This window comes from Streptomyces sp. NPDC020807, assembly GCF_040641575.1.
Lineage (GTDB): Bacteria > Actinomycetota > Actinomycetes > Streptomycetales > Streptomycetaceae > Streptomyces.
The window spans coordinates 1-56313 of the sequence record NZ_JBFADU010000022.1; the positions used below are offsets into that span (position 1 = coordinate 1).

The window sequence follows — 56313 nt, forward strand, 5'->3', positions numbered from 1 at the left end:
TGTGTCCCCGGCGGGGGGCCCGCCACGCGCGCGTGGCGGGCCGATACTCCGGCCATGACACCAGCCCCCCGTGCCCGCTCCGCCGCGCGCCGGCGCCGCACGCTCGTCGCCGCGCTCACCGCTCTCCTCGCCCTCGGCGCCACGACCCCGGCGACCGGCGGTACCCCGGGCGAGGGCGACGGCCGCAGGTGCTCCGCCTCCCGTACGCCCGGGCGCGGACCGGCCCGCGAGGTCCTCCGCATCGCCGAACGCGCCGCGGCGGACCTGCACCTCAAGTCCGTGATCCTGCGGGTGACCGTCGACGGCCGCGAGCTCGTGACCGCCGCGCTCGGCGACTCGATGACGGGGGTCCCCGCCGACCCCGCCATGCACTTCCGCAACGGCAACATCGCGATCAGCTACATGGGGGCGGCCCTCCTGCGCCTCGTCGACCAGGGCAGGGTCGACCTCGACGCCCCCGTCGCACGCTGGCTGCCCGACCTGCCGCAGGGCGAGCGGATCACGCTGCGCATGCTCGCCGCCTCGACGACGGGGCTCGCCGACTACGTCCGCCTCCCCGGCTTCCAGAAGGCCGTCGCAGCCGACCCGTTCCGCCAGTGGACGGCGAAGGAAGTGGTCGGGCTCTCCACGCGCGAGAAGCGGTGGTACCGGCCCGGCACCAACTGGAACTACTCGCACGCCAACTTCGTCCTCCTCGGCGCCGCTCTGGAGAAGATCACCGGAACCCGCCTCGACCGGCTGCTCCGCCAGGAGGTCACGGGGCCGCTCGGACTGCGCGAGACCCGCAACGCCTTCACACCGGACATCCCGGCACCCGTCCTGCACGCCTTCACCACCGACCGGGGGACGTACGAGGAGTCCACCTTCTGGAACCCTTCGTGGACCACCGCCCCCGGGGCCGTCCAGACCACCGACATCTGCGACCTGGCCCGCTCGGCCGCCGGGATCGGCTCCGGCGAACTGCTCTCCCCGGCCTCCTACCGCCAGTTCCTCGACCCCGGGACGGTGGGCCTCGGCCACGCCACCCGCGACTGCCCCGCGACCGTCTGCATCGCCCAGACCAGGAAGACCCACTACGGCCTGGGCGTCCTCGTCCTCGGCGACTGGGTCGCCCAGCACCCCCTGTTCTTCGGCTACTCGGCCTCCCAGGCGTACCTCCCCTCCGAGCGCCTGGCCATCGCCGTCTCGACCACGCGGGACCCCGCGGCGGCCGACGGGCACTCCGCGCACCTGATCGCCCAGCGCATCGCCGCCGCCCTCGCCCCCCGGCACCCCATCCCCGACTTCGGCTGAGGCGGGCACCGCTGGGGCTCGGGCACTGACGCGGGCACGGACCCGGCCACGGCCACGCGCGCGGGACGCGCGGAGGCCCGGCGCCACCCAGGGGGATGGGTGACGCCGGGCCGGCTCAATGGTGGTGCCGCCTGTGCGGCGGGGTTCACCTGCCGAGGAAGGCGTTGTGGACGGTGACCGTCGACCGGTTGTCCTGCTTGTCGGTGACGACGGCCTTCAGGGAGAGCGCCTTGCCCTTCTCCGGCGCGCGCAGGGTGATCCTGCCCGCGACGACCGGGACGGGCCGCCAGTTCAGGCCGTCGTACGAGACCTGGACCCGCAGGGTCTTGAGCTGGGCTCCGGCCGCCGCGCCCTGCACGACCACGGGGAAGGTCTGGAGGACGCCCGCCGGGGCGGTGGAGTCCGGGGCGAGCTTCGGCCGGAAGCGGACCGTGGAGACCGGCAGTTCCACCGGGTCGTCGGCGCCGCGGGCCGAGGTGAAGGTCCACGAGGCGTCGACGCGCGTGCCGGTGCGGTTGTGCCTCGGGTCGCGGTGGACCGTCGTCGCCACCGTGTACGTCCCGGACTCGGCCGGCAGCGTGAAGCTCTCCCGGTCGACGGCGCCGTCCTTCCGGGCGTACAGCACGCCGTTGCGGTGGACGGTGGTGGTCGCGCTGGTGTAGCGGGCGTTGCCGTAGTTGCCCGCGCCGTCGCCGACCATGGTGAACGTGCCGTAGAGGTCGTCGCCGGAGCGGACGATCCCCTCGCCCGGCTCCATCCGCGGTCCGACCACACCGACGTTGACGGTCCTGGTGTACGTGGACCCCGGCTTCAGCCGTAGCTCGGCGCCGAGGGAGTACGCCACGTCGATGGGCCGACCGCCGTCGGCGTCCGCCTCGCCCAGGACGAGCGCGTTGACGCTCCAGCCGATCCCGTCGTCCGTGCTCAGGTACAACTTCTGGGTGCCCGGCGCCGGGTGGGAGGGGTAGAAGTCGACGAATCCGCCCGCGTCCGGCAGCGAGCCCTCCGCCGAGAGCGCTCCGGCCATGCCGGGCGCGGACGCCCCGAAACCTATCTTGACCAGGGCGAGGTCCTTGGCCGTGTAGACCTTCTCGTAGCCGGTGGAGAGTTCCCCGACCGTGCCGCCCGCGAGGGTCTGGTACACGCTCGTGCCCTGCTCCCAGCGGGCCGACCACTGCTCGGTGAGGGTGGCGTCCGCTCCCACCGAGCCCTGCCGTGCCGTGCGGACGTTGTCGAAGCTCCGCACGTCGAAGCCCTGGGCGTACCCGGCCTCGGGCGTCGAGACCGTGTAGAACATCCCCACGCGCGTCTGCCGGGCGGCCGCGTCCGGCACCTCGACCGTCACCGGCCGGGTGGTCCGGGCGTCGAGGGTGACGGTGGTGGGTCCGGTCACCGTGAGCCGCGGGTTGTGGATCAGGTCGAGGCCCTTGCGCGCGTCCGCCGGGTCGACCTGCATGTCGGCCTGGAGGTTGTACGTGCCGCGGGGCAGCCGGACCGTCGCGGAACCCGAGGACAGGTCCGGGAGGAACTGCTGTTCCGAGGCGAGGCCCTGGTAGCCGTACAGGTCGGCGCCCCAGACGGCGCCGGGTGCGTCGGGCCGTCCCACCGTCTCGAAGGTGACGTCGTAGGACTCGACCTCGCGGTCCACCGTGGCCGGCGTGCGCACGCTCTGGCCCGCCCCGGTCGCGACGACCGTGGCCGCGTACGAGCCGTCGACCGCGCCGCCGACACGGGTGTCGGCCGTCAGGTCCACCGAGGCGGTGCCGCCCGCCGGGACGGTGATCCGGGGCGCCCCGAGGGTGAAGAACCCGGCGGGCGCGGGCTGGCCGTCGCCGCCGGTGGGGGCTTCGAGCGACAGGTCGAGCGTCACGTCGGCGGTGCCGCCGTTGCGGTAGGTGACCTGCTTGGTGACCGGTGTGTCGTCGTCGTGGGGCCACTGCTGGCGGCCCAGGTGGAGCGGTCCTCCTTCGGAGAGGACCGTCTGGTCGATCGCCCGGTCGACGGAGAGGCGGCCCGCGCCCTGCTCGAAGACCGAGTGCGCGCTCCCCTTGGCCGAGCCGGTCAGGGCCGCCTTGAGCTGCGCCCCCGTCCAGGTGGGGTTCCTCTGCTTGAGGATCGCCGCGGCGCCCGCGACGTGCGGGGTCGCCATCGACGTACCGTCCAGGCCGACGTAGCCCGGCGGGTTCTGGTCCGGGGTGCCGGTCGCGGCGGCGGCCGTGATCCCCACGCCGGGGGCGCTGATGTCGGGCTTGACCGCGTGGTCCTCCTTGCGGGGACCGAGCGCGGAGAAGGGGGCGAGCCGGTCCTCGTCGTCGACGGCGCCGACGGTCAGGGCCGATTCGGCGGTGCCCGGCGAGTTGACGGTGCCCGGGCGGGGATCCCAGAGGTTGCCCGCGGCGACGGCGAACAGGACGCCCTTCTCCGCGGAGACCTTGTTGATGTGGGCTTCCAGCGGGTCGATCCCGGGCCGGTCGGTGCTGCCGAGGCTCATGTTGACGATGTCGGCGCCCTGGGCCACGGCCCAGTCGATCCCGGCGATGGACTCGGAGTCGCTGCCGTATCCGTTGTCGTCGAGGACCTTGGCGCTGATCAGCAGCGCTCCGGGGGCCACACCCTTGAAGCGGCTGTCCTTCGCTCCCGTACCGGCCGCGGTGGAGGCGACGTGCGTGCCGTGCCCGACGCGGTCCACGGTGTCCGCGGAGCGGCTGAAGTTGCGTGCCGCCGCGACCCGTCCGGCCAGGTCCGGGTGGGTGTCGTCGATACCGGTGTCCAGGACCGCGATCTTCACGCCGGTGCCGTCGAGCGAGCGGTTCCAGGCGGCGGGGGCGCCTATCCGGCCGGTGGAGCGGTCGAGCGACGCCTTCCGCACGCCGTCCAGCCAGACCTTCGCGATGCCGGAGGTCCTCGCCGCCGAGCCGTCGGCCCGGGGGCGGGTCAGGGCCTCCCACAGCGCCTCCGTGCCGTCGGCGGCGCTGGTGACGGCGTCGGCGCCGAGGGAGGGCAGGGTCCGGTTGACGGTGGTGCCCTCGGAGGCCCGCACCTCGCCGCGGGCGGACTGGGCCGCCGCTCCCCGGTAGCCGACGATCACCTTGAGCCCGCCCCGGTAGGCCTTGCGGCTCTCCGGCTCGGCGAGTCCGGTGACGTCGAACAGCCGCTGGTCGAGCGTGCCGTCGGCGACGAGCCGCCGGGCGTCGCGCGGCGTCACGTAGGTGCGGCCGTCACGGACCTGGGTGAAGAAGGGGATGTCCTCCCGGCCCTTGGCTCGCTCGATGCCCGCGACCCGGCCCTTGGAGTCCACGAGGACCCGGTCGCCGGTGATCAGGACGACGGTGTGGACGTTCTTGCCCGGCCCGGCGTTCTTGCCCGGCCCGGCGTTCTTGCCGTCGGCCGGTGACGTTGTGGTGAGGCGGCCGTCCCGTGCCGACACCGGGCTGGTCATACCCGCTGTCAGGGCCACGGCGGCAGCGGCGGCGACCGTGACCGCGTACGCCTTGTGTACTGGTGTGCGCAAAACTCCCCCTGCTCAGGAGCGAATCGGGCGGGCGGGGGCCCGGCCCGGACGGGGGCACGTTCAGACATGCGTACGCCCCGGATTCCTGAAGTATGGCGAGGGCGTTCCGGGACACTCAATGATCGTTCTGTGACGGGAATTCGACCGTACGAAGACGGAGCGGTCACCCCGCACGCGTTCAACATCCGGGCATTTTCAACGAGTTCGTCAACCGTGGCGCCCCTGAAAAGTGCGTCGGCGGGACAGTCTCGGAGCACGGCCTTCCCACGGACCCCGCGCAGCCCGCGCGAGCCCGTGTCCGTCGAGGCCGCGCCCGCGCGCACGTCGCGGGACCGTCTCCGTCGGAAGGGTCAGATGCACACCAGCCTCGCAGCACGCGACACGGTCCGCTCCACCGGCCGAGGCCGGTCGGTCCACCTGTTCCCGGGGCAGGGGGACTTCTCCGTCAGCTCGCTGGCGCGCGCGGCGCGCACGGAGGAGCGCGTCTTCTCGGCTGTCCGTCAGGTGTTCCTCGAGATCGACGAGGTCGCGGTGGGTTGCGGTCTTCCGCGACTCGGCCCGTGGCTCCTCGGACCCGAACCGCCCACCGGGCCCGCTCTCGCGAACGCGCCGACGGGCACCGCCCAACTCGCCCTGTTCGGTGCGTCGATGGCCGTCCACCAGGCACTCTGCGGAACCTACGGACCGCCGGCGGTCGTCGTCGGGCTGAGCTTCGGCGAGATCGCCGCACTGACCGCCGCCGGGGCACTCAGCCTCTCCGACGGGGCCCGCGCGGCCTACGACCTCTCCGTCGTGCTCGCCTCGTGCGCCGGTGGACTCACCCTGCTCTCCTGCTCCGAGGTCTCCGCCTGCCGGCTCCTTGAGCGGTCCGGGGCGCGCAACGCGGTCATGGCCGTGGTCAACGACGACCGGTCGGTGGTGCTGTCGGGTCCCGTCCCGGAGCTGGTGCGGGTGGAGAAGGCGGCCGCGGACGCCGGTGTGGCCGCCGTACGCCTGCGCCTGCCGTTCTCCTCCCACCATCCGTCCCTCGGCCCGCAGGCCGAGGCGTTCGCCGCGTCACTGCGCGCCCGCGCCTGGTCCGAGGCCCGCGTCCCCGTCTACTCCGCCGTGGCCGGCCGCCGCTACTGCCCGGACGACGACCTGCCGCGACGACTGGCCGACTGCCTGGTCCGGCCGGCGGTCCTCCCCCACGTCCTGCGCCGGGTGGCCCTCCACCGACCGGCCGTCCTCTTCGAAGCGGGTACCGGGGACGCGCTGGCCTGCAGTGCCCGCAGGGTGCTGGCCGGGTGCACCGACGCGCCCGTCCACGCCCCCCTCGCCGAACCCGACTTCCCGTGGTGAACCCTCCCCCGACCTGGAGAACCAGCGATGTCCCTCGCGTCCCTGCCGACGGCCGCCCGTGAAGAGGTCCGACGTCTCCTCCACGGCCCCTGCGACCCCTCCTTCCTCTCCGCGCTGCACAAGACGCTGTCCGACGACTCCTGGTCCGGCGCGGGAGGAGCGGACCGGCCCGGTGACCGCCTGCTCCGCCGGCTGGGGCTGCTGGGCGAGATGCTCCCGGCGGCGGACCACGTCCTCGACGACCCGGCGCGCCTCTCCACGGCCCACGCCTGGACTGCGGTGACCGACCCCTCCCTCTGCCTCGCGGCGCTCGTCCACCACACGCTCTGCCTCGGATCCATGGTCCGGCTCGCGGACAGGCCCGGCGAGCGGCTGAAGCGGAGGATGGAGGCCCTGCGGACCGGGCGGGCCAAGGGGGTCTACCTGGTCACCGAGGCCGGGCAGGCCAACAGTCACCTCGCGACCCGGACGCGCGCCGAATTCGACCGGGGCACCGGCGAGTTCGTGCTGCACACGCCGGACCCGCAGGCCGCCAAGTTCGGCAGCGCGGGGACCCTGGACGTACCCCAGACCGCGGTGGTGCTCGCGCGTCTGCTCGTCGACGGTGAGGATCACGGGGTCTTCGCGTTCGTGGTCGATCTGACGGGTGACGACGGACTGGCGTCCGGTGTCGAGGTGTCCTCGCCGCTCCGGCTGGGCGCGTTGCCCCTCGACTACGTCCTGGTGCGCTTCCACCACGTCCGGGTGCCGTACGCCGACTGGCTCGCCGACGGCGCGGGCTTCGGGAGCGACGGCGCGTTCCACGACCCGGCCGGGGGCGGCCCGCGACGTCTGCAGCACACCCTGCGCGTGGGGCAGGGGCTGTGGGCGACCATGCCCGCGGTCGCGGCCGCGACCGCACGCCAGTCGGCCGTACAGGCCGTCGGTTACGCGCGACAGCGCCGTACCCAGAGCAGTCTGGCTCCCGGGGCCCCTCTCCTCGCCTACCGTGCGCACCAGCGGGCCGTGCTGGGGGCGTTGGCGGACGCCTTCGCCCTGACGTGCGCCGCCGACGGGGCGCGCGCCGTGTGGTCCGCGTCCCTGGCCGCCGCCTCGGCGCCGGCCGGGGGCGGGGCGGAGCCGATGGGGTTCACCCCGTGGGCGGCCGTCAGCCGTCCGCTGGCCGCCTACAAGGCCGTCGCGGTCCGGCTGGCCGCACGGGTGACGGCCGACTGCCAGAGCCGCTGCGGCTTCTCCGGCCACCTGGACGTGAACCGGCTGGCCGCGTACCACGGCTTCCACCACGCCTTCGACGCCGCCGGCGGGGACAGCCGGCTCATCCTCTACGACATCGGCCGCTCCCTCGCCGAGGAGGCGGCGCCGGCCGGGGCGGTCCCCCGGGCTCCTTCGGTCGGCTCCCCGCACTGGTGGCCCGCGACGGCACGCCGGCACCAGGACGGCCTGACCCGGCACGTGTCGGGACGCCTGCGCTCCGCGGATCCGGGCGACCCGTTCGGCGCGTGGAACCCGCTGCTGGAGGACGCGGGCGTCCTCGGCGAGCTCTACGCGAACGCGCTGGTGGCGGAGGACGTGGCGCGTGTGGTGGACGGGATACGCGATCCCGACCTGGGCCGGGCCCTTCGACCGCTGGCGGCCCTGCACGGCGTCACCGCCGCCCGCCGCTGGTCGGGCTCCCTGCTCGCCCACGGAACGCTGCGGCCGGCGGACGTCCGGGCGCTGACGGACCACGCCGACGAGCTGTGCGACGCCGTCGTGCCCCATCTGCCCCTGCTGAGGGAGGCGTTCGCCCATCCCGAGGACGTCGTGGGCGCCCCCTTGGCCGCCGACGACTACGACGCCGCGCTGGGCGCCACCCTCACCTGGACCCGAGGAGGTGCGCGATGACGGGCGAACGCCGTGTCGGCGTGCTCGGCATGGGCACCCACCTGCCCCCCACCGTACGGACCAACGCCGAGGTCGCCGAGGCCGCCGGCGTGACGGCGCAGTGGATCGGCGAGCGCACCGGAGTGCTCAAGCGTCACGTCGCCGGCCCGCACGAGGCGGCCTCTGACCTGGCGGCGCGGGCGGTCCGCTCGGCGGCCGAAGCGGCCGGGGTCGATGTCGCCGACATCGGCCTGCTGATCTGCGGCACGTCGACCCCCGACGAACTGGGCCCTTCGACCGCCTGCCGGATCCAGACGCTGGTCGGCGCCTCCCGCGCGGTCGCCCTCGACGTCAGCGCCGCCTGCTCCGGCTGGCTGTTCGCCGCCAAGGTGGCGCACGACTGGCTGCGGGGCACCGGCGAGATCCGTTACGCGGCGGTGGTGGGCGTCGAGGTCTACTCGAAGTTCCTCGACCCGGCGGACCGGGGCACCGCCGTCCTGTTCGCCGACGGGGCCGCCGCGGCCGTCCTGGGGCCGGTGCCCTCCTCACAGGGCTTCACGCACTTCAGCCTCGGCTCCGACGGGACCCTCGCCGACCGCGTCCTGATCCCCGCCGGGGGCAGTCGGTTCCCGGCCAGTCCGGCCACGCTCGCCGACCGCGCCCACTGCATCCGCATGGACGGCCGCACCATCGGCCGGTTCATCACGGACGTCTTCCCCCGGCTGATCACCGACGCCCTCGATCGCGGCGGGCTCGGCATCGAGGACGTGGCCTGCGTCGTCGCCCACCAGCCCAACCCCGTCCTGCTCAGACGCGTCGGAGCCGGCCTCGGCATCCCCTCCGACCGGCTGGTGGTCGTCGGCGACGAGGTCGGCAACATCGGTGCGGCCAGCACGCCGTACGCGCTGGCCCGCGCCGCGGCCCGCGGCCTGCTGCGGACGGGCGACCGCGTCCTGCTGGCCGTGTTCGGCGCCGGCATGACCTGGGGCAGCGCCCTCCTCACCTGGAGCGGGGCAGCCACCGTCCCCGCCCTGACGGCCACCTCGCCCGCACCCGACGCGACCGGCACCCCGCACGCCCGCCCGCCCGCATCCGAAGGAGCCCCTCGATGAACGTCATGAACCTCTTCCGCCTGGACGGCGCCCGCGCGCTGGTGACGGGCGCGTCCCGCGGCATCGGAAGGGCCGTCGCCGAGGCCCTGGCCGACGCGGGCTGCGACGTGGCGGTGACCGCCCGGACGCGGTCCGCGCTGGACGACACCGTACGGGCGGTGGAGGACCGGGGCCGCAAGGCGGTGGCCCTCACCGGCGACCTCGCCGAGCCGGGCGTCCCGGCGGACCTGGTGGACGCGGCGGCCGCCGCATGGGGCGGCCTGGACATCGTCGTCCACAACGCCGGCACGCTCCCCACCGCGGACGACGGCAGCCCCCTGCTGGCGCCGCTGCAGCACGCCCGGCAGCAGGACTGGGACACGGTCGTGACCGTCAACCTCAACGCCACCGCCGCGTTGTGCCGGGCCGCCCACCCGCACCTGGCGGGCTCGGACCGCGCCAGCCTGGTCCTGATGTCCTCGGTCGCCGGGCTCGTCGGCACGCCGATGATGGAGGCGTACGCGGCCACCAAGGCCGCACAGCTCTCCCTCGCCCGCAGCCTCGCGGTCGGCTGGGCGCGTCAGGGCATCCGCGTCAACGCCCTGTGCCCCGGGTGGACCCGGACCGACATGACGGCGTTCGCCAGCGGTGCGGGGCCCCTCTCCGACTGGCTGACCAGCCATGTTCCGCTCGGCCGGTGGGCCACCGTGGACGAGGTGGTCGGAGGAGCCGTCTTCCTCGCCTCCCCCGCCTCGTCGTTCGTGACCGGGCACGCGCTCGTCATCGACGGCGGCCTCGCCGTACCCGACGGCGGCCTGGCCGGGTACCCCAAGCCCCCGTCCCCCTTCGCCGCGGCGTGAGCGCCGACGAGGCGGCCGACACGACCCGGGCCGCACCCACCGCCGTCATCACCGGCATCGGAGCCTGCCTTCCGCCGCGCGTCGTCGACAACGACTCGGTCATCGCGCGCGGAAGCCTGCGCACGGACGACGCGTGGATCCGCGACCGCACCGGCATCGTGCGCCGGCGGCACGCGGATCCGGGCACCAGCACCGGCGATCTCGCCGTCGGAGCGGGACGGGCCGCCCTCCTCTCGGCAGGCGGCCCCCGTCCCGAGGCGCTCCTGCTGGCCACCAGCACACCCGACCATCCCTGCCCCGCCACCGCTCCCGCGGTCGCCCACCGGCTCGGCCTGGGCACGATCCCCGCCTTCGACGTCTCGGCCGTCTGCTCCGGCTTCCTCTACGCCCTGGCCGCGGCCACCGCCCTCGTCCGCGGCGGCATGTGCTCCACCGTGCTGGTGATCGCCGCGGAGACGTACACGAGCATCGTCGACCCCGCGGACCGGGAGACCGCACCGATCTTCGGCGACGGTGCCGGAGCCGTGCTGCTGGCTCCCGGCACCCCGCGCGATCCCGGAGCCGTCACGGCCTTCGACCTCGGAGCCGACGGAAGCGGCAGCCATCTCATCACCGTCCCGTACGGCGGGTCCCGGCACCCGCACCACCTGCCGCCTCCCGAACCGGACGCCCGGTACTTCCACATGCAGGGCCGCGCGGTCTACGCCCACGCGGTCCGACGGATGACGCGGTCGGCGAGCGCCGTCCTCGGCCGGGCCGGCTGGGCGCCGGACAGCGTACGGGCGTTCGTCGGCCACCAGGCCAACCAGCGGATCCTGGACTCCGTCGGCGACCGTCTGGGCATCGCGCCCGCCCACCGGTACGGCAACATCGGCGAACTCGGCAACACCGCGGCCGCCTCCATCCCCCTGGTCCTGGCCGATCCCGCCGTGCACCGGGCCGTCGCCCCCGGCTCCCGGTCCCTGCTCACCGCCTTCGGCGGAGGACTCACCTGGGCCTCCGCCACGCTGAACTGGCCCGCCGCCGTGCCCCGGTCGGAGGGACCGCCCGCCGGCCCGGACACCACACCCCTCTGCACGTCCGACCTCTCAAGGAGCCATTCGTGGACCGCGTCTACCGCCACCTCGTGACCCTGCTGGTCGACAAGTTCGAGGTCGACCGCGACCTCATCGCGCCCGGCGCCACCCTCGGCGAACTGGACCTGGACTCCCTCGCCGTGGTGGAGCTGTACGTCACCCTGCAGGAGGAGTGGGACATCGCTCTCGACGACTCCACCGCGAGTGCCGACCTCACCGTCGACGAGGTGGCCGGTTCGGTGGCCTCTCTGCTCGACGATCCGGCGTCCGGACGCGAGGCGGCGCGGTGAGCGACACGATCGCCGTCACCGGCATCGGCCTCGTGACACCCGCCGGCGTCGGAGCGGACGTGACCTGGGAGGGTGTGCGCGCCGGCGGACCCACCGCCCGGACCGACCCCTCCCTGAACGTCGGCCCGGTCACCATGTCCTGCCGCGTGCCGCCCCTGGAGCCCGGCCCGGGACGTCTCTGGCGCTTCGACCCCGGCACGCGCTTCCTGCTCACCGCCGCTCGGGAGGCCCTCGCCACGGCCCGGCTGGATCCCGCCGATTGGGACGCGGCGCGCGTGGCCGTCGTCGTCGGCACCGCGGCGGGCGGCGTGGGGACGCTCGAAACCCAGCACCGCAAACTCCTCTCCGGCGGATACGGGGCCGTCTCCCCCATGACCCTGCCCGCCTACCTCCCGAACATGGCCGCCGGTCACCTGGCCCTCGAACTCGGCGTCACCGGTCCCGCCCTGCAGACGTCCACCGCCTGCGCGTCGGGGGCCACCGCCCTCATCACCGCCGGTCTGCTGCTGGAGACCGGCGCCTGCGACATCGCCCTCGCCGGCGGCACCGACGCCATGGTCACCCCCCTGTGCGCCGCGGCCTTCGCCAGGATGGGCGCGCTGTCCCTCAGGAACGAGGATCCGGGAAGCGCGTCGCGCCCCTTCGACGGGGACCGCGACGGGTTCGTCCTCGGGGAGGGGTGCGGGATGCTCGTCCTGGAGCGCGGCCGGCACGCCGCCGCCCGCGCGGCCCGTCCGCTGGCCCTGCTCGTCGGCCACGGCACCACCAGCGACGCCCACCACCCGACGGCACCGCACCCCGACGGGGCCGGCCTCAGGGCCGCGACCGTGGCGGCCCTGGGAAAGGCGGGAGCCGGGCGGGACGAGGTGGACCACGTCAACGCCCACGGCACCAGCACGCCCCTCAACGACCGTGTGGAGGCCACCGTCATCCGGGACTTCTATCCCGGCCGCCCGCCGTCGGTCACGGCCGCCAAGGGAGCGCTGGGCCACACCATGGGGGCGGCGGGGGCCATCGAGGCCGCCCTCACCGTACTGACCGTGGCCCACGGCCTCGTACCGCCCACGGCCGGCTTCACCACCCCGGACGACGCCACCGCGGGCATCGACATCGTGACCACCCGGTGCCGTCCGCAGAACGTCCGGCTGGCCCTCAGTCACTCCCTGGGATTCGGCGGGCACAACACCGTCCTGGCCTTCGCGGCGCCCTGACCGGGGACTCCTGACCCGTCGACGACACCGAACGGCTGATCACGGTGAGCGGCCCGAGCCCCGTCAGCGCCTGCTCCACGGCGGCGGCGAGGCGGGCGGGGGCGGTGCGGGCCGGGACGAGGGCGACGGTCGTGGCCGACTCGACGAGACCGGGGCCGACCTGGTCGAGGCGGTCGACGATCCGCGTGCGGTGGGCGGGAGAGCAGGCCCGGGCCAGACGAGCGCTGTCGGCGTCGGCGGGCTCCCCCAGGACGAGCGCCACGTCGGCGCCCGTACTGGCGACGGAGGCCGACGCCGTGCGGTCCGAGGCGCGGAGGCAGAGGGCGTCGAAGTGATGGCCGCGCAGGAGCGGGAAGCGCTCCCGCAAGGCGGCGAGTACGGGCATGGCCTCCTCGGCGGGAAGTCCCGGCTGGACGACGAAGGAGATCCGCTCCGGGCGGGGCACGTCGAGCGCGGCGGCCTCGACCGCGCTGCGGACCACGACCGTGCGGCCGGGACCCTCGGCCCCGAGGGCGGCGACGGAGGCCTGCGATTCCCCGACCAGGACGACGGTGTCGCCGCGCTCCGCGTAGGTACGCGCGTCCGCCAGGGACATGGCCGCGGCGGGGCACGGCGTGGGGCGTCCGGGGGGCGTCGGGAGTACGGGCCGGCCGCCCCGCGCCTGCGGGGGCAGGTCGACCCCCGTGCCCGCAGGAGGGGGTGACTCCAGGCAGAGGCACGGGAGACCGATGTCGGCCGTGACCAGGCGTCGTGAGCGCAGGGCACGGGCCCACCGCGCCACCGCGTCCGACGCGAGGCCGGCCTCGTTCGGGTGCGCACCGACCGCGAAACCCACGGCCCGGCCGGCACGGTCCAGGTAGGAGGCCGTGTAGACCGTCGCCCGTTCGTGCCCCGGAGCGTCCTCGACCGGGAGGGGACCGCGGCGGACCCTTCCGCCCAGGCGGCGCAGGTCGGCGGCGATCGCGTCCCCCGCGGGGCAGGTGATCCGTCCGCGCCCCGGCATCGTGAAGTCACGGGCCACGACGATCTCGCCCGGGCGGACGACCGACGAGGGGAACGTGCGGAGTTGGAGAGAGCGGTTCATGTGCGGGCTTTCGCTTGCTCCTCTTGCCGCCTCGCGTCGAGCTGTCACGGCAAGGCTATGACGTCTCGTTACGTGACAGGAAATACGAAATAAGACGTTCTCCCCTCTCCTTGTCCTGTTTCCGTCGACACGGCCACATTCGAAACAACATCAGCCCTTCGTCCACATGTCTGATGAATGACGGGCCCCGCTGAAAAGGGAGTTCACGTGTCCGGTCGCGACCTCCGGCGTCCCCCACCTCGGGGGAAGCCGCCTGGCATATGCCCCTGGCGTCCCGCAGGTTGAATGCGCCCGGGGAGCTCGCGAATGCGCGCTTGTCTGTACACAGAGGCGTACCGCAGCCTGACCGCAGGAGACCCGGGGCGCCGTCGCGACCCCGTTCGAGGAGGTGCGAGTGTCCTCATACCGGCGCCCCAACCAGGCGCTGCGCGGTTTGCTGGGCGAGGCGGGCATGAGCGCGGCGGAACTGGCCGCGCGGGTCAACGCGATCGCGGCGGAGAGCGGCCTCGTCCTCGGCTACGACAGGTCCACCGTGGCCCACTGGCTGTCGGGCACACGGCCCCGCGGCGACGCCACCGCCCTGGTCGTCGAAGCGCTGTCCCGGAAGCTCGGGCGCCCGGTGACCCCGGCGGACGCCGGCTTCCTCCCCGCGCAACGAGGCCGGAAGGACGCGGCGCACGAAGGCCGGAACCCCTTCGGCGAGGGCCGGGACGAGGACCGGGACGAGGACGCGGCGCCGGGCCTCGGCCCGTCGGCCACCTGGCCCACCGGGCACACCCCCGACCGCGAGAGAACCGAACGGGGCGCTCCGTTCCGACTCGCCGCGCTGCGCCTGCCTCCGTACGAGCAGATCGCGACCGGCCCGCTCCCCCCGCGCGGGAAGCCGGAGGGCACGCGCCTCCTGGCCTCGGAAGTGCAGGGCATCGAGGCCATGGCCCGCGTCTTCCACCACGTGGACATCACCTTCGGCGGAGGGCAGGGCCGGCGGGCCCTCGTCGCCTACCTCGCCTCCGACGTACGCCCCAGACTGCACCGGCCCGCCGCTCCGGCGGTACGGCGGCGCCTGCTGGCCGCCACCGGCGAACTCGCCTACCTCTGCGGGTTCATGCACTTCGACGACGACCTGCAGGGGCTCGCCCAGAGGTACTACCTCGTCGCGCTCCGCCTCGCAGCCGAGAACGGGGCCCCGTCCGACTACGCGGTGGCGCTGCGGGCCCTCTCCGTCCAGGCCGACGCCCTGGGACACCGGCGCGAGGCGGTGCACCTCGCGGAGAGCGCGGCCGCCTGCCTGACGGGACCGCGGCTCCGTCGCGCGTTCGTGTACGGGCAACTCGCCGTCGCCCACGCGGGCGAGGGAGCACGGCACGAGGCGCTGCGGGCCCTGGCCCACGCCGAGACCATGATGGAACGGGAGGCCAGCCCCCAGGACACCGCGGTCGGCGCGTACCACCAGGCTTCCCTCCTGTACCAGCAGGCGGTCGTCCGCCTGCGCCTCGGTGACGAACGCGGCGCGGCGGCCGCGCTCTCCGCGTCGGTCCGGCACCGGCCCGCGGACGAGCGGCGGGCACGAGCCCTGGTCCTCGCCGACCTCGCCCGCCTGCACCTGCGCGCGCGCCGGCTCACCGAGGCCCTGGAAGCCTGGCACCGCTTCCTCGACGACCGTTCCGCCCTGTCCAGCAGCCGGGTGGACAGAGCCTTCGCCGACATGCGCGGCCGCCTCCGCCCGTACAGCCGCCACCCCGCGGCCCGCGCCCTGCTGGACCGCGCGGCCCGCACCTCACGCGTACGCGAGCCGCTCTGACCCCCCACGCCCTCGGGCCGGGGCGGCACCCCTCGGTCGAACCGCGGCAGTGGCGGGCGCCGCGGTGACGGCGCCCGCCACTGGTCTCGCTGCGGTACGGATCAGCAGGTCACGACGGCCGAGACGGTGGCGGCCGACGGCGGCCAGCCCCACTGGTCCACCGAGAAGCCGGCGTTGACCGTCGCGCCGCAGGGCGCCGTGGTGGTGATGCCGCCGACGGTGGTGCCACCGGGCGGCACGAGGACGGTCGGGGCGACGGGGGCGATCGGCGCGCCGCCGACAACGTTGCCAGAGATCTGGAAGGTGACCAGCTGGGCCTGCCAGGTCGGGTCGGTGTTCGTGGCCACCCCGTACAGGTAGACCTGGTTCCCGGTCACCCGGACGCAGGCCCGGGTGAGCAGGATCCCGGGCGCACCCGGGTTGCCGCAGGTGACGACGGCGCCCACCGGCCCGGTGGGCGCGGCGCTGGCGGGCGCGGCGGTGGCCAGGCCGGCCAGGGCTGCGGTGACTGCCAGAACGGCGGCAGAACGCTTCACGGAAGTGCCTCTCTCACGTGCGATGCCCGCACCGGACGGCGCGAGAGCAATGTGAAATGTCACATTGCTTGGTTCGAAGTATGGCAGCCCCGCCCGAGGCCCCCGTTCCCCATGACGCGTCTGCGCCCATCTCTTGCCGATATCAGCCGACAAATGTCCGAAACGATCCGTCATGACCGGGACGAGGCATCGCACTCGGCGCCGGTCCGGTCGGCGAAGGACCACTCACACGTCTGTGGGAGCACCTCGACGGTGCTCCCACAGACCGGAACGAACTACTGGCGAACCAATGCCGGGCCAACGGCAGTTGCGGAGAGGATCCGTACCTCAGCTCACCTGGATCGAGACGTCGTCCAGGACGAAGGAGGTCTGCAGGGACTGGTCCTCGACGGAAGTGAACGCGAGGGTCACGGTCTGTCCGGCGAAGGCCGAGAGGTCGTACGACTTCTCGACGTAACCCGCCGCCGCGTTCAGGTTGGAGTAGGACGCCAGCTGCTGGCCGCCCACCTTGACCGTGGCCACGTCGTAGGCGACGTTCTCGGTCTCGGCCGTGTCGATGTGGACGAAGAACGAGAGCCGGTACGAGGCGCATCCCGAGGGGATGGACACGGACTGCGAGGCGTTCTCCGTGTAGCTGGTGCCCCTGCCGCCCAGCCATGCCTTGTAGCTGCCTCCGTGCGCCGCCTGCCGGTAGTCGTTGGTGATGACTCCCGCGCTCGCGGTCCACGGACTGCTGCCGCTCTCGAAGCCGCCGTTGACGACGAGCTGGCGCGGCGTGCAGGAACCGCCGCCGCCCGTGACGGTCAGCGTGTACGTGGTGGTGTGGCTGACGGTGCCCGAGCCGGTGACCGTCAGGGTGTAGGTGCCGGGCGTGGTGCTCGCGCCGACCTGGACGGAGAGGGACGACGAACTGCCGGACTGGACGGACGTCGGGCTGAGCGTGGCGGTCACGCCGGCCGGCGCGCCGGAGACGGACAGGCCCACGGTCTGGGCGGCGCCGCTCACCGTGGCGGTGTTCACGGTCGCCGAGACGGACCCGCCGGGCGCCGTGCTGCCCGCGGACGGGCTCACGCCGACCGAGAAGTCCTGTGCCGGGGTGGTGGTGCCGACGGCCTGCTTCCAGAGGGCGTAGGCGATGCCGTCGGAGCTGCGGTTCAGGACCGTCGCGCTGATGTTGCTCGTGGTGTCACAGGCGCTGTGGTAGCAGGAGTCGTAGGCGGTGTTGGCGGTGCCGCCCCACTTCTGCGCCTGCGCCGTGGTCTTGCGGGCGCTCGCTCCTGCCGCGTATCCGGAGGTGGGGATGCCGCCCTGCTGGAAGGAGTAGTCGTCACTGCGGCCCTGGCCCTCGGTGTTCTCCTCGGGTGCCAGGTTCAGGGAGGTCCAGTACGCCTTGAGGGGCGCGGCGGCGGTGGAGTTGAGGTTGTTGATGAAGTAGCCGCCGTTGGTGGAGCCGACCATGTCGAAGTTGTAGTACGCCTTGACGGCCGCGCGCTGCGTGGAGGTGAGCCGGTTGACGTAGAACGCGGAGCCGTTGAGACCCTGCTCCTCGTCGGTCCACCAGGCGAAGCGCACGTGCTTGGTCATCGTCGGGTTCTTCTGGGCGAGGACGAGGGCGTTCTCGAGGAGGGCCGCCGATCCCGAGCCGTTGTCGTTGATGCCGGGCCCGGCCGAGACGCCGTCCAGGTGAGCGCCGAACATGACGACCTGGTCGTCGGGGCCACCGGGCCAGTCGGCGATCAGGTTGTTCGAGGGGTAGGTGCAGGAGGTGCAGTTCTGCTCGGTCACCGTGTACCCGGCGGCCTGGAGCCTGCCCTTCACGTAGGCCAGCGACTGGGTGTAACCGGCGCTTCCCGCGCGGCGGTTGCCGCCGTTCTGGGAGGCGATCGTCTGGAACTGGGTCAGGTGCGCCTGCACGTTGGCGACGCTGACGTCCGGCGGGTCGTTGCCGGGCTGGGTTCCGCCGACGTTGAGCGTGTAGTCGGTGGTGTGCGACAGCGTGGTGCCCTGTCCCTTGACGACGACCGTGGACGTGCCGGGCGCGGCGTTGGAGGTGGCGGTCAGGGTCAGCACCGAGGACTGTCCGGCCTGCACCGTCGCGGGGTTGAAGGAGGCGGTCACGCCGGAGGGCAGGCCGGTGGCGGTCAGCGTCACCGACTGCGCGACGCCGGTCGTGACGGCGGTTCCGACGGTGGTGGTCGCGGAGCCGCCCTGCTGGACGGTGCCGGACGAGGGGTTGAGCGACATCGAGAAGTCGTCGTTCTGGCCGCTCGGGGTGCAGGTCGGGTCGGCCGACTGGGCGGGCACGCTGATCGCGTCCCAGGCCGCCTTCGTCTTCAGGAAGAGGCCGCAGGTCGCGTCGAGCGACTTGGCCGAACTGAGCGTCGCCGTGCGGTACTTCTTGTAGCTCATGCTGCTGGTCTTGAGCAGCATGCCACCGTAGAAGATCTTGCCTGCGTTCTGTATCCCCACGCCCGTGAGGGTGCTCTGGTTGCAGGTGCTGCTGCTGGGCTTGCCGCCGCCGGGGTTGGTTCCCTCGGCCAGCAGGTAGAACCAGTGGTTCAGCGGGCCCGCGGCGGCGTGCACCTCGGTGCCGGGGATCGCCGAGCTGTAGCAGGCCGGGTCGTTGTTGACGGCGGGCGGGTTGTACATGTTGCGGATCGGGCCGCGGCCCTGGAGGTTGATGACCTCGCCCACCGTGTAGTCGGGGACGTCGTAGGGGGCCGGCTGGTTGATGTACGCCTCGGTCAGGGCGCCGAAGATGTCACCGGTGGCCTCGCCGAGACCGGCCTCCTGGCCACTGGTGCCGCCGGGGGTGGTGGAGTCGATGGCGTGCCCGTACTCGTGGGCCACCACGTCCACCCCGGCTATCCACTCGTTGGCGCTGTTGCGCCCGATGGTCACCGCGCTGCCGTCCCAGTAGGCGTTGAGCTCGTTCAGACCGACCTTGGCGGGGAAGCTGCGGCCGTTGCCGTTGACGCCGTTGCGGCCCAGCCACTGGCCGAGCATGTCCCACTGCTTCTGCGCGGCGAACATCAGGTCGACGCAGCCGGTCTCCTTGCTCGTGGGGTTGCCGGTGCCCCAGGAGTCGGAGGACTTCGAGAAGACGGTGTTGGTGCTGTAGTCGGCGCAGCTGAGGCCGGTCCGGCTCGGGTCGCGCAGCGAGTAGGTGGAGCCCGAGGCGGTGGTGTCGATGGTGATCGGGCCGGGCCCGTTCCACTTGCTGTTGCCGGTGCCCGCCACCACGTCGTCGTAGCTGTCGATGACGGCACCGGTACGGGCGTCGACGAAGACGTGGAGCTTGCTGGGTGCGTTCGCGGTACGGCCGTGCAGCACGGTCTCCCAGGCGAGCTTCGGCTTGTCGTCCTTGAGCCGGACGACCAGCCGGCCGCTCTCGGCCCTGTCGACCGAGGCCAGTTCCTTCCGCGCGGTCGTCTCGGCCCTCTTCGCGGTGACCGACGGCCGGGTCGCCACGTCGATGCGCACGGAGGAGGCCGACTGGAGGGCTCGGATCCTGCCGGACCCGTCGGCGAGGACCACGGCGTCGCCGCCGACGACCGGCAGGCCGCGGTAGCTGCGCTCGTAGGAGACCGAGTAGAGGTCCTTCACCCAGGGGGTGACGAGGCGGCGTTCGTACTGTTCCTGGGCCGAGTTGACCAGCGCGTCGAGACCGCTGTCGACCGCCAGGTCGGCGGCGGCGACCGCGCGGGTCACGGGACTGTCCTTCTGGGCCGGCGCCGGTTGCGCCGCCGACGCGGTTCCGGCGAGCGTTCCGGCGAGGCTCGCGGACAGCGCCATCGCTGTCACGGCCGCCGTCCATCTGATGGGTCGCAACGTCCACTCCGATCGTGGGGGTTCGGGTGTCATTGCCGCCGAGTATGGATGTGGACATGACGAACAGAGGCCATCCCTTCGGACATAAGACCCGCGTTATGACCCACCGTCCGCACCCCTCGCACCGCGAGGAGCGAGGGGTTCCGGCACGGTAAGTGCTCAGCCTGTTCCTCGCCCACGACGCTTGGAAGACCTTCCGCGATCCCGCGAAGGGACGCGGCCGCCGGGGCCCTGCCGCCGCGACCACGGCCGGCTTCACGGCGGCCGCGGCGACGGCCGCGTGCCTGTTCTCCGTCATGCGAGGCATTGCAGCGCAGACGACGTCACACAGGGGGCAAGTCCCTTGGCAGAACCCCCGGCACGACCGCCGAATCTCCGCGTCAGGGGGTCAGACGTCGGAGAAGACGGGGCGACCCGTCCACCAGTTCCCGGTGGCGTCGGGGTCCGGAGTCTCCGTCGCTGAACGCGAAGGACGCCCAGGAGGAGCACAGGCCCTAGCCGAGCTCGGCTGCGAGGAGGGTGGCCGTGGCGGCCACCAGGGGGTGGTCGCCGACGGCGTCCTGTTCGTGCTTGGTCGTCAGGACGGCCAGCAGGACCGGCGTACCGTCCGGAGTCCAGGCGACACCGACGTCGTTGTTGCCGCCGTAGCTGCCGCCACCGGTCTTGTCCGCGAGGATCCAGTCGGCCGGGAGGCCCGCCCTGAACCGTTCGACGCTGGTCGTGTTGGCCAGCAGCCAGCGGGTGAGCCGCTCCCGGTCAGGGCCGGCCAGAGCGTCGCCGAGCACCAGGCGGGCATACGTGCCGCCGATGGCGCGGGGTGTGGTGGTGTCGGTCCGCCGCCACGGCTCCGCCGAGTTGAGCTCGGGCTCCCAGCGGTCCAGCCGGGTCCGGCCGTCGCCGGTCGAGCGGCAGAACGCGGTGACGGCCGTCGGGCCGCCCAGCTCGACCAGCAGCAGGTTCCCGGCGGTGTTGTCGCTGTGACAGATGGCGGCGTCGCACAGCTCGGCGACGGTCATGCCGTTCGCGATGTTCTCGGCCGTCTCGGTGACGGGCGAGTAGCCGGACCGCTTCACGTACGCCGCGGTGAAGCGGATGCGCTTGGCCAGGAACTCGCCTTCCTGGTCCAGGTCGCGCAGCACGGCCGCCGCAGCGACCGTCTTGAACAGGGAGCACATCGGGAAGCGCTCGTCCGCCCGGTACACGACCGTACGGCCGGTGCGCATGTTGCGGGCGTACACGCCCACGCGGGCGGAGTGGCGCAGCTCGAGCTCCCTGAGACGCGCGGTGACGCCGTCCCGACCGGAGGCGGCATGGGCTGGTGCGCCGAGGGGCAAGAGGGCGCCGAGAGTCACGCCGGAGCCGAGGACGAGCGCGGTACGGCGGGACGGGCGGGGTCCTGTGCTGGGCAAGGTCGTTCCCTTCGCATCACTGACGGCTGGTCAAAGCCGTTCCACCGTACTCGTACCGTGAGGGGCCAGACCCGGAGGAGGTGGTGCTCGGCGATGGATTCGCCGTTCTCCTGGATGCCGTCGGGGTTGAGGCCCCGCCCCCGGGCGTGGAGGCGCATGCGACAGGGGGCGTCCATAGCCGTACCCGCCGGAGCGCAAGGGGATTCGGCGGGTACGGCTGCGGACGATCCTGATGGGCCCGGTCAGCTCAGGAGGCTCAACCGCACCGGGCGCTCCGGAGCAGTGCCCGCCGACCACCGCAAGGACAACCCTCACCGTACGAGGCTTCCGCTCGTGGATCGTCGAGCAGTGCCGGCTCGCGGAGTCCCCGCAGTCTGGGGCACGGTCCCGCAGAACGCTCAGTCCTGCAGACTGAGCGCCGGGCGGAAGCTGTGGACCTCTTCGGGGAACCGGCTCCACAGGACTTCTGAGCGCAGTTCGCCCGAGAGCACCCGGGAAAGGAACTGCGTTGCCGTCATCGCGTGCCTTTCCCATTCCTCGCCCCCCTCTTCGTTGATCATGAGATTCCATTCATCCGGATTCCGGCCGGGGCGCACGAGCCAGAACAGGTACTCGCCGTTGTCGGTGGTCGCCCAGGGGATCAAGCGGTTTCCGGGTTCTTCCATCTCGGCCGGCTTGTCCTCGTACTTCCAGAGTTCTTCGTACGCCTCGTCCCGTTCCTCGACGTGGCGAAGCAGGTCGTACACGGAATTGCCGCATCCGGGCTCCAGCAGCAGGTAGTTGTCGATGAACCCCCCGCCGTACGTGGCCATCAGAGAGATGTAGTCGTGAGGTGGCCGGACGCCGAGTTCCCGTTCCACCGCCTCCCAGTCCTTGGCCGACTCTCCCGTCCCAGACCGGGTTGGTCTCGTCGCACGGGGAGAGACCGAGCGGATCGGTCTGCGCCCGCGGATTCTCGACATAGGCGGTGGGGTTCGGCGCGGGAGCCAGGCCGAGTGGATCCAGAGTGGGGTAGCGGGCCGCTTCAGGGTCGTAGTACCGGAAGTAGTTGTGGTGGAGCCCGGTTTCCCGGTCGAAGTACTGACCGGGGAAGCGCAGGGGGGTGTAGGCGACCGCGTCCCGGTTCCACGTCGTTGCGCCCCACAGGGTGGCGCTTGCCTGCCAGCTGATGTCGCCGTGCTCGTCGATGAGTTCCGTCGGCGTGCCGAGCTGGTCTGTCACCATGGCGAAGAAGCGTTGGTCGATGAGGTCCTGCGGAGCGTCGGCCAGCGTCTTGCTCTCCGTCTGGGACGGGGGCGTGTATCCCTCGTGGTGCCACGTCAGCGTCAGGACTTCCGGAGTGCCCGCGAGGGACGTGCTCTGCTCGACGAGGACGCTGCCGTCCCAGGTGAAGCGGGTGTCCTCCAGGACATGGCCATCGGTTCGCAGGCGTTGCTTGGCGATTCTGCGGCCCAAGGGGTCGTACAGGTAGCACCATCGTGTGCCGTCCGGCGTGACGACGGATATAGGGCGGGAGGACCTGCCCGGTGATGCGCCCGAACTCTCCAGCGCCCTCGACCCGCGCCGAGGGGGGATCTACACTCCGCGACCATGATCGATCTCACTGGTGCGGAATCCGACCCCCGTCTCTTCGACATCATGTCCACCATGCGTGCCATGCGCCGTATCAAGCCCGATCCGGTCCCCGAGGATCTCGTCGAGCGGTTGGTCCAGGCCGCGACCTGGGGGCCGAGCGGTGGCAACATGCAGCGCTTCGAGTACGTCGTCGTCACCGACCGGGACGTCATGGCCCGACTCGCTCCCCTGTGGAAGCGTTGCGTGGACGCCTACCTCGCCACCACGGGCGCGGTTGCTCCCGAGGGGATGGACACAGCCGCCTACAGCCGCATGGTCGCCGCGATCGAGTACCAGCGCGACCACTTCGCGGACACTCCCGTGCTGTTCATCCCCTGCTACCAGTTCCCCGCACCGCGCGTGACGGAGGAGGGTTACGTCGCCTCCGCGCAGGCCCTGGGCCCGGCGGCGACCCAGCGCATGATGGACACGCAGGAACGCTTCATGGCACTCGCGGAGGGGTCCTGCGTCTACCCGGGCGTCCAGAACCTGCTGCTCGCCGCCCGAGGCCTCGGCCTCGCCGCGAACATCACCATCTGGCACCTGATGCTGGAGGAAGAGTGGAAGCAGGCCCTCGGCATCCCCGAGGACATGCGCACCTTTGCCGCCCTCCCCGTGGGCTGGCCGATGGGCAACTTCGGACCGGTACGCCGCCGACCCGTCTCCGAAGTCGTACACCGCGACCGCTGGTAAGCCCTCAGAAAGGCGCGATCCACTCGGTGGAGGTGGTGACCTCCTTCAGAACGTCCGGCCGCCGCAGAGTGCGCCGCCGCGGCCACCCGGTCGCGGCCTTGGTGCTCGTCGGCTCTGGCCACGGCCGGGTGCGCCGGGCAACCCTTCGGGCCGGCCGGCGCACCGCGCGCGCGTCGCGTCAGTAGGCGATGCCTGACTTGCCCGACGTGGTTGCCGCGACGTGCGTGATCGCGCTGCCGGGCGGCAGGGCGCTCACCGTGGCCGTCCCGGTGGTGCCGGTCGTGCTGCCGTCGCCGAGCTGGCCGGCCGTGTTGGCGCCCCAACCGATCACCGAGCCGTCGTCGAGGGCCGCGAGGGTGAAGTCCGCGCCGCCCGCGATGTCCTGGACGCCCGTGATGTGGTCGAGGACCACGGGGGTGGTGCGGTTGGCGTTCGTGCCGTCGCCGAGCTGCCGGTCGGTGTTCTTGCCCCAGCCGGCCAGGCTGCCGTCGTCGAGGACCGCGAAGCTGGTCGCGTTGGTGGCGAAGACCTTGGCGACGGCGTCGAGGTAGGCGACGTCGACCGGCTTGTTGCTGTCGGCGGTGGCGTCGTTGCCGAGCTGGCCGGTGTCGCCCTTGCCCCATGACTTGACCACGCCGTCGGCGGTCAGTGCGAGCACGTACTCGCAGCCGACCGCGATCGATTCGACGTCCGTGAGGTCCGGCACCTGCTGCGGTGTCTCACGGGTGGTGTTGTTCCCGGTGCCGAGCCGTCCGTTGTCGCCCTTGCCCCAGGTCCAGACGGTGCCGTCCTGACGCAGTGCCACGCTGAACTCGCAGCCCGCGCCGACGTCCTTGACCTGGTCCAGGCTCTGCACGGGGATCGGCGTCCTGTACGGATTGGTGGTGTCCTGGCCGGTGCCGAGCTGCTTCTTCTCGTTGCTGCCCCAGGCGACGACGCGGCCGCCCTTGACGGCGAGGACGTGGTTCAGCCCGGCGGAGACCGCGCTGACCCCGGAGAGGCCGGCGACGGTGACGGGGAAGGTCTGGGACGTGGTCGTTCCGTTGCCGAGCTGCCCGTTGGCGTTGTTGCCCCAGGACTTCACGGTGCCGTCCTTGAGGAGCGCGACGGCGAAGCCGTTGGCCGCCTTTCCGGTGCCGCCCCCGCCGCCGGAAACCTTGCGCACGTCGTCCCGGGCGATGCCGGTGACGGCCGCCGGGGTCTGCTGGGCGAGTGTGGAGCCGTTGCCGAGCTGGCCCTGGTCGTTCTCGCCCCAGGCGCGCACCCAGGGGTCGGTGCCGGCGGCGTGGCCGGGCATTGCGGTCAGGGGCAGGGCCGCGAGGGACAGCGCGGCGAGGAGGGTGAGACGCAGGGGTGGGGTCATCTGCGTGCCTTTCGTTCAGGGGGATCAGTACGCGTAGCTGCTCGTCCACGAGGTGGACGCCGCCACGCGGGTCGTGCCGCTGCCCGGGGGCAGGGCCATGACCGGTGTGGGTGAGGCCGTGGTGGTGCCGTTGCCGAGCTGCCCGGAGGCGTTGTCGCCCCAGGCGAGGACGCGGCCGGAGCGCACGGCATAGGCGAAGTACCCGCCCGCGGCCACCTCCGTCACGCCGGAGAGACCAGCGACGGCGGCGGGGTGGGGCCGCGACGCCCTGGTGCCGTCGCCGAGTTGGCCGTCCGAGTTCCCGCCCCACGTCTGGACCGTGCCGTCGCGCAGCAGCGCGACCGCGAACGCGATGGTGGAGTTGTATCCACCGCCCGCGAGTTCGCGCACGTGGCCCCGGGCGAGGCCCCTCACGGACGTGGGGGTCTGCTGGTCGAGCGTGGATCCGTTGCCGAGCTGGCCGGCGCCGTTGTGACCCCATGCCTGGACCCACGGGACGCTCGGTCCGGCGTGTGCCGCCGAACCGAGTGAGGCGAGGGGGGCGAGGGAGACCAGGGAGACGAGGACGGCGGTGGCGCCGACGCGCGTGCGGTACGTCTTCATGGACGCACCCCGCTCAGTACGCGTACGTCGTGTTGCCGCCGAGCGACACGGCCACGTTCTTGATGGCCGATCCCTCGTTGAGGATCTTCACCGACTCGTACCGGGACACCGTGGTGCCGTTGCCGAGCTGTCCCTCGCCGTTGTGGCCCCAGGCGAAGACGTCGTCCGCCGTGACCGCGACGCCGTGCCGGGCGCCCGCGACGAGGTGCTGGACGCCCTCCAGGCGCGGGATCTCCACGGGGGCGGTGCGGTTGGTCCGGGACACGTTGGAGTCGAACGCCTCGTCAGACTCGAGGAGTTGGCCGTACTGGTTGTTGCCCCAGCCCCAGACGTGGCTGTCGCTCGTCTTCACGTAGTTGTGAAAGGCGCCCGCCTCGATGTCGGAGACACCCTCCACCCAGTCGACGTCGACCGGGGTGGTGGAGGACTTGGTGGAGGAGTTGCCGAGCTGGCCGTAGAGGTTGTAGCCCCAGGACTTCACCGTGTCGTCGGAGGTCAGCGCGAGGGCGTGGTAGCAGCCTGCGTCGATCTCGACGACGTTCTCCAGGCCCACCACCTGCCGGGGCACGGAGCTGGTGGCGCGGTTGCCGGTGCCGAGCTGGCCGTGGATGCCCCGGCCCCACGCGTACACCTTGCCGTTCTCCAGGAGCGCGAGGCTGAAGTCGCAGCCGGCCGAGATCTGCTTGACCTTGGGCATGCCCTGCACGCGGTCGGGGACGGTACGGCTGTCGCCGGTGCGGTTGTTGCCCAACTGGCCGTAGGAGTTGTCGCCCCAGGAGTAGACCTGGCCGGAGGTGTCGAGCGCGAGGCCGTGCCTGCCGCCGGCGGCGACGTCCTTGATGTTCGTCAGGCGCGGCACGGTGGTCGGCACGGTCTGGTTGTCGTTGCCGCCGTTGCCGAGCTGGCCCGAGGAGTTGTGACCCCAGGACTTGACCGTCTTGTCCGTGCGGGCCAGGACGAACGAGTCGGCCGACGAGGTGCCGCCGGCCGACATCTGGTCGACGTCGCCGCGGAAGAGGCTGGTCACGGAGGCGGGGCTGAGGCTGTCGTTCAGGGTGCCGTTGCCGATCTGACCGGTGCGTCCGGCACCCCAGCTCAGCACGGTCGGATTTCCCTCGTTGGCGACGGCGGTGGGCGCGAGCGCCGGGACCGCGGTGAGGGCTGCGACGCCGGTGAGGGCGGCCAGGCTCCAGCGGAGCGGACGGCGCGGGGGAACGCGTCGTGATCGGGACATGGGTCTGCTCTCCTTCGTGTTCGTGGGGGACATACGGGAGGGCGGGACCACGGGCATGGGACGCCCGTGACCTGGGCCGACGGCTGGAACGGGCCGTCGGACACAGGAGCAGCCTGGCCGATGTTGATCACCGCCGCGAGCCGGGAGGACTGAAACAGTCGTATGGCGGACCCCTGTTCGAGGCCGCTCTCGCGCCGCCGGATTCACCGGATCGTGGCCGAGTGCGCCGGTGCGTTCACCCCCCTGGTACCGAGGGGCCGGGGCCCCTGTCGCTCGGCCGGAACCGCACCGGCCGGCCCGTCCGTGTTGTCGTCGCCTCTGATCCATACGGGCGCTCGGCCGGGCCGTCCGGCCGAGCACGAGTGCGCTCCGCCGATGCGGTGAGCGGCTCCGCGGGGCCGCACCGCGCCGTGTGTCGGGCCGGGCTCACCGACCCGGTCCGGCTAGCTTCGGGATGCGCTTGGCGATCTTGTCCGGCACGTCCCCCGCCGCCGCCCCCGCGCCTTCGTACCACCGCCACATCACCCCGTTCCCCAGGGAGTTGCCATGCCTTTCGCTCTGCCCCCGCCGCCGTCCGTACGACGGGTGCTCGGCGCCGCCGCGCTCGTCGCGGCGCTCGCCCTGACGGGGGCGCCGTCCGTCTGGGGCGTGGCGTCCGCCGTCCCCGTCGAGGAGTGCAAGCCCGACGACCAGGAGTGCAAGGACAAGGAGACCAACGCCAACGAGGCCAAGGAGATCGACCAGCAGCAGACGAAGACCAAGGAGGCGGCGGCCAAGGCCGACAAGGACATCGCGAAGATCGGCAAGGACCTGGAGGAGTGCACACCCGGATCGGACGGCTGCATGTCCAAGCTGGCCAAGGGCAACGGCGAGAAGGAGGGTCTTGCCGACATGACGGCCACCGTCAAGGACTTCCGGACGGAGCCGGGCGACAACGCCCAGTCGGCCGTCACCTCCACCTGCGAGGCCTTCCCGGCGTCGCTTCCCGCCGGTTCCGCCGACCCGGGTCAGTCCCCTTTCCCGGTGTCCCAGTTGTGCTCGCTGCTCGGATCCTGACCGCGTCGCCTGTCGCCCGCCTCTCACGGCTCCTGCCGGCTCCCCCGGCCCCCGCACCGCACCGCTCCGCACCGCACCGCACCGCACCGAAGGGATGTCCCCATGCCCTCGCGCCGTCCCGCGCTAGCGCTCCTGCCTGCCCTCGCCCTCGGCCTCACACTGCCGCTCGCCCCGCCCGCCGGAGCGGAGGAAGGCCCCGGCGAGACTCCCGCTCCCCGCGCCGTCACCGCCGACGGCAAACCCGCGGAGATCTCCGACGTGCTGGAGTACTGCGAAGCGAAGGCCCACGCCTGCCGCTTCGTCATCGATCCCAAGCTGGGGCGTGAGTTCGTGACCACGATCCGCTCGCTCGGCAACGCGGTCGTCAACTGCACCAACGGCCCCATGAGCGTCGACCGCACCGTGACCCTGCGCACGTCCAGCACCGACAACATCGGCGGCGAGATCTCCGGCAAGATCACCGCGGAGGGCACCGTCAGCGCCTCCGGCGAGGTCACCACCAACCTCACCAACGACAACACCAGCGAGCACAAGACGCCGAACCTCAAGGACGGCCCGACGTCCACCAACGGCACCAAGACCAGCGTCGCGGCCGGCGGCAAGGTGGCGGGCTCGATGACCGCCAAGCTCGCCTTCGAGGCCGCGTTCAAGGCCACGTACTCCAAGTCCTGGACTGTCGACAACACCGAGACGACGACCTACAAGACCACCGTCAGCTCCGGCGACATGCTGGTGTTCGGAGCGAACGCCGCCATGAGACGGGTCGTCGGCAGCCTCGTCGCCGGCTCCGGCGCCTCGATCACCGGCATCGTCGTGGACAGCCCCTCCATGATCACGTCCAGCACCTTCGTCGCCCAGACCTACAGCGCCCCCGCCAACGTGTGCGGAGCGGTGCGCCCTCCGGGCAACGGGGCGACCGGCAACAACCCGCAGCCGGGTCCGCCCTCCACTCCGCGCGGGCTGCGGACCGCCCGCACGCCGGACACCGTCGCCCCCGGTGCCGTACCGAAGCGGGTCGACGTGCTGCGCCCCACCCGCACCGCGTCCTGACGCGCACAGCGTCCTGAACGCTCCACGGCCGTCCCCGCCCCTGGCACGCATCACCCCGCGCAAGGAGTCCGTCCCCATGCCCTCCTCCCTCCGTACGCTCGCCGCCGCGAGCCTGTTGCTCCCGACCGCCCTGGCCGGCCCGTACGCGGCGGCCCACACCCAAACCCTCGCCCAAGCCCCCGCGCCCCAGACCGTCGACGTCCTGAACGGCGACTTCGCCGCCCCCGCCATGACCGGCGACGGCCCCACCACCGTCGGCATCGACTTCTGGGACGGCAAGAACCAGCGCTACTCGCCCGCCGCCTCCGGCCGCACCGACGCATCTCACGGCGTCGCGCTCGAAAAGTCGGGCAACGCCCTCACACAGCGCCTCCGTGGCGTACGCAAGGGCGCCCAGGTGACGGTCAGTTACGAGGACAGCCCGGCCGTCTCCAAGGAGTGCACCGGCGCCGACGTCGTCGACGGCCAGCCCTACACCGTCGACGGCTCCGGCGGTACGGTCCAGGACGTCACCACGGCCGGCGACCCCGATCGCGTCAAGGGGAAGCCCGGCCCCGGCGTCTGGACGAAGCGGACCTACGCCTTCACCGCCGGCGAGAACGAGCCGCTGCTCACCTTCACCTCCAGGGCCACCGGTGCCAAACTCCACGTGACCTGTACGCCGATGATCGCCCGGATCCGCGCGGTCGAGGAACCGACCGCGCTCGACAAGACCGTCGACAAGACCGATCTGGGCAGGGCCGAGGCGTTCAAGGGCAACGAGCGCGAGAGCACCCTGATCAACGCAACGAAGGCGTGCGACGGCGAGAACTCCTGCGTCTTCCGCCCCGACTTCCGCACGTCCTTCCGCTACTACGACCGCGCCCGGGTCGTCGGCGAGGCGTTCGTCAACTGCACCCGCAACGCCCTCGAACACACCCGGGTCGTCTCCTACACCGAGCGGAGCCACGACAGCGTCGCCCAGACCTACGCCGCCGACGGCATCGCCCTCAACCAGGCCGCCCGGCTGCCCACCTCGGGCGACCGGACCGAGGACGAGAAGCGGATGAAGGAGCGTCCCGTCGCCGCCCAGTTCTCGCTCGCGTACGAGAAGGGCTGGCAGCGCGCCTGGCAGTGGTTCAGCGGTGACCAGCGCACGGTCGTGGAGCGCATCCAGCCGGGCGAGGTCAGCTGGATCGAGCTCCAGCCCAGCCGGGAACGCGTCGAGGGCTGGTTCCTCAGCAAGAAGGACGACTACCGCTTCCACGCCGTGATCGACGGACCCTCACGCGGAGTCCCCGACCGGCTGCTCCAGCGCACCGGCCCCCTGTCCGACGCGGAGAAGAGGCGGTGCGCCGCCGAGCGGCCCATGACCACCACCCCGGTCGACGCCGGAGCCGCCGCCTACTCCTCGGACAAGGGCCTTCTCAAGGCAGCCCCGCCCGCCGCCGGTTCGGTACGAGCGGTCCGCACCGTACCGCTCGACTGAGCAAGGCGCCCACTCCACCTGGCGGCAACGGACGCTCGCGGACCGTTCTGCACCACGCGCCTCCCGTGGGTCGCTGCGCGTCCCTCAGCGCAGAGGTGCGCTTTCCCCGGCGAGGGAGCCCCTGCCCAACCGCGGTGGGGGGGTGCCTGCCGGGTGGGGAGGGTGTGCGACAGGAGGAACTCCGCCGCCCCCGCGGTGGCTTCGGCGGAGGTGGCGTGGACGGCCTCGGACTCCCTTTGCCGCTGGTCCGCGACGGTGGCCGTGAACCGCCAGGCGTCGGCGTCCGGGGCGTGGGGAGGTCAGCAGCATCCGCCGGCGGCGACCGGTTCGCCGGTGCCGCTGTCGGTGGCTGCGGCCGGGCCCGTGCAGCAGGTGCCGCCCGGCGGCTTGGCGAGGTTGTCGGCGTCGCCCTTGACGACGTACACCTCCCACGGTTCGCGGCCGGGGCCGTGGACCCACACCTTGTCCCGGAGGGCGTAGCAGCAGCTGGTGTCGTTCTCTTCCGTCGCGGCCAGGCCCTCCCCGCCCAGGCGGGCGGCGGCGGCGCGGACCGCCTCGGTGGTCCCCACCTCCACGAACCTCGCCGGCCTCGCCGTCCACGCCCGGGCGGGCTTCCGGATCGTCGGTACGCGGGAGCGCGTCGGCCGCCACCAAGGGATCTGGCGCGACGTCGTCCTCCTGGAGCCCCGCAGCCCGCACATCGACTGACCCGACCACCGGAGGATGGCGCCGACGCGAGTTTCGGGCGTCCGGCGTCCGGCATCCGGCATCGCGGCCGTAGACACAGGCGCCGCGCCGCTCCGGAGAGAGGCCGACCCCTACGCGGAGGCCGCGGGGCGGCCCATGACGGCGTCGGCGGCGCTGGGGAAGCAGGCCACGCAGGCGACGTTGATGGAGTACAGCATCGAGGTCCCCTGGCGTTCACGCAGGACGAAGCGCACGTCGGCGAGGAGCTTCAGGTGGTGGGACACCGTCGACTGCCCGACGCCCATCCGGTCCACGATCTCTCCGACGCTCATCGGCCCGGTCGCCAACGCCAGGAGGTTGAGGATCTGCACGCGCGTCGGATCGGAAAGGGCCTTGAACCAGGTCGCGTAGGACTCGGCCGTGGCTCGGTCGATCAGCTGGGCATTCATCGCACCGCTCATGATCCATCGATGTTATTCGATGACCACCCACCAGAGCAAGGTCCACCCGGGACAAAGGGGGTACGCCGGGGGGCCGCCTGGACACGCCTACACCTCACGCGCAAGCCAATTCATCGGCACGGGCACTCCCCCCAAGCATCTCGGCGTGGCGAGAGGCGACCACGCCGTTGCCCCCACTCTCTTCTATCGTTTATCATCGATATTCGATAAATGGGGGCGCCGTTCGACCCTCCTTGCCGCGGCTCGCCCCGTCTCCCGTTCACCGCTTGACGGCACCGCCCCGCTCACGTGTCACCGTCTCAGAGAGGTTCACCTGTGGACGAATTGCTGCTCCTTGGCCGGTTCATCCTCTTCGAGGTGCTGCACTACCTCCCGTGGTTCCTGGTCGCCATCGTCCTCGGGATCGCCGTACAGCGTCTGTCGATCGACGTCGTCGCACGCCGCAGCTTCGCCCAGGGGCGCCGGGGTGTGCTCGGCATCGCCGTCGTCACGGCCATCGGAGCGTTCAGCCCCTTCTGCTCCTTCACCGTGATCCCCCTGATCCGCCGCTTCCTGATAGCCGGTGTCCCGCTGTCGGCCGTGATGGCGTTCTGGATCGCCTCCCCGTCCATGGACCCGGAGATCTACGCCCTCTCGGCCGCCCAGCTCGGGCTTCCCGTCGCGACCGCACGGCTCATCGGCGCCCTGGTGCTGAGCTTCGGCGCGGGCCTCATCGTTCTGGCGCTCGAACGGCGCGGGCGGTTCGCCGATCCGCTGCTCGACTCGACGGAGGACAAGGCGCCCGCCAAGAGCTGCTCGCAGCAGGAGACGGCGGCCGCGCCGGAGTCCGCGTGCTCGACCGCGAAAGCGACCGTTCCCGAGGCCGTGGCCGTGACCGCCGCGGCCGTGGCTGTCGGCGGCGGCGCCGGCGCCAGCACCAGTGGCAGCGGAAGCGGAAACGGCAGCGCCGGTGGTTGCGGTGGCTCCGTCCAGGAGGCCGAGCCCGCCGCCGGCGGCTGCTCGTCCGCCCCGCGGAACGACGCGGACGAGGACGACGGCACCCCGTGGCGCGTACTCGTCCGGCGTGACATCGAGAACCTCCGCGCGGGCGAGATCCTCAAGGAGATCGTCAGCGACTCCCTGATCCTGGGCAAGTGGCTGCTCCTCGCCATCGTCCTGGAGGCCCTGATCGTCCGCTACGTGCCCACCGACGTCGTCTCGGGCATCCTCGGCACGGACGGCGTCGTCTCCGTCCTGGTCGCCGGGGCCATCAGCGTCCCCCTGTACCTCAACGGCGTCGGAGCCATCCCGGTCGTCGAAGGCCTCCTGGACCAGGGCATGGTCGCGGCCGCGGGCGTCACCTTCCTCCTCGGCGGGGCGATCACGACGATCCCCGCCATGGTGGCCGTCAAGAGCGTCGTCAAGACGAAGGTCTTCGCCTTCTACCTCGGCGTCGGCCTCCTCGGCAGCGTGGGCATCGGACTCGTCGCGCTGCCCCTGCTCTGATCACTCCCCGGCACTCCTCCTCACCCCCCACCCACGCTCCTGCGGCGCCCCCCGACGCCACAGGAGCGTCGCCGTGTCCGCCGAACCGCGCGCACCCCCAGCAGAGCCGCACGCCTCACCGGACGGCGCGTCCGCCCCGGCGACTCCGCCGCGCTCCTCCTCTCCGCCGCCCTGACCGGCTGCGGGGGTTCAGCGCAGGCCGGCTCGGACGCCATCCAGGCCAGCGGCTCCACCACCGCCGCCCCGGTGGCCTCCGACGCCGCGGAGGCGCTCAAGGCCAAGGGCCCCAACATCAATGTCGCCACCCAGGGCGGATCCGCCGGCGGCATCTCCCAGCTGGGCACCGGGCAGATCAACATCGCCCTCAGCTCCAAGCCCCTGTCCGAGAAGGACCAGAAGGCCTACCCCGGCACGGACGACGAACGGAGCCGAGACACCGTCGAGGAATCCGTGGCGGCCCTGCGCGGCAACCGCACGGTCCTGCTCGTCTCCCACGAGACCCCGCCCAGGTGGAACGCCTCTGCGGCCGAACGGTCCGCATCGAACTGCAGAGCACTCGGGAGGCTGCGGCGGCCTCGGCCTGAGCCCGGAGGAACCGTCGTCCTCCGCGCGGCTCCCGGGTCGGAGTTGATCGGCCCGGTCAGCCCAGGAAACTCAACCGCACCTGACGCTCCGGGTTGTCCTCGTTCGTGTCCGCCAACCTCCACAAGGACAACCCCGACCCTACTCCGACGTACCTGCGTTCAGTGCTGGAGGGCCGGCCAGTCCTCGAGCCAGGCCCAGGTCTGTTCTGCAGGGGCGGCTTCGGGCAACCTCCCATGACTCACCGAGTGAGCGCGCCTACGCTGGCAGCGCAGGAAACACGACCACCGAGCCGTCCTTGTCGCGGGCGATCTCGATCGCCACATCCGTCGTACGGCTGTTGATCGTGACGCCCTCGCCCAGCTTGTGAATCCGGTGTGCCGCGCTCATGAGGCGATCGACTTCACCGGTCGTGAAGACGGGCCGCAAACCGCTCGGGCGCGCCAGCTCCAGTGCCGACAGGCGTACCAGGACATCGGCGATGCTCGACTCCAGTTCGTCCAATCGCTGCTGATCGCGCTTGAGAGCACGAGTGAAGTTCTCGAACGGGTTGCCGGACTCGCTCTGGGCGTGCTCAACTGCCTGGAGGACCACCACCCGTCGCATCAGCGCGATGGCCAAGGAAGCAAGTTCGAGGTGGGTACGGAACGTGCCACCCTGGTCGTCGATACCGGGAAACGACTTGGTCAACGTGCCGAGTTCGACAGCCTCATCCTCGGGCAGCCTGCCGAGTGCGGTCTGCCAGCGAGCAAGGCGGCGGTCGGCTTTGCTCAGCGCCGTGTCGATGGCGTGCACCGCCGAGTCGAGTCCCAGCGAGACACCGAGCTTGCCCTGGTCGAGCAGGATGGCGGTGGCTTTGTCGATGGCGTTGCGGCAGGCATCGAGTTCGCTGAGCTCGTCGTCGAGTTTGTCCTCCAGAAGTTGCTCCAGCAGTTCCGTGATGTGCTCGATGGCCCGCCGGCGCTCGTGGTCGGCGTGCGCGCTCACCCCCACCGCCACGGCCATGAGCACGAGCGGAGCGGCCACGGTGAGCGCCGTGCCGCCGGCGGCCACGGCACCGGCGGTCGCACCGGCCCCGCCGACCGTGCCCGCCGCTGCCGCTCCTCCGACCGGCACGAACCGCGCTTTGGAAGCGATCCTGCCCGTCGAGTTCACGAGCTCACCGTAGATGCCACCGGCACCCCCCTTCGGCACCATCGAGCGAACGACGCCTTGCCCGAACTGGGCGGCGACTTTCGCCGGGACCACCATGCGATACAGACTCTCGCCGGAAGCGGTCGCTCTGGCCACCGTGAGGGAGCTTCGCGCCGATTGCGTGATGAACTGTGACAGGTGCTGCGCCAGAGGACTCGCGGCATCGAGCGGGAGGCCTCGGCCGCGGTCGAGCTTCTCGGGCAGCGGATGCACCTCAAGTGTGGCGATCGGCTCGTCCGCCAGAACGGCCAGCACCCCACGCAGTTCAGCCAGACGCTCAGCCGTCATCGACTCGCCCGCCGGCAGCCCCGGCACTCGGACATCAGCGGTCGCCAGCGCCCACACGGGTACAGTCACGTTGCGGTCGTCAGTCATCATCCCCCCTGTGTTCTCCGCCAGGAGCCTACGCCTGACGTCAAACCCGAACGGCGCATCATCGTCATCCGCGGATCACGCCCTGGCGTCGCCCGTCGAACACCGGACCCTTCCTGAACCGGGGCGGCTTCCTCGGGATAGCCCTCAGCCTCCGCAATTGCATAATTCAGCAATTCATCACATGATGGGTTGGCTGTGCCCGCAGGTAGCCGCGGGCACAGCCAACCGGCACGGGACCCGCCGCCGGTGCAGCGAGGAGAGACGAGAGATCGTGCCGGTTCCGCTCTATCAGGCGAAGGCCGAGTTCTTCCGGATGCTCGGGCATCCGGTGCGCATCCATATCCTGGAGCTGCTCCAGGACGGACCGCTGGCGGTGCGCGAGTTGCTCGTGCGGATCGAGGTGGAGCCGTCGGCCCTTTCGCAGCAGCTTGCCGTCCTGCGGCGGTCGGGGATCGTCACCGCGAGCCGTGAGGGCTCCACCGTGGTCTACACGCTGGCGGGCGGGGACGTCGCGGAACTGATGCAGGCCGCCCGGCGGATCCTCACCGACATGCTGGTCGGGCAGAACGAGCTCCTGGCCGAGCTGCGGGGAGCCGAGCCGGCAGCGTCCGCGGTCACGTCCTCGTGAGCGGCGCAGGGAACCGGGTCCGTTCGCTCCTGCCCGTCCGTGCCGATCTCACGGCGATGGCCCACGCCCCGCGCAGGAACCTGGTGGCCGGGCTCACCGTGGCGATCGTCGCCCTGCCGCTCGCACTCGGGTTCGGGGTCTCCTCGGGCCTCGGCGCCGAGGCCGGGCTCGCGACCGCCGTCGTCGCCGGCGCCCTCGCCGCCCTCTTCGGCGGCTCGAACCTCCAGGTGTCCGGCCCGACCGGCGCCATGACCGTGGTCCTGGTCCCGATCGTCGCCCAGTACGGCCCTGACGGCGTCCTCGCCGTCGGCCTGCTCGCCGGGCTCCTCGTGATCGCCCTCGCACTCGCCCGCGCCGGGCGGTACATGGCGTATGTCCCCGCCTCGGTCATCGAGGGCTTCACCCTCGGCATCGCCCTCGTCATCGGCCTCCAGCAGCTCCCCAACGCCCTCGGCGTCCCCAAGCCCGAGGGCGAGCGCGTCCTCGTCGTGACCTGGCGAGCCGTCGAGGAGTTCGTCCGCACGCCGAACTGGGCCGCGGTCGCCCTCGCCGCCGGCGTCGCGCTCGCGATGCTGGCCGGGGCCCGTCTCCGCCCGGCCGTCCCCTTCTCCATCGTCGCCGTCGTCGCCGCGACCGGCGTCGCCCAGGTCTTCCACCTCGACGCCGCACCCCCCATCGGCGATCTCCCCTCCGGCCTCCCGGCACCCTCCCTCGCCTTCCTCGACCTCTCCGCGCTCGGCTCCCTCCTCGCCCCCGCCGTCGCGGTCGCCGCGCTCGCCGCGCTCGAGTCACTGCTCTCCGCCCAGGTCGCCGACGGCATGACCGTCGGGCAGAAGCACGACCCCGACCGGGAGTTGTTCGGCCAGGGCCTGGCCAACGTCGTAGCCCCGCTGTTCGGCGGCGTTCCCGCGACCGGCGCCATAGCCCGTACCGCCGTGAACGTCCGCTCCGGTGCCTCCTCCCGCCTTGCCGCACTCACTCACGCCGCCGTCCTCGCGGTGATCGTCTTCGCCGCGGCCCCGCTCGTCTCGAAGATCCCGCTCGCGGCCCTCGCCGGTGTCCTGATCGCCACCGCGGTCCGCATGGTCGAGGTCGGCTCCCTGCGGGCGATGGCCAAGGCCACCCGCTCGGACGCCGTCGTCCTCGTCCTCACCGCGGTCGCCACGCTCGCCCTCGACCTCGTGTACGCGGTGATCATCGGCCTCGCCGTCGCGGGCGCCCTCGCCCTGCGCGCCGTAGCCAAGCAGGCCCGCATGGACCAGGTCGACCTCCGTGCCGACCTGCCCGGCGAGCACAGCGACGAGGAACACGCCCTGCTCGCCGAGCACATCGTGGCCTACCGCCTGGACGGTCCCCTCTTCTTCGCCGCCGCCCACCGCTTCCTCCTCGAACTCTCCGAGGTCGCCGACGTCCGCGTCGTCATCCTGCGCATGTCCCGCGTCACGACCATGGACGCGACCGGAGCGCTCGTCCTCAAGGACGCCGTCGAGAAGCTGAACCGCCGCGGCATCGCCGTCATGACCTCGGGGATCCGCCCCGGCCAGCGCAAGGTCCTCGACTCCGTCGGAGCCCTCGACCTGCTGCGCTTCGAGGACCGCGAGTACGCCACCACACCCGAGGCCATTGCCGGCGCCCGCTCCCACCTCCAAGGTGCCGGGCTTCTCCCCACGCCGCAGCCCGACCACAGGACCGTCGCGGAAAGGGAGCGTACGAGATGACGGCCTCCACACACAGCACTCCCCCGTCATGGTCGACGTCCCCGGCACCGAGGCTCCGTGACTTCTGGAGGGCACCTCGCAGGGACTGCCCCTCCACCACCGCCGCGAGCAGGTCGTGGTCCGGCCGGCCGTTCACAGCCTCGAACACGGTCGGCTGATCGTCCGGGCCGCCGTCCGGAGCGGCCTGCTTTCCGGCCGCCCCACGCTGACCTACCAGGTCCATGCGGTGCGCAGGCCCGTCGCCGCCGGTTGGAGCGTGACCGTCACCGGACCGGCCGCGTGCGGCACGCCTCCGAGGCATCCCCGTTCCTCAGCATCACCTTTGCCGCCGGTGACTACCCGCTCGCCTTCGCCGTCCGTGACCGCAACCCCCACCACCCGGCGTCATCCCCGCAGCGGGTGCCACGGGCGGGCGCGCCACGGTCGCCCAGCCGGCGGCGGAGGGGGCGGCGCCTGCGTGCTGCGGCGGGACGCCGACGGCCGCGAATGCGTCCGGATCACCCTCCCCCTGTGAGTCGGCCGGCGGCTCGACCCAACCGACGAGGTCATCGTCCTCACCGGCTTCCGCCCCGGCCCCTCCTACCTCGACGACCTCCACCTCGGCCTCACGAGCGTCCCCTGGCCCCCTTGGACTTGCGCCACTGATCGTCGCCGCCCTCGCGGGCGACCAGAGGCCGCCGAACGCGTCGAACTCGTCCTCCCGGAGATCAGAGTCTGCGGCGGCGTCGGCGTCTTCGACCAGCCCGCCACCGAGCAGACAGCCGACAGGGGCGGCTGCTGCGCCCCGGTCCCTCAGCTCATCCGGCTCGGCAGTACGACGGTCCCGCCCCTGCGGCTGACCAGCCTCCGAGTTGCACCGCTCGCACGCCTCGGCGCCGATCGGCCCGGTCAGCCCAGGAAGCTCAGCCGCACCTGACGCTCCGGATTGTCCTTGTTGGTGTCCTCCACCAACCTCCGTAAGACAACCAAGAGTAGCCTCGCCGACACTCAGATCTTCTGGGCGTTCTCCAAGCGCGACCCTGGAGCTGCTGAGCTTGCCCCCACCAGTCCCACCGGCAGACAGCGCTAGTGAACAGAAACCAGCACCACCTCCCCATGGCCTAAGAAGGAAAGATGCCCGCTACCGGACCAGCCGCCCTTCTCGTCCCGTTCGCCCGGGCGAGCCACGAGCACCTCGAGCCAATGCAGGACGTCACGCAGGCGCTCGCGCCCAGGGCTACGTCCCTCGGGCCGTACGACGTCCCGGCGTACGGGTACCTCCGGAACATCATCCTGGATGTCCATGCGTTCGGCGGCTCTGGCACCGGCGTTACCGCCACGGAAGACGCGCCGTGGAGTGTGATCTCCGAAATCGCCCTCGTCGACGCGAACGGAACGCCCGTCGTCGGCCCCTTCTCCGGGTATGACCTGTACCTCGTCAACAAGTACGGAGGATACGTCCACGCTTCGGACTCGAAGCTGTCCCCGATGTATTCGGGTGTCGCGGCATCCGATGGCGGTTTCCGGTTCTGCCTGCGACTTCCCGTGGAGTTCTCCGCACAAGAAGGGCTGGGAAGCCTCCCGAATACGAACGCGGCATCCCCTTGGAAGGTCCGAATCACGCTCGCCCCGGCGAACCACGTCTACGGCACCACACCATCCGCCCTGCCGTCGGTGCGTATCCGGCTACACCTGGACGCATGGTCTCAACCGCCACGGACAGATCTCCAGGGCAATGCGATGGCCCAGACACCACCGGCCGTCGGTTCGACGTCCTACTGGTCCAAGATCACCTTGCCGGTATCTTACGGTTTCAACACGCTCCGGCTACCGCGCGTGGGGGCGCTCATCCGCAACCTGTTGTTCGTCTGTCGCGACGCGGCCGATTCGCGGTCGGGGGGCGACGCGGTGTTCCCCGATAAGACGTCGCTGTTCTGCGACACCCACCTCCTGAAGGCCTACCAGAAAGATCTCTGGAAGCACGAGATGTTCCGGAAGACGGGTTTCTCCGCGCCGACCGAGGCGGCAAACGGACTCGACTCTGGAGTGTATGTCGAGAATTACCGCCCCCACGTCGACGGGAGGGCAGGCGATGAACTCCACCACCACTACCTGGCAACCACTCAGAGTACGAGATGCGAGCTGACGGGATCGTTCTCCGCGGCCGGAACCCTCACGGTGCTCACGAACGACGTGGTCCCCGCTCCCAAGATCTGCACGGACGAGGTCGGGCTGGAGGGGCATCGGCCGTGACGTCGCCCATGAGCCACTCAGCGAGGTGGTCCCGGGAAATGACCTCCGTGCTGTGTCGTCGTACCGTTCCGGCGTGACCACTGAGCTTCTTCGACTTGGCCGCCGATCGGGTGATGGTCCGTGAAGCGCAACGAGCGAGCCCCCGGGCTGTTGATCGAGATATCTGACGTCTCAATCACGTTGCTCGGGGGCCTCGCTGGTCATCCATCCTGCCGCACTCGACCTGCCGCATGCACTCGTGGAGTGGGTCACGATGCTGATCGTCACCCGTGAGGGCGCCCGGCGAGACGAAGACCTTCGCCCTGTCGGAGCGGGACGAGGCGCTCGCGTGGGTGGTGGCCGGCTGAGGAGCCTTGCCGGGGGCTACGCCCTGGCGCGGATCAGCTCCTCCCCCGCCTCCTCACCCGTCTCCGTCAGCCGCAGGTGATAGAGCGCGAACGCCCTCCCGATCACCGGCTGGGCCACGTTGCGGACGCGTACCCCGCCCGCCGTCATGCCGTGTTCCGTGCCCAGATGGGCGTGGCCGTGGACGGCCAGGTCGGCGCCCGCCTCGTCGATGGCCTCGGCGAGGAGGTAACTGCCCAGGAAGGGGTAGATCTCGATCGGTTCGCCCGCGAGGGTGTCGGGGACCGGGGCGAAGTGGGTGAGGGCGACGGTGGCCGCGCAGCCGTCCGCGGCGAGCTCCGTCAGGGCGCGGTGGAGGCCTTCGGCGGACTCGCGGGCCGTGCGGACGAAGGCCTTCATCTCGGGTTCGCCGAACTCTCCCGCGCTGCGGCCCGCGAAGCCCCCGCAGAAGCCCTTCGTGCCGGCCACGCCGACCTTGTGGCCCGCCACCGGGACGATCGCGTGGTCGCCCTCCAGGACCGTGACGCCCGCGTCCGCGAGGACCTGGGTCACCTCGGCCTGCTGGTCGCCGTGGTAGTCGTGGTTGCCGAGGACCGCGATGACCGGGACTCCCAGGTCGGTCACCTCGCCGGCGACGACCTCGGCCTCCGCGACCGTCCCGTGGCGGGTGAGGTCCCCGGCGAGGAGGAGGACGTCCGCGCAGAGCGGGAGGGTCTCGAAGGAGGGGCGGAGCAGGCCCCGGCACTCGGGGCTGAGGTGGATGTCGCCCACCGCCGCGATCCGGACGACAGCGCCGTTGTCCGACGCCGACGTGGTCACGACAGGTCCTCGGGACGGTCGGGCGGGTCCGCGCAGGCGACGACGAGATCGGTGCGGATCGGGATGCCGGCGAGTTCCGTGTCGGCGAGCCGCAGGACCTCGTCGCGGTGGTCGGCCGTCGGGAGCGTGCCGGACAGCAGGACCGCCGTGCCGCGTACCTCGACCCGTACGCCGAGCTCCGCGACCTCCTCGCGCGCGAGCCGTTCCTTGAAGCGGGCGATCCGGTACTCGCTCTCGCCGCCGTTCATGAGTGACCTCCTTCTCCTTCGTCCTGGGGGGCGCGGGAGAGCGCCCTGCGTCGCAGCCGGTACGGGGTCACGTACCAGCACAGCGCGAACCACACCATCACCCCGCCGACGACGATCCCGGCGGCCACCGCCCCGCCGAGGACGACGTTCAGGATGAGCATGAGCGTGCAGGCCACGGTCAGGGCCAGGAGCACCATGCCGCAGACCATCAGCCGGCCCGCGGCGATCACGACGTCTTCTTTGAGGCGCAGGCCGGAGAGGCAGCGGTGGAGGGAGACGGGAGCGATCAGGGCGGCCGTCGAGGAGGCGGCGAGGACGACGGTGACGACGTACAGTCCGCGGTCGAATCCGCCCAGCTCCCGGAAGCGCACGGTGAAGGCGAGGCTCAGCAGGAAGCCGAAGAGGATCTGGACGCCGGTCTGGGCGACCCGGGTCTCCTGGAGGACTTCCTGCCATCGTCTGTTGACCCGCTCGCGGGCCCCTTCCGCCGTCGTGTCCGCGCTCCCCGCTGCGCGTCTCGTCGTCGTGTCCGCGCTCCCCGTCTCCTTCACGCGTCTCGTCGTCGTGGTCATGACGTCCTCCTCGGCTCGGCACGTCCCGAAAGCCCGGGCGGCAGGGGCTACAGCTCCCGGAGCGCCGGGAGCAGCTTCCTCTCCGCCCAGCGCAGGAACGGTTCCTGGTGCTCCCCGCCGATCTGTACGAGGGCGAGGTCGGTGAACCCCGCCTCGGCGAAGGGACGGGCCGCCTCCACGACCGCGTCCACGTCGTCCCCGCACGGGATGCTCTTCGCCACGTCCTCCGGCCTCGTGTGCGCGGAGGCCTGGTCGAAGCCCGCGGGGAGCGGGAGCTCGGCGTTCACCCGCCAGCCGCCGAGCGCCCAGCGGAACTGGTCGTGGGCGCGGACGATCGCCGCCTCGCGGTCGGGGTCGTAGCAGACCGGCATCTGCCCCATCCGGGGCTTCCCCGCTCCGCCCTGCGCGTCGAACGCGTCGAGGAGTTCCCGGTCCGGCTCGGTCGTGATCACCAGGTCGCCGTGGCGTCCCGCGAGCGCGCAGGACCGCGGCCCGGAGACCGCGATGCCGACCGGCGGCGGGGTCTCCGGGACGTCCCAGAGCCGTGCGTCGTCGACCTGGAAGTGCCGGCCGTGCCGCGTCACGTACTCCCCCGAGAACAGGGCGTGGATGATCTCCGCCGCCTCGTCCAGCATGTCGAGCCGGACGCGGGCCGAGGGCCAGCCCCTGCCGACCACGTGCTCGTTGAGGTTCTCGCCCGAGCCGAGGCCGAGGCGGAACCGGCCCTCGGAGAGGAGTTGCAGCGTCGCCGCCTTCTGGGCGACCACCGCGGGGTGGTAGCGGAACGTCGGGCAGGTCACGTACGTCATGAGCGGGATGTCGGAGGTCGCCTGCGCCGCCGCGCCCAGGACGCTCCACGCGTAGGGCGCGTGGCCCTGGGAGGGCAGCCAGGGGAAGGAGTGGTCCGAGATCACGGAGAAGTCGAACCCGGCCCGTTCCGCCCCGACGACGTGTCCGACCAGCTCACGGGGGCCGGCCTGCTCGGTCATCATGGTGTATCCGATACGCATCATGACCGGCGACTTGCCACGACCCCCGTGTCCGAAACACCGGGGCACGCCCCGCCTACTCGTCGGCGCTCGGTACGTCCAGGGGGCTGTCCGGCGCGTCCTTCCTCGCCGCCTCCATGCGCTCGCCGAGTTCGACGAGCCGGTTGCGCCCCATCGCCTTGCGCACCTCGGGGAACCACTCCTTCTCCTCTTCCTCGACGTGGTGGCGCACGTTCTCCATGAGCACGGTCATCTTCGCGTCGAACCGCTCGTCGGCGGCGTCGAGCCCGGCCAGCTCCGAGAGCATCCACAGCACGGCGTGGTGCTCCTCGACGCTTTCCAGGACGTGGTCCTTGGTGTCCGGCGCCGCCTCGCGCGCCGCCGGGTAGAAGACCCGCTCCTCGATCCAGGCGTGCGTGGTGAGCTCCCTGATCACCTCGTCGGCCAGCTCGCGCTTGCCCCGGAGGTCGTCGTCGTCCGCGCGCTCGAAGCCCTTGAACAGCTTCTCCACCGTCTTGTGGTCCTCGCGCAGGAGCACGATCGCGTCCATGTCGCTTCCCCTTCCTCGTGGTCCACGGTGCGTCGTGGTCCACACTCCTCGTGGTCCACGCTTCGTCGTGGTCCACACTTCCTCGCGGTCCACGCGTCGGCTTTCCGGTGGTCCACTCCGCGGCGACTGCCCCGCGCCTTCCCGGGTACACGCCCGCCGAGGTGAGGAGCCCGCGATGAAGATCCTGACGATGGGTGTCGAAGAAGAGTTCGTCCTGGTGGACCGCGTGACCCGGAGCCCGGTCAACCGCGCGCCGGAGGTCATCCGCATCGCGCGCCGGGTCCTCGGGGACCAGGTCCAGACCGAGTTCTTCAACGCCCAGATCGAGATCTGCACCCGGGCCACCGCCGACCGCCGCGACCTCCGCGACGAACTCGCCTGGCTGCGCGCCACCGTCGGCGCCGCCGCCCACGATGCGCGCTGCATGCCGGTCGCCTGCGGCACGCCCGTCCTCCCGCCCGAGGAGCCGTACACGGTGACCGACACGGAGCGTTACCAGCGGATGGCGCGCCGCTTCGCCTCGCTGATCACCCGCGAGGACGGGGCCGCCCGCGACGACGGGCTCGTCTGCGGCTGCCACGTCCACATCGGGACCCTCGACCGCGAGCGCGCCCTCGCGCTCGCCCAGCACATGCGGCCCTGGCTGCCCGCCCTCCAGGCGCTCGCCGGGAACTCGCCGTACGCGGGCCGCCGCGACACCGGCTACCAGAGCTGGCGCTCCGTCGAGCACGGTCGGTGGCCGACCGTCGGTCCGACCCCCGTCCTCGACGAGGCGCAGTACCTGGCCCACGTCGCCCGGCTCGTCGAGGACGGGACGCTGCTCGACGACCGGATGGTGTACTGGCACGCCCGCCCCTCCGAGCACGTGCCGACCGTGGAGATCAGGGTCGCCGACGCCAACGCCGACCTCGACACGGTGGTGCTGCTCGCCATCCTCGTCCGCGGCCTCGCCGCGACCCTGCTTCCCCGCGTCGACGCGGAGGCCCCGCCACCCGTCGTCCCCGCGGCCCGGCTGCTCCACGCACACCGGCTCGCCGCCGTCCAGGGCCTCGCCGGGACCGGTCTCGACCCGGTGACCGGTCTCGAACGGCCCGCCGCGGCGATCCTGGACAGCCTCGTCGACCTCGCCCGGCCCGGCCTCGACGCGACCGACGACACCGAGTGGGTGCGCCGGCAGTGGCAGCGGATCCGGGTCGACGGCGGCGGCGCCGCGCGGCAGCGGGCCGTGTTCCGGCGGCACGGACGGTACGCGGCGGTCGTCGACGCCCTCGCCGCCGCGACGATCAGGAGCTGACACCCATGAGTACAGGCAACGACTCCTCTCCGACCCGCGTCCCGACCCGCATCCAGCCGCTCCCCGAGGGGCCGTTGCTGGTGGAGGGGCCCGCCGAGATCGTCATGCCGGACGGGTCGGTGATCCTCTGCGAGCGGCCGATGATGGCCCTCTGCACGTGCCGTCGCAGCCTCAGAGCGCCGTTCTGCGACACGAGCCACCGCCCGCGCCTCCGGCGCCGTACCGGGAAGCCGAGGGCCGGGGCCCCGTCCGACAGCGAGACGGAAACCCGGAAGGAGACGTCATGACCCTGATCCAGACCCCCGCCTCCGCCTCCGCCGGCCGGGCCTCCTCAGGCCCAGCCGCGTCCGTCGCGGCCACGTCCGTCCCCGCCTCCCCCGCCCTCGCGCCGCCGCCCCTCCCCGAGGCCCGCGGCGAGATCTCCGCGGCGGTACGGGCACGGCTGCTCGGCGCCGGTCCCGACCGCCTGCCCCGGCCCGCCGACGTGGCGCGCTCCGCCCCCTACGGCGAGGACCTCCACCTGGCCCTGCACCTCTGCTACGAGCTCCACTACCGCGGCTTCGCCGACGTGCCCGACACCCTGGAGTGGGACGCCGACCTGCTCCGGGTCAGGGCACTCCTGGAGCACCGCTTCGAGAGCGCCCTCCGCCACGACTGCCGTGAACTCCCGCCGGTGGACGAGGCCTTGGCGGAGCTCTTGCTCGAACCGCGCGACGGTGAGGGCGTGTCGCACTTCCTGATGTCCGAAGGCGAGTCGTGGCAGCTTCGCGAGTACGCGGCGCTGCGCTCCGTCGCCCAGCTGCGGGAGGCCGACCCGCACCTGTGGGTCGTCCCCCGGCTGAACGGCCGGGCCAAGGCGGCCATGATGGCGATCCAGTACGACGAGTACGGCTGCGGGCACGCGGAGCGCATGCACGCGCGGCTGTACGCGGACCTCATGGCCGACCTCGGCCTCGACCCCTCCTACGGGCGGTACGTGGACGCCGTCGGCGCCGAGGTGCTCGCCGCCTCGAACCTCATGTCGTTCCTCGGCCTCCACCGGCGGCTGCGGGGGGCCCTCGTCGGGCACTTCGCCGTCCTGGAGACGACCTCTCCGCCCGCCGCCGCCCGCATCGCCACGGCACTCCGCCGTACCGGGGCCGGCGCGGCGGCGGAGCGGTACTACGACGAGCACGTGGAGGCCGACGCCGTTCACGAGCAGGTGGTGCGCCGTGAGGTCGTCGGCGGCCTGCTCGACGAGGAGCCGGGACTCGCGCCCGACATCGCCTTCGGCATCGCCGCGACCCAGCTCGTGGAGGACCGGGTCGGGAGCACCGTGGTGGACGCCTGGGCGCGGGGCCGGAGTGCGTTGCGCGGGCCGCTCTGATCTTCAGTGCCGCCCGGGCTTCTCTTCAGTGCCGCCGGGGCTTCCCGTCTTCGGCGGTACGGGCCAGGCAGCGGTCCAGAAGGGCCGGGCCCGTGCGGTGGGCGAGGGCGGCCACGGCCGTCGAGGCGCCGACCCGGTACGCCGCTCGCCGCGGGTGCCGGGCCGCGTGCACCACGGCCCGGGCGGCGGCCTCCGGCTCGGGGTCGAGGACGGGGAGCCGCACGGTCGTCACGGCCACGCGGCTCCCCTCGTGGCGGAGCTCCATCCGTACGGAGGCGGTGAAGCCTCTGATCGCGTGCTCGGCCCCGCAGCAGGCGGCCTGGAGCGGCACGGAGAGCTCCCCGAGCACCGAACCCACCTGCACGACGGCCCCTGCGTCGCGCGGCCGCATGCGCCGGAGTGCGGCGCGCGTGCCGTTGACGCAGCCGAGGTACGTCACCGTCGTCACGCGCGCGTACTCCTCGGGGGTCACGTCGGGGAAGCGGGCGAGGACCGAGGTGACGGCGGAGTTCACCCAGACGTCGACGGGTCCCAGCTCCCGCTCGACCCGCTCGGCCGCCTCTTCCACGCGGTCCGGCACCCCCATGTCGACCGGCACCACCAGGGCCCTTCCGCCGAATCGCTCGACCTCGTCGGCGGCGGCATCGAGGGCGCGCCCTCCCCGGGCGAGCAGCGCGACGTCCGCGCCCTGTGCGGCGAACGCGCGGGCGACCGCGCGGCCCACGCCGGCGCCCGCGCCGGTGACGGCCACGACGCGGCCGGCCAGGGGCGGCCGCGCGCGCCGACCGTGGCGGATCACGAACAGCCCCTCCAGGAAGGTGCCGATGGCGAGTTCCGGGCGTCCGGGGTGAGCTCTCATGACCGCCGTCCGAGGGAGAGCGGGAGGGGAAATCGGGGATTGGGGAGTGGGGGGGTTGGGGCTGGGGGGTGGAGGTGGGGTTGGGGGGTGGAGGTGGGGGTGACTGGGGGATGACGGGCGGCTGCCCCGATGCCGCTCCCGCAACCGCGGCGGGCAACCGGTCCGGCAGGGATGGCACCGGCCCTGAGGGGTAGACGCAGGTTCCCGTGGACGAGATCCCCCGCGCGGGTCCTTCCCGGCCCGCCGCGAGGAGAGGAGCAGGTCATGAACCTCATGGAAGGCCCGGCCGAGCCCCTCGCGGCGGGCGGAGCGAGGCCCCCGGCCCCGACCGCGCACCGTCGCGCCCTTCCGCCGGACCACACGCAGGCGATCCTGGAGACGACGAAGGAGGTGGGGGCGGTCCTGAAGGAGTCGGGCTGCCCGTTCGCCCTGGTCGGCAGCGTCGCCACGTACGCGCACGGGATTCCGGTCCGGCTCCAGCACGACACGGACTTCGCCGTGCTGCGCGAGGACGCCGAGACCGTCGTCTCGTCGCTGCGGGCGCGGGGTGTGCGGATCGTCGACCCGCCCGAGGACTGGCTCGTGAAGGCCCGCGCGGGGGGCGAGGAGATCGACCTGATCTTCGCCCTGGCCGGGCGGCCGGTCACGAGCGAGCTGCTCGCCCGCGCGCAGACCCTCCCGGTGGACTCCGTCCACATGCCGGTGCTGGCGCCGACCGACCTCGTGGTCTCCCGGCTCCTCGCGCTCTCCGAACACCACTGCGACTTCGGACCGTTGCTGCCGGTGGCGCGGGGGCTGCGGGAGCGGGTGGACTGGGGGCGGGTGCGGGAGGAGACTTCGGGAGCGCCGATGGCGGAGGCGTTCCTGTACTTGCTGGAGCTGCTCGACGTGCTGCCCAAGGAGGTGGGGGTGGGAGGGGCGTGAGGGGGTCGGCGGGGCGGGGCGGACGGGGCCGCCGCGCGGGGCCTTCACCCCACTCCGCCCCTTCCCGGAACCGGGGCTCTGTCGCTCCGGCTAGCGGATGCCGAGCGCCACGACCTGCGTGATCGCGTCCTCGGCGAAGTTGTCGTCGCTCACCAGGATCAGCGTGCGCTCGCCGGACGGCAGGTCCGGGCCCCACGTCATGCCCTCGGTGTTGTCGACGGCGGACAGGCCCAGGCTGTCGAAGTCGACGACGAGCCGCTTGCGCATGGGCTGGACGGGCCGGCCGTCGAGGGAGTCGACGGCCCGGACGTCGGTCGCGCCGCGGGTGGTCGCCTCGAAGAGCCGGATCTTGTAGCCCGCGCCGGCGACCCAGGTGCGTTCGAGGACGAGGTAGCGCTTGGCGTCGTCCGGGAAGGCCAGGATGGACGGGACGCCGGTGTCCGGGCCCCAGGGGCTGGTGGGGTCGTTGGCGGTGAAGATCTTCTCCAGCGGGTACGCGAACTGGCCGAGGACCCGGCCGTCCCGGCCCTGCTGGGTGACGCGGACGAGCGCGCCGTTGTCCACGTCGGGCTCGGGGCCGTCCTGGAGCAGCGGGCCCTCGACGGCGCTTGTCAGGACCCTGCCCTCGGCGTCGAAGGTGAGCGCCTCGATGGCCTGGTTCCGGCGCGGGCCGCGCTCCTCCATCGTGATCTCGTAGTTCGCCGGGAGCTTGAGCTGTCCGAGGTAGGCGCCCGTGCTGGGGGAGGCGTACTGGATGGACGGCTGGACGACCGGCGGGCCGACGGTCTTCGGGCGGTCGCCCTCCTGGCCCCACCAGTACTGGCAGCTGCGCGGGTCGACGCGGATCTCCTCGGGGTCGACGGCCTTGCCGTCGTTGAGGGTCGGCGCGGGGTAGGTCGTGCCGTCGGGCTGCCGGAAGGGGTGGGTGCCGGTGAAGTCGACGGCGTGCACGCCGGTGGCGTCCACGTCGAGTGCGGCGGTGTAGAAGCGGGCGGGCTGGAGGTAGGACCGGTCGTCGCTGATGAACACGTACTCGCCGGTGCAGGGGTTGCGGTCGATGCCGGAGAGGCCGCCGACGGTGGTGCCCTGGAAGTCGAGCTTGTGCGGGACGGTCTTCTCGCCCAGGAGGCGGGCTTGGACGGGGCGCCTCGGCTCCTGCCCGGAGACGCCGGGTTGGGCCGCCGCCGCCACGGCGGGGGCCAGCGTCGAGGTCAGGAGCAGGGCTACGGCGCACGCGCGGCGCGTCAGGGAAGAACTCACGTGGTTGATCTTGACCCGGCGGCACCCGGGGGCGCAGTCGCCCAATGGGGTGTTGTTGAAGGGTGCTTATCCTACGAGCTTCCTCCAACTTCTTCCGAATGTGGCCGATTACTGCCGGACCAGACTCAATACCGCCCGTTCCACCGCTCCTTGAGTTGCCGGATGACCGAAGGTGACGTCCTCGCCCAGCCGTTGCAGTGCGTGGGAGATGGTCCTGCCGTCCTCGAAGTGTTCGATGACGACCGGGTCGATGTAGGACGCGCGGCACACGGCCGGGGTGTTGCCGAGGTAGTCGGCGACCTCGCGGACGGCACGGGTGACCGCGCGCGAGCGGGTCCTCTTCGTGCCGTCGGCCGCGCGGGCGGAGACGGCGAGGGCGACGGCGGCCAGGACGGTGGCGTGCCAGGTGCGGAAGTCCTTGGCCGTGATGTCACGGCCGGAGCGCTCGCGCAGGTACGCGTTCAGGTCCTCGGCCCGCACCTCGTGCCAGGCCCGGCCCTCCCAGTACGCGAAGAGCCGCTCGCCGGGTTCGGGGCGGCGGAGCAGCGCGCGTACGGCCCGGAACGCGGCCTCGTCGGCGAGCGCGCGGTGCTGGTGGCGGCCCGACTTGCCGGGGAAGCTGAGGCGGATCTCGCCGCGGCGGCACTCCACGTGCTCGCGCAGCAGGGTGGTCAGGCCGTAGCTGTCGTGGTCACGGGCGTAGCGCTCGCCGCCGATCCGGAAGAAGCCCAGGTCGAGGAGGCGGGCCGCGCAGGCGAGGACACGGGCCCGGCACAGCCCTCGGGCCGCCAGGTCCTCGGCGATCGAGCGGCGAAGCCGCGGCAGCCCGGCGGCGACGCGCCGGACGTGGTCGTGCTTCGCCGCCTCGCGCCGCTCACGGAAGCGCGGGTGGTAGAGGTACTGGCGGCGGCCGGCGTCGTCGGTGCCGACCGCCTGGATGTGGCCGTTGGGCCAGGGGCAGATCCACACGTCCCGCCAGGCGGGCGGGATGGCCAGCCCGATGATCCGCTTCCGCTGGTCGGCGGGGACCGGGCGGTCGTCCGCGTCCAGGTAGCGGAATCCGCGGCCGTGGCGGACGCGGCGCCAGCCGGGCCGGTGGGGGTCGCTGGTGCGGAGCCGGGCGGTCACGGGGCGGGCCTCACCGCGAGCCTCCCGCGCTCCTGGCGGCGGGCGGGTACGGCGCGGCGCGGATCACCACCAGCCGCTCCCTGGTCGCGTGCGCGTCGGCCAGTCCCTGACGGGTGAGCCACGCCCGGCGCGCCGACAGGACCGGACCCCAGGGGATGTCGGCGCGCCGGACGACGCGGGCAGAAAGGCCCTGGTCCCTCAGGAGCTCGACCGTGGTCGCGGCCCCGCAGAGCGCGGAGTGGACCAGGAGCAGGGCGCCGCCGGGGCGCAGCCATCCGGCGGCGCGCCCGCACAGCTCGTCGATGACCGCGCGGCCGTCGGGCCCCGCGTCCCAGGCGAGCGCCCTTCCCGCCCCCCGCGCGCGGGGGGCGGGGACGTACGGCGGGTTGCTGAGGACGAGGTCGAAGCGGCCGCCGGGGACGCAGTCGGTGGCGTCGGCGTGTTCGACGCGCACCGGGAGCCGGTTGCGTCGGGCGTTCATCCTGGCCGTGCGGACGGCCTGCCGCGAGACGTCCACGGCGGTGACGGCGGCGCCCCGGCGTGCCGCCAGGAGGGCGAGGACGCCGGAGCCCGTACCGACGTCGAGGACGGCGGAGCCGGGCGCGATCACCTCGGCGGCGAGCGCGTCGGCGAGGAGACGGGTGTCGGCGGCGGGCCGGTACACCCCGGGCAGCAGGGTGAGGGTCGTCATGCCGGGGCGGGTGCCCGGTGGCCGCCCGATCATGCGGAGCCGTACCGGACCGCGCGCCAGAACGGGGGACGCGCGGCAGGTCAGGCCGTACGCAGGCCGCCCGTGCGTCCGAACGCGGGATGCCCGCGGATCCGAACCCGGGCCACCCGCGAATCCGAACCCGGGACGGCCCACGGGTCCGCTCGCACGACGGCACCGTGCGACCGCTCGCACGACGGCACCGTGGGCCCCCGGCCGTTGCGGCCGGGGGCCCACGCGTGGGGCGGCTGACGGGGGCTACTCGTCCCGGAGCGAGTCGTCGACGCCGCGGGCACGGTCGTGGATCTTGCCCATCGCTTCCTTCGCCTTGCCCTTGGCCTGGTCGGTCTTGCCCTCGGCCTTCATGCGCTCGTTGCCGGTGGCCTTGCCGACGGCCTCCTTGCCCTTGCCCTTCATCTGTTCCATCTTGCCCTTGGCCTTGGACGCCATGGCCGTACTCCTTCCGGGACGCGCTCGTCCCCTGGGTTGCCCCCCCCGTGCGGCGCGCCTGCCCCGGGGAACGCCGTCTACACACGGCTCGTCCCGGGAAGCCCGCCGCCGAGCGGCTCAGTCCCGTCCGGCGGCGCGCATCCCGCGCGCGCCGGCGGTCTTCGCCGCCTCCGGGGAGGCGAGGAGGTCGAGCACGTCCCGGGCGCGGTCCGGCCGGCCGGACGCGGCCAGGACACCCCCGCTGAAGAGGGAGTCGATCGCCGTGTCGCCGGGGAGCGGGCCGACGACCAACACGCCCGGCAGGTCCATGAGTTCGCTGTGCTGCTGGAAGGCGAGGTCGGCCTCGCCGGAGGCGAGGAGGGTGCCGGCGGGGACGCCGGGCGGGGCCTGGACGAGGCGGTCGCCGAGCGCCTCGGTCAGGCCGAGGCGGGCGATCAGCCCGACGAGGGCCGTGCCGCTCGGGCCGGTCGAGTAGGCGATCCTCCGTGCCGCCAGGAGCGCGGCCCCGAGGTCGGCCTCCGTGGCGAGCGCGGGGGGCGCGGTCCCCTCCGGTACGGCCGCCACGACCTGGGAGATCCACAGGGGGCGGACGGTGTCCGGCACCACGTGGCCCTCCTCGGCCAGGGCGGCCAGCGCGCCCGCCGCGAGGACGAGCACGTCGGCCCCGGCGCCCTCCCGGACGCGGCGCGCGACCTCGACCCCGCCGGCGGACTCGAAGCGCACCGCGAGACCGTGCGCGTGCCGGATGTGCGCGGACAGTTCGGCCAGGACAGGGCGCGTCGCCATCGAGGACAGCCCGGAGATCTCCGGAGCCGTGTCACCGTCGTTCATGTCACCGTCCATGTCGCCTCCTCAGTGATCGGCGGTGATCGTACACGCGTGTTCGAGCTGCTCAACGCCGGTCTGCCAGACTGGCGGGGTGAGCAAGAGCCCCAGCACAGCGGCCGGAAAAGTCCTGGAGATCCTCTCCACCTTCGATCGCGAGCACCCGTCGCAGACCCTGTCGGAGATCGCCCAGCGCACGGGTCTCGCCCTGAGCACCGCGCACCGCGTGGTCGCGGAGCTGGCCGCCTGGGGCGCGCTGGAGCGGGCCGAGGACGGGTCCTGGCACGTGGGTCTGCGGCTCTGGGAGATCGCCTCGGGCTGCCCGCGCACGCAGATCCTGCGCGACGTGGCGCTGCCCTTCATGCAGGACCTGTACGAGGCGACCCACGAGAACATCCAGCTCGCCGTCCGCGAGGGCACCGAGCTCGTCTTCGTCGAGCGGATCGCCGGTCACCGGTCGGTGCAGCTGCTCACGATGGTCGGTTCGCGCTTCCCCATCGGCTCCACCGGCATGGGCCGCGTCCTGCTCGCGCACGCGCCGCGGGACATCCAGGAGGAGGTCCTCGAAGCGCCGCTGCGCGCCTGGACCCCGCACACCGAGACCGACCCGAAGGCGCTCCGGGCGCAGCTGGACCGGATCCGGCGCGAGCAGATCATGGTCAGCGACCGGCAGTTGTCGGAGGACACGGTCGCGGTCGCCACGCCGGTACGGATCGGGCGGTCCGGCCCGGTCAGCGCGGCCCTCGGGATCGTCGTCGCCGCCCGCTCGGCCAACCGGACCCGTAGCCTCCGCGAGCCGTTGCTGCGGGCCGCCCAAGGAATCTCCGACGAGCTCGGCCGGCGGGCCCGCACCGCCGCCTGAGGGCGCCCATACACCGCTGACCTGGGGAGGTACCGCTCCGGGCGGCACTGCGTGACCTACGCAACCACTTCCGCCTGACGGAAACAGGCGCGACCGCGCACCTGATCTGCTGTCAACGTTCGGGGTGTTCCAGACCCTGGAGCCCCCCGAACGCCCGCAGTCGCTCAGGAGAACTCATGGCCGACGCCCCCGTCGACACCGTCGTCTCGGTCCCCGTCGCAATCGTCGGCGCCGGTCCCGCCGGTCTGATGCTCGCCCACCGGCTGGGCCGCGCCGGCGTCGACACGGTCGTGATCGACACCCGCACCCGCCACGAGATCGAGACGACCCAGCGCGCCGGCATCCTGGAGGCCGACGTCGCCCGGGACCTCGTCGAGACCGGTGTCTCCGACCGCATCCTGCGCGACGGCCACGAGCACGAGGGCGTCGAGCTCCGCTTCGGCGGGCAGCCGCACCGCATCCACATGAAGGGCCTCGTCGGCGAGTCGGTCTGGCTGTACCCGCAGACCGACGTCTTCATCGACCTCGCCGACGCCCGCGCACGCGACGGCGGCACCGTCCACTTCGGCATCAAGGACACCGAGGTCCTCGACATCACGACCTCGGGGCCGCGCGTCCGCTACACCGCCCCGGACGGCACCCGCCACGAGATCCGCGCCCGGTACGTCGTGGGTGCCGACGGCTCGCGCAGCATGTGCCGCGACCTCGTCCCCGGGGACCGGCGCGTGCGGTACGGCAAGGAGTACCCCTTCGCCTGGTTCGGCATCCTCGCCGAGGCGCCGTACAGCGCCCCCGAGCTGATCTACGCCCACTCCGAGCACGGCTTCGCGCTGATCAGCCAGCGCACCGAGGACGTGCAGCGGATGTACTTCCAGTGCGACCCCGACGAGAACGTCGACGACTGGTCGGACGAGCAGATCTGGGAGACCCTCCAGGCCCGCGTGGCCGGAGTCGACGGGTTCCGCCTCAAGGAGGGCCCCGTCATCGAGAAGACCGTTCTTCGGTTCCGTTCCTTCGTCCAGGAACCGATGCGCTGGGGCTCCCTGGTCCTGGCGGGCGACGCCGCGCACACGGTGCCGCCGACCGGCGCCCGCGGTCTGAACCTCGCGTTGCACGACGTGAAGGTTCTCGCGGACGTCCTGCTGAGGGCGCTCGGCGACGCGGGCGAGGCCGCGTTGGACGACTACCAGCCGAGCGCTCTCCAGCGGGTGTGGCGGGCCCAGAACTTCTCGTACTGGATGACCCAGCTGCTCCACACGGCCCCCGGCGGCTCGCCGTACGACCTGCGGCGCCAGCTCGGCGAGCTGGACAACGTGGTCGGCACGCGCGCCGGCCGCACGTACCTGGCCGAGCAGTACACCGGCTGGCCGCTCAGCGCCGCCCGCTGAGCCGGACGCCCCACCGCCGCCCCGCGACCACCCCGGAGACACCCATGATCATCGACTGTCACGGCCACTTCACCACCGCTCCCCCGCAGCTCGCCGCCTGGCGCGACCGCCAGATCGCCGCCATCGAGGGCAAGGGAGGGACGCCGGACCCCGCCGACCTCGTCATCAGCGACGACGACCTGCGCCGCGCGATCGAGGACAACCAGCTGCGCCTGATGGACGAGCGCGGCAGCGACCTCACGGTCTTCTCCCCGCGTGCCAGCTTCATGGCCCACCACATCGGCGACTTCGGGACCTCCTCGACCTGGGCGCGGATCTGCAACGACCTCGTGCACCGCGTCAGCACGCTCTACCCCGACCGCTTCGCCATGGGCGCGATGCTCCCGCAGTCTCCCGGCGTCGACCCCGCCACCTGCCTGCCCGAGCTCCGCCGGGCCGTCGAGGAGCTCGGCGCCGTCACGGTCAACCTCAACCCCGACCCCTCGGGCGGCCGGTGGACCGCGCCGCCGCTGACCGACCGCAGCTGGTACCCGGTCTACGAGGCGATGGCCGCGTACGACATCCCGGCGATGATCCACGTCAGCACCTCCTGCAACCCGGCCTTCCACACCACCGGCGCGCACTACCTGAACGCGGACACCACCGCCTTCATGCAGCTGCTGCAGGGGGACCTGTTCGCCGACTTCCCGACGCTGAAGTTCGTCATCCCGCACGGCGGCGGCGCCGTCCCGTACCACTGGGGACGCTTCCGCGGCCTCGCGATGGCGATGGGACGGCCGGACCCGGAGAAGCTCCTCGGCAACGTCTTCTTCGACACCTGCGTCTACCACCAGCCGGGCATCGACCTGCTCACCCAGGTGATCCCCAGCGAGTCCGTCCTCTTCGCCAGCGAGATGATCGGCGCGGTCCGCGACGTCGACCCGCGCACCGGCCACTACTTCGACGACACCAAGCGGTACGTCGAGGCGACGCCGAACCTCACCGACGCCGAGCGCGCCGCCGTCTACTCCGGCAACGCCCTGCGCGTCTACCCGCGGCTCGCCGCCCGCCTCGCCGCCGCCGGCCGCTGAGCCCGCCCCCTCACACGACTTCGAGAGGAAGAACCATGGAGCACACCGAGCTCGGTGTCGTCCACACGGCGATCACCCGCGCCGACCCGAAGGACGTCGCCGCCCTGTCCGCCTTCGGCGTCGCCACCATCCACGAGGCGATGGGCCGCGTCGGCCTGACGCGCCCCTACCTGCGGCCCGTCTACGACGGCGCCCGGCTCTGCGGCACCGCCGTGACCGTGCTGCTCCAGCCCGGCGACAACTGGATGCTGCACGTCGCCGCCGAGCAGATCCAGGAGGGCGACGTCGTCGTCGCGGCCTGCACCACCGAGAGCGAGGACGGCTTCTTCGGCGAGCTCCTCGCCACCTCCTTCCGCTCGCGCGGCTGCAAGGGCCTCGTCATCGACGGCGGCGTCCGTGACGTCGCCGAGCTGGAGGAGATGGACTTCCCCGTCTTCTCCCGCGCGATCAACGCCAAGGGCACGGTCAAGGCCACGCTCGGCTCCGTGAACGTCCCGGTCGTCCTGGCCAACGCCCTCGTCCGCCCCGGCGACGTCGTCGTCGCCGACCGCGACGGCGTCGTGGTCGTGCCCCGCGAGCGCGCCGCCGAGGTCGCCGAGGCCTCCCGCAGGCGCGAGGACGCCGAGGAGGGCAAGCGCGCCCGCTTCCGTACGGGTGAACTGGGCCTGGACATCTACGGCATGCGGCCCAAGCTCGCCGAGCTCGGCCTGCGGTACGAGGACTGAGGGCCATGACCGAACCGACCGACACCACGACCGCCTTCGAGAAGACGCCCGGCTGGCTCGACTGGTACGCCGACCCCAGCCGCCCCCGCTACCGGATGCCCGCGGGCGCCGTCGACGCGCACTGCCACGTCTTCGGCCCCGGCCACGAGTTCCCCTTCGCGCCCGAGCGGAAGTACACGCCGTGCGACGCGTCCAAGGACCAGCTGTACGCGCTCCGCGACCACCTCGGCTTCGCCCGCAACGTCGTCGTGCAGGCCACCTGCCACGGTGCCGACAACAGCGCCATGGCC

The 56313-nt window shown here is 72.4% G+C and carries 48 protein-coding genes and 6 pseudogenes (1 of these 54 only partly in view); 30 read left to right on the forward strand and 24 right to left on the reverse strand.

What is annotated here, in order from left to right:
• The first annotated feature begins 54 nt into the window (after positions 1-54).
• Positions 55-1293 (forward strand): serine hydrolase domain-containing protein, encoded by a 1239-nt coding sequence (locus AB0G79_RS25985; protein WP_360810424.1) that lies wholly within the window; start codon positions 55-57, stop codon positions 1291-1293.
• 145 nt (positions 1294-1438) lie between these two features.
• On the opposite strand, the gene AB0G79_RS25990 is transcribed toward AB0G79_RS25985, so the two are convergent.
• The gene (locus AB0G79_RS25990; protein WP_360810584.1) at positions 1439-4732 is read right to left on the reverse strand and encodes a S8 family serine peptidase; all 3294 of its coding nucleotides are present in this window, start codon (positions 4730-4732) and stop codon (positions 1439-1441) included.
• Between the two features lie 426 nt (positions 4733-5158).
• On the opposite strand from AB0G79_RS25990, the gene AB0G79_RS25995 reads away from it, so the two are divergent.
• From AB0G79_RS25995 to AB0G79_RS26025, 7 genes are read left to right on the forward strand one after another with little or no spacing between them, the layout of a single operon-like run.
• Positions 5159-6145, forward strand: a complete 987-nt coding sequence (locus AB0G79_RS25995) for an acyltransferase domain-containing protein (RefSeq protein ID WP_360810426.1) — start codon at positions 5159-5161, stop codon at positions 6143-6145.
• A gap of 27 nt (positions 6146-6172) precedes the next feature.
• The gene (locus tag AB0G79_RS26000) at positions 6173-8029 is read left to right on the forward strand and encodes an acyl-CoA dehydrogenase (protein WP_360810428.1); all 1857 of its coding nucleotides are present in this window, start codon (positions 6173-6175) and stop codon (positions 8027-8029) included.
• Positions 8026-9120: a ketoacyl-ACP synthase III gene (locus AB0G79_RS26005; protein WP_360810430.1), complete on the forward strand. Its 1095-nt coding sequence runs from the start codon at positions 8026-8028 to the stop codon at positions 9118-9120. Before AB0G79_RS26000 ends, AB0G79_RS26005 begins: the two co-directional genes overlap by 4 nt.
• Entirely contained in the window at positions 9117-9959 is an 843-nt protein-coding gene (locus AB0G79_RS26010) for an SDR family oxidoreductase (protein WP_360810432.1), read from the forward strand. The genes AB0G79_RS26005 and AB0G79_RS26010 overlap by 4 nt, the downstream gene beginning before the upstream one ends.
• Positions 9956-11089 (forward strand): beta-ketoacyl-ACP synthase 3, encoded by a 1134-nt coding sequence (locus AB0G79_RS26015; protein ID WP_360810434.1) that lies wholly within the window; start codon positions 9956-9958, stop codon positions 11087-11089. The genes AB0G79_RS26010 and AB0G79_RS26015 overlap by 4 nt, the downstream gene beginning before the upstream one ends.
• Positions 11062-11325, forward strand: a complete 264-nt coding sequence (locus AB0G79_RS26020; RefSeq protein WP_360810436.1) for a phosphopantetheine-binding protein — start codon at positions 11062-11064, stop codon at positions 11323-11325. The genes AB0G79_RS26015 and AB0G79_RS26020 overlap by 28 nt, the downstream gene beginning before the upstream one ends.
• A complete protein-coding gene (locus AB0G79_RS26025; protein ID WP_360810438.1) occupies positions 11322-12536 on the forward strand; it encodes a beta-ketoacyl-[acyl-carrier-protein] synthase family protein in 1215 nt (404 codons plus the stop codon). The genes AB0G79_RS26020 and AB0G79_RS26025 overlap by 4 nt, the downstream gene beginning before the upstream one ends.
• On the opposite strand, the gene AB0G79_RS26030 is transcribed toward AB0G79_RS26025, so the two are convergent.
• Positions 12478-13620 (reverse strand): hypothetical protein, encoded by a 1143-nt coding sequence (locus AB0G79_RS26030; protein ID WP_360810440.1) that lies wholly within the window; start codon positions 13618-13620, stop codon positions 12478-12480. The two genes, AB0G79_RS26025 and AB0G79_RS26030, sit on opposite strands and share 59 nt — an antisense overlap.
• Positions 13621-14014: 394 nt before the next feature.
• Here AB0G79_RS26030 and AB0G79_RS26035 point away from each other — a divergent pair, with 394 nt between their 5' ends.
• Positions 14015-15421, forward strand: coding sequence for a hypothetical protein (locus tag AB0G79_RS26035; RefSeq protein ID WP_360810442.1), 1407 nt, complete (start codon positions 14015-14017; stop codon positions 15419-15421).
• A gap of 101 nt (positions 15422-15522) precedes the next feature.
• Here the strand turns inward: AB0G79_RS26035 and AB0G79_RS26040 are convergent, their stop codons facing one another.
• The 5 genes and pseudogenes from AB0G79_RS26040 to AB0G79_RS26060 form a co-directional block, all read right to left on the reverse strand.
• Entirely contained in the window at positions 15523-15957 is a 435-nt protein-coding gene (locus AB0G79_RS26040; RefSeq protein ID WP_360810444.1) for a hypothetical protein, read from the reverse strand.
• 327 nt (positions 15958-16284) lie between these two features.
• Positions 16285-19752, reverse strand: a complete 3468-nt coding sequence (locus AB0G79_RS26045; protein ID WP_360810586.1) for a M28 family peptidase — start codon at positions 19750-19752, stop codon at positions 16285-16287.
• Between the two features lie 530 nt (positions 19753-20282).
• Positions 20283-21197 (reverse strand): class A beta-lactamase, encoded by a 915-nt coding sequence (gene bla / locus AB0G79_RS26050; RefSeq protein ID WP_360810446.1) that lies wholly within the window; start codon positions 21195-21197, stop codon positions 20283-20285.
• A 398-nt stretch (positions 21198-21595) separates the two neighbouring features.
• Entirely contained in the window at positions 21596-22159 is a 564-nt protein-coding gene (locus tag AB0G79_RS26055) for an SMI1/KNR4 family protein (RefSeq protein ID WP_360810448.1), read from the reverse strand.
• A pseudogene (locus tag AB0G79_RS26060) lies at positions 22077-22700 on the reverse strand (RHS repeat-associated core domain-containing protein); the annotation flags it as partial. The pseudogene AB0G79_RS26060 and the gene AB0G79_RS26055, both read right to left, overlap by 83 nt.
• Before the next feature lie 87 nt (positions 22701-22787).
• Here AB0G79_RS26060 and AB0G79_RS26065 point away from each other — a divergent pair.
• Positions 22788-23504 carry a nitroreductase family protein gene (locus AB0G79_RS26065; RefSeq protein ID WP_360810450.1) on the forward strand — a complete coding sequence of 239 codons (717 nt, stop codon included), beginning with the start codon at positions 22788-22790 and terminating at the stop codon, positions 23502-23504.
• 178 nt (positions 23505-23682) lie between these two features.
• Here the strand turns inward: AB0G79_RS26065 and AB0G79_RS26070 are convergent, their stop codons facing one another.
• Genes AB0G79_RS26070 through AB0G79_RS26080 form a run of 3 tightly spaced genes read right to left on the reverse strand, consistent with a single transcriptional unit; the run spans position 23683 to position 26704 of the window.
• On the reverse strand, positions 23683-24867 hold the full coding sequence (locus AB0G79_RS26070) for a chromosome condensation regulator RCC1 (RefSeq protein WP_360810452.1): 1185 nt from the start codon (positions 24865-24867) through the stop codon (positions 23683-23685).
• 24 nt (positions 24868-24891) lie between these two features.
• Entirely contained in the window at positions 24892-25470 is a 579-nt protein-coding gene (locus tag AB0G79_RS26075; protein ID WP_360810454.1) for a hypothetical protein, read from the reverse strand.
• 13 nt (positions 25471-25483) lie between these two features.
• Entirely contained in the window at positions 25484-26704 is a 1221-nt protein-coding gene (locus AB0G79_RS26080) for a sialidase (protein ID WP_360810456.1), read from the reverse strand.
• 546 nt (positions 26705-27250) lie between these two features.
• On the opposite strand from AB0G79_RS26080, the gene AB0G79_RS26085 reads away from it, so the two are divergent.
• The 3 genes from AB0G79_RS26085 to AB0G79_RS26095 all read left to right on the forward strand — a co-directional run bounded on the left by AB0G79_RS26085 (position 27251) and on the right by AB0G79_RS26095 (position 30278).
• On the forward strand, positions 27251-27760 hold the full coding sequence (locus AB0G79_RS26085; RefSeq protein WP_360810458.1) for a hypothetical protein: 510 nt from the start codon (positions 27251-27253) through the stop codon (positions 27758-27760).
• Positions 27761-27862: 102 nt separating this feature from the next.
• Complete coding sequence (locus AB0G79_RS26090; RefSeq protein ID WP_360810459.1) at positions 27863-28810, forward strand: hypothetical protein; 948 nt, start codon at positions 27863-27865, stop codon at positions 28808-28810.
• A gap of 76 nt (positions 28811-28886) precedes the next feature.
• Entirely contained in the window at positions 28887-30278 is a 1392-nt protein-coding gene (locus tag AB0G79_RS26095) for a hypothetical protein (RefSeq protein ID WP_360810461.1), read from the forward strand.
• A 299-nt stretch (positions 30279-30577) separates the two neighbouring features.
• On the opposite strand, the pseudogene AB0G79_RS26100 reads toward AB0G79_RS26095, so the two are convergent.
• Positions 30578-30853, reverse strand: a pseudogene (locus AB0G79_RS26100) (glyoxalase/bleomycin resistance/dioxygenase family protein); the annotation flags it as partial.
• A gap of 1 nt (position 30854) precedes the next feature.
• Here AB0G79_RS26100 and AB0G79_RS26105 point away from each other — a divergent pair.
• A pseudogene (locus AB0G79_RS26105) lies at positions 30855-30986 on the forward strand (N-acetyltransferase); the annotation flags it as partial.
• A gap of 110 nt (positions 30987-31096) precedes the next feature.
• Here AB0G79_RS26105 and AB0G79_RS26110 read toward each other — a convergent pair.
• On the reverse strand, positions 31097-31426 hold the full coding sequence (locus AB0G79_RS26110) for a metalloregulator ArsR/SmtB family transcription factor (protein ID WP_360810463.1): 330 nt from the start codon (positions 31424-31426) through the stop codon (positions 31097-31099).
• 315 nt (positions 31427-31741) lie between these two features.
• On the opposite strand from AB0G79_RS26110, the gene AB0G79_RS26115 reads away from it, so the two are divergent.
• From AB0G79_RS26115 to AB0G79_RS26125, 3 genes and pseudogenes are all read left to right on the forward strand, one after another.
• Entirely contained in the window at positions 31742-32911 is a 1170-nt protein-coding gene (locus AB0G79_RS26115; protein WP_360810465.1) for a permease, read from the forward strand.
• A 171-nt stretch (positions 32912-33082) separates the two neighbouring features.
• Positions 33083-33295 (forward strand): annotated as a pseudogene (locus tag AB0G79_RS26120) (substrate-binding domain-containing protein); the annotation flags it as partial.
• 33 nt (positions 33296-33328) lie between these two features.
• Positions 33329-33495, forward strand: a pseudogene (locus AB0G79_RS26125) (ABC transporter); the annotation flags it as partial.
• A gap of 256 nt (positions 33496-33751) precedes the next feature.
• Here AB0G79_RS26125 and AB0G79_RS26130 read toward each other — a convergent pair.
• The gene (locus AB0G79_RS26130; protein WP_360810587.1) at positions 33752-35062 is read right to left on the reverse strand and encodes a hypothetical protein; all 1311 of its coding nucleotides are present in this window, start codon (positions 35060-35062) and stop codon (positions 33752-33754) included.
• Positions 35063-35333: 271 nt separating this feature from the next.
• Here AB0G79_RS26130 and AB0G79_RS26135 point away from each other — a divergent pair, with 271 nt between their 5' ends.
• The 4 genes and pseudogenes from AB0G79_RS26135 to AB0G79_RS26150 form a co-directional block, all read left to right on the forward strand.
• Complete coding sequence (locus tag AB0G79_RS26135; RefSeq protein WP_360810467.1) at positions 35334-35690, forward strand: metalloregulator ArsR/SmtB family transcription factor; 357 nt, start codon at positions 35334-35336, stop codon at positions 35688-35690.
• Between the two features lie 56 nt (positions 35691-35746).
• On the forward strand, positions 35747-37408 hold the full coding sequence (locus tag AB0G79_RS26140) for a SulP family inorganic anion transporter (protein ID WP_360810589.1): 1662 nt from the start codon (positions 35747-35749) through the stop codon (positions 37406-37408).
• Positions 37409-38521: 1113 nt separating this feature from the next.
• Positions 38522-39640: a hypothetical protein gene (locus AB0G79_RS26145; RefSeq protein WP_360810468.1), complete on the forward strand. Its 1119-nt coding sequence runs from the start codon at positions 38522-38524 to the stop codon at positions 39638-39640.
• A 196-nt stretch (positions 39641-39836) separates the two neighbouring features.
• Positions 39837-39917: pseudogene (locus tag AB0G79_RS26150) on the forward strand (IS5/IS1182 family transposase); the annotation flags it as partial.
• Between the two features lie 86 nt (positions 39918-40003).
• Here the strand turns inward: AB0G79_RS26150 and AB0G79_RS26155 are convergent.
• From AB0G79_RS26155 to AB0G79_RS26175, 5 genes are read right to left on the reverse strand one after another with little or no spacing between them, the layout of a single operon-like run.
• Positions 40004-40804, reverse strand: a complete 801-nt coding sequence (locus AB0G79_RS26155) for a metallophosphoesterase (protein WP_360810470.1) — start codon at positions 40802-40804, stop codon at positions 40004-40006.
• On the reverse strand, positions 40801-41052 hold the full coding sequence (locus AB0G79_RS26160; protein ID WP_360810472.1) for a hypothetical protein: 252 nt from the start codon (positions 41050-41052) through the stop codon (positions 40801-40803). Before AB0G79_RS26160 ends, AB0G79_RS26155 begins: the two co-directional genes overlap by 4 nt.
• Positions 41049-41624 (reverse strand): DUF6328 family protein, encoded by a 576-nt coding sequence (locus AB0G79_RS26165; protein ID WP_360810474.1) that lies wholly within the window; start codon positions 41622-41624, stop codon positions 41049-41051. Before AB0G79_RS26165 ends, AB0G79_RS26160 begins: the two co-directional genes overlap by 4 nt.
• A 47-nt stretch (positions 41625-41671) precedes the next feature.
• A complete protein-coding gene (locus AB0G79_RS26170) occupies positions 41672-42637 on the reverse strand; it encodes an LLM class F420-dependent oxidoreductase (RefSeq protein ID WP_360810476.1) in 966 nt (321 codons plus the stop codon).
• A 52-nt stretch (positions 42638-42689) separates the two neighbouring features.
• Positions 42690-43163 carry a hemerythrin domain-containing protein gene (locus AB0G79_RS26175; protein ID WP_360810478.1) on the reverse strand — a complete coding sequence of 158 codons (474 nt, stop codon included), beginning with the start codon at positions 43161-43163 and terminating at the stop codon, positions 42690-42692.
• A 175-nt stretch (positions 43164-43338) separates the two neighbouring features.
• Between AB0G79_RS26175 and AB0G79_RS26180 the strand changes: the two genes are divergently transcribed.
• From AB0G79_RS26180 to AB0G79_RS26190, 3 genes are read left to right on the forward strand one after another with little or no spacing between them, the layout of a single operon-like run.
• The gene (locus tag AB0G79_RS26180) at positions 43339-44457 is read left to right on the forward strand and encodes a glutamate--cysteine ligase (protein WP_360810480.1); all 1119 of its coding nucleotides are present in this window, start codon (positions 43339-43341) and stop codon (positions 44455-44457) included.
• A gap of 5 nt (positions 44458-44462) precedes the next feature.
• Positions 44463-44744 carry a CDGSH iron-sulfur domain-containing protein gene (locus tag AB0G79_RS26185; protein ID WP_360810482.1) on the forward strand — a complete coding sequence of 94 codons (282 nt, stop codon included), beginning with the start codon at positions 44463-44465 and terminating at the stop codon, positions 44742-44744.
• The gene (locus AB0G79_RS26190) at positions 44741-45823 is read left to right on the forward strand and encodes an iron-containing redox enzyme family protein (protein WP_360810484.1); all 1083 of its coding nucleotides are present in this window, start codon (positions 44741-44743) and stop codon (positions 45821-45823) included. Before AB0G79_RS26185 ends, AB0G79_RS26190 begins: the two co-directional genes overlap by 4 nt.
• Before the next feature lie 25 nt (positions 45824-45848).
• On the opposite strand, the gene AB0G79_RS26195 is transcribed toward AB0G79_RS26190, so the two are convergent.
• The gene (locus AB0G79_RS26195; RefSeq protein WP_360810486.1) at positions 45849-46682 is read right to left on the reverse strand and encodes an SDR family oxidoreductase; all 834 of its coding nucleotides are present in this window, start codon (positions 46680-46682) and stop codon (positions 45849-45851) included.
• A gap of 264 nt (positions 46683-46946) precedes the next feature.
• On the opposite strand from AB0G79_RS26195, the gene AB0G79_RS26200 reads away from it, so the two are divergent.
• Complete coding sequence (locus AB0G79_RS26200; RefSeq protein WP_360810488.1) at positions 46947-47606, forward strand: nucleotidyltransferase family protein; 660 nt, start codon at positions 46947-46949, stop codon at positions 47604-47606.
• 90 nt (positions 47607-47696) lie between these two features.
• Here AB0G79_RS26200 and AB0G79_RS26205 read toward each other — a convergent pair whose 3' ends face one another.
• From AB0G79_RS26205 to AB0G79_RS26225, 5 genes are all read right to left on the reverse strand, one after another.
• Complete coding sequence (locus tag AB0G79_RS26205) at positions 47697-48866, reverse strand: esterase-like activity of phytase family protein (RefSeq protein WP_360810490.1); 1170 nt, start codon at positions 48864-48866, stop codon at positions 47697-47699.
• Between the two features lie 108 nt (positions 48867-48974).
• The gene (locus AB0G79_RS26210; protein ID WP_360810491.1) at positions 48975-49994 is read right to left on the reverse strand and encodes a DNA topoisomerase IB; all 1020 of its coding nucleotides are present in this window, start codon (positions 49992-49994) and stop codon (positions 48975-48977) included.
• Between the two features lie 10 nt (positions 49995-50004).
• Positions 50005-50685, reverse strand: a complete 681-nt coding sequence (locus AB0G79_RS26215) for a HemK2/MTQ2 family protein methyltransferase (RefSeq protein WP_360810492.1) — start codon at positions 50683-50685, stop codon at positions 50005-50007.
• Positions 50686-50961: 276 nt separating this feature from the next.
• The gene (locus AB0G79_RS26220; protein ID WP_360810494.1) at positions 50962-51153 is read right to left on the reverse strand and encodes a CsbD family protein; all 192 of its coding nucleotides are present in this window, start codon (positions 51151-51153) and stop codon (positions 50962-50964) included.
• 117 nt (positions 51154-51270) lie between these two features.
• The gene (locus tag AB0G79_RS26225; protein WP_360810496.1) at positions 51271-51996 is read right to left on the reverse strand and encodes a substrate-binding domain-containing protein; all 726 of its coding nucleotides are present in this window, start codon (positions 51994-51996) and stop codon (positions 51271-51273) included.
• Between the two features lie 76 nt (positions 51997-52072).
• Here AB0G79_RS26225 and AB0G79_RS26230 point away from each other — a divergent pair, with 76 nt between their 5' ends.
• The 5 genes from AB0G79_RS26230 to AB0G79_RS26250 all read left to right on the forward strand — a co-directional run.
• Complete coding sequence (locus AB0G79_RS26230; RefSeq protein ID WP_360810498.1) at positions 52073-52840, forward strand: IclR family transcriptional regulator; 768 nt, start codon at positions 52073-52075, stop codon at positions 52838-52840.
• A gap of 176 nt (positions 52841-53016) precedes the next feature.
• Positions 53017-54228 (forward strand): 4-hydroxybenzoate 3-monooxygenase, encoded by a 1212-nt coding sequence (locus AB0G79_RS26235; RefSeq protein WP_360810500.1) that lies wholly within the window; start codon positions 53017-53019, stop codon positions 54226-54228.
• Between the two features lie 44 nt (positions 54229-54272).
• A complete protein-coding gene (locus AB0G79_RS26240) occupies positions 54273-55298 on the forward strand; it encodes an amidohydrolase family protein (protein ID WP_360810502.1) in 1026 nt (341 codons plus the stop codon).
• 35 nt (positions 55299-55333) lie between these two features.
• Entirely contained in the window at positions 55334-56023 is a 690-nt protein-coding gene (ligK, locus tag AB0G79_RS26245) for a 4-carboxy-4-hydroxy-2-oxoadipate aldolase/oxaloacetate decarboxylase (RefSeq protein ID WP_360810504.1), read from the forward strand.
• Between the two features lie 5 nt (positions 56024-56028).
• On the forward strand, positions 56029-56313 hold the 5' portion of the coding sequence (locus tag AB0G79_RS26250) for an amidohydrolase family protein (protein WP_360810506.1). Its footprint extends 654 nt past the window's final position; only the first 285 of its 939 coding nucleotides appear in the window; it begins with the start codon at positions 56029-56031; the stop codon falls past the right edge of the window.

Coding starts and splice junctions, on each gene's coding strand:
- AB0G79_RS26225 (WP_360810496.1), bottom strand. CDS start 51,996: ATGGACGGTGACATGAACGACGGTGACACGGCTCCGGAGATCTCCGGG.
- AB0G79_RS26170 (WP_360810476.1), bottom strand. CDS start 42,637: ATGATGCGTATCGGATACACCATGATGACCGAGCAGGCCGGCCCCCGT.
- AB0G79_RS26160 (WP_360810472.1), bottom strand. CDS start 41,052: ATGAACGGCGGCGAGAGCGAGTACCGGATCGCCCGCTTCAAGGAACGG.
- AB0G79_RS25995 (WP_360810426.1), top strand. CDS start 5,159: ATGCACACCAGCCTCGCAGCACGCGACACGGTCCGCTCCACCGGCCGA.
- AB0G79_RS26075 (WP_360810454.1), bottom strand. CDS start 25,470: ATGAAGACGTACCGCACGCGCGTCGGCGCCACCGCCGTCCTCGTCTCC.
- AB0G79_RS26145 (WP_360810468.1), top strand. CDS start 38,522: ATGCCCGCTACCGGACCAGCCGCCCTTCTCGTCCCGTTCGCCCGGGCG.
- AB0G79_RS25985 (WP_360810424.1), top strand. CDS start 55: ATGACACCAGCCCCCCGTGCCCGCTCCGCCGCGCGCCGGCGCCGCACG.
- AB0G79_RS26235 (WP_360810500.1), top strand. CDS start 53,017: ATGGCCGACGCCCCCGTCGACACCGTCGTCTCGGTCCCCGTCGCAATC.
- AB0G79_RS26110 (WP_360810463.1), bottom strand. CDS start 31,426: ATGAGCGGTGCGATGAATGCCCAGCTGATCGACCGAGCCACGGCCGAG.
- AB0G79_RS26220 (WP_360810494.1), bottom strand. CDS start 51,153: ATGGCGTCCAAGGCCAAGGGCAAGATGGAACAGATGAAGGGCAAGGGC.
- AB0G79_RS26165 (WP_360810474.1), bottom strand. CDS start 41,624: ATGACCACGACGACGAGACGCGTGAAGGAGACGGGGAGCGCGGACACG.
- AB0G79_RS26195 (WP_360810486.1), bottom strand. CDS start 46,682: ATGAGAGCTCACCCCGGACGCCCGGAACTCGCCATCGGCACCTTCCTG.
- AB0G79_RS26065 (WP_360810450.1), top strand. CDS start 22,788: ATGATCGATCTCACTGGTGCGGAATCCGACCCCCGTCTCTTCGACATC.
- AB0G79_RS26240 (WP_360810502.1), top strand. CDS start 54,273: ATGATCATCGACTGTCACGGCCACTTCACCACCGCTCCCCCGCAGCTC.
- AB0G79_RS25990 (WP_360810584.1), bottom strand. CDS start 4,732: ATGACCAGCCCGGTGTCGGCACGGGACGGCCGCCTCACCACAACGTCA.
- AB0G79_RS26000 (WP_360810428.1), top strand. CDS start 6,173: ATGTCCCTCGCGTCCCTGCCGACGGCCGCCCGTGAAGAGGTCCGACGT.
- AB0G79_RS26085 (WP_360810458.1), top strand. CDS start 27,251: ATGCCTTTCGCTCTGCCCCCGCCGCCGTCCGTACGACGGGTGCTCGGC.
- AB0G79_RS26045 (WP_360810586.1), bottom strand. CDS start 19,752: ATGGCGCTGTCCGCGAGCCTCGCCGGAACGCTCGCCGGAACCGCGTCG.
- AB0G79_RS26200 (WP_360810488.1), top strand. CDS start 46,947: ATGAACCTCATGGAAGGCCCGGCCGAGCCCCTCGCGGCGGGCGGAGCG.
- AB0G79_RS26185 (WP_360810482.1), top strand. CDS start 44,463: ATGAGTACAGGCAACGACTCCTCTCCGACCCGCGTCCCGACCCGCATC.
- AB0G79_RS26055 (WP_360810448.1), bottom strand. CDS start 22,159: ATGTCGAGAATCCGCGGGCGCAGACCGATCCGCTCGGTCTCTCCCCGT.
- ligK (WP_360810504.1), top strand. CDS start 55,334: ATGGAGCACACCGAGCTCGGTGTCGTCCACACGGCGATCACCCGCGCC.
- AB0G79_RS26130 (WP_360810587.1), bottom strand. CDS start 35,062: ATGACTGACGACCGCAACGTGACTGTACCCGTGTGGGCGCTGGCGACC.
- AB0G79_RS26140 (WP_360810589.1), top strand. CDS start 35,747: ATGGCCCACGCCCCGCGCAGGAACCTGGTGGCCGGGCTCACCGTGGCG.
- AB0G79_RS26080 (WP_360810456.1), bottom strand. CDS start 26,704: ATGTCCCGATCACGACGCGTTCCCCCGCGCCGTCCGCTCCGCTGGAGC.
- AB0G79_RS26095 (WP_360810461.1), top strand. CDS start 28,887: ATGCCCTCCTCCCTCCGTACGCTCGCCGCCGCGAGCCTGTTGCTCCCG.
- AB0G79_RS26030 (WP_360810440.1), bottom strand. CDS start 13,620: ATGAACCGCTCTCTCCAACTCCGCACGTTCCCCTCGTCGGTCGTCCGC.
- AB0G79_RS26180 (WP_360810480.1), top strand. CDS start 43,339: ATGAAGATCCTGACGATGGGTGTCGAAGAAGAGTTCGTCCTGGTGGAC.
- AB0G79_RS26005 (WP_360810430.1), top strand. CDS start 8,026: ATGACGGGCGAACGCCGTGTCGGCGTGCTCGGCATGGGCACCCACCTG.
- AB0G79_RS26175 (WP_360810478.1), bottom strand. CDS start 43,163: ATGGACGCGATCGTGCTCCTGCGCGAGGACCACAAGACGGTGGAGAAG.
- AB0G79_RS26010 (WP_360810432.1), top strand. CDS start 9,117: ATGAACGTCATGAACCTCTTCCGCCTGGACGGCGCCCGCGCGCTGGTG.
- AB0G79_RS26190 (WP_360810484.1), top strand. CDS start 44,741: ATGACCCTGATCCAGACCCCCGCCTCCGCCTCCGCCGGCCGGGCCTCC.
- AB0G79_RS26090 (WP_360810459.1), top strand. CDS start 27,863: ATGCCCTCGCGCCGTCCCGCGCTAGCGCTCCTGCCTGCCCTCGCCCTC.
- AB0G79_RS26070 (WP_360810452.1), bottom strand. CDS start 24,867: ATGACCCCACCCCTGCGTCTCACCCTCCTCGCCGCGCTGTCCCTCGCG.
- AB0G79_RS26215 (WP_360810492.1), bottom strand. CDS start 50,685: ATGACGACCCTCACCCTGCTGCCCGGGGTGTACCGGCCCGCCGCCGAC.